Here is a 54,958-nt window from a genome sequence, read left to right on the forward strand (position 1 = left end):
GAATGACCGGTGGGGCGGTCAGTGGGGCTGTGGCGTGGGCAACTTCTGACATGGCCTGATCCAATTTCTTACAGTCACCGAAGTATAACCAGCTTGATACACCTGTAGGTCGGATAAGTGCGTCAGGCGTCACACTTGGCCGTATTGCTGCCCATGGCGCAGCCAGCGATCCAGCAGCGGGCTGACGTGATCCGGCCAGCGTTCCAGCAACGCCTGCGCCGCATCGCGTACGGCAGGCAGCAGGTCGGCGTCGCGCATCAGGTCGGCGACCTTGAACTGCAGCAGGCCGGTCTGGCGGGTACCGAGCATTTCGCCGGGGCCGCGCAGTTCAAGGTCTTTTTCGGCGATGACAAAACCGTCGTTGGTCTCGCGCATGATGCCCAGGCGCTGACGGCCGATCTGCGACAACGGCGGGTGGTAGAGCAGCACGCAGTGGCTGGCGGCGCTGCCTCGGCCCACGCGGCCGCGCAATTGGTGCAATTGCGCCAGGCCCAGGCGCTCGGGGTTTTCGATGATCATCAGGCTGGCGTTGGGCACGTCCACGCCCACTTCAATCACGGTGGTAGCGACCAGCAGCTGCAGGTTACCGGCCTTGAATTCAGCCATCACCCCGGCCTTTTCCGCGGGCTTCATGCGCCCATGGATCAGCCCGACCTTGAGTTCCCCCAGGGCGCTGGTGAGGTCTTCATAGGTGGTCTCGGCGGCCTGGCAGGTCAGCTCCTCGGACTCTTCGATCAGTGTGCACACCCAGTACGCCTGGCGGCCTTCGGCACAGGCGCCGCGCACACGTTCGATCACTTCGACGCGCCGGGTGTCGGTGACCAGCACAGTGTTGACCGGTGTGCGGCCGGGGGGCAGTTCGTCGAGGATCGAAGTGTCGAGGTCGGCGTAGGCGCTCATGGCCAGGGTGCGCGGGATCGGGGTGGCGGTCATGATCAACTGGTGCGGGTTCATGCGCCCGCCCACGCCCTTCTGGCGCAGGGCCAGGCGCTGTTGCACGCCGAAGCGGTGCTGTTCGTCGATGATCACCAGGGCCAGGTTCTTGAACTGCACTTCGTCCTGGAACAGCGCATGGGTGCCCACCACCATCGGTGCACCGGCGGCGATCTGTTCCAGCGCGGCCGCGCGCGTCTTGCCCTTGAGCTTGCCGGCCAGCCATGCGACTTCCAGGCCCAGGGGCTCGAGCCAGCGCTTGAACGTGATGAAGTGCTGCTCGGCGAGGATCTCGGTGGGTGCCATCAGCGCCACCTGGTAACCGGCTTCCAGGGCTTGCAGGGCGGCGAGGGCGGCGACCACGGTCTTGCCCGCGCCCACGTCGCCCTGGATCAGGCGCAGCATCGGCTCGTGCTGGCTGAGGTCGTAGGCGATTTCATTGCCCACGCGCTGCTGGGCGCCGGTCGGCGCAAAGCCGAGGTTGGCCAGGTATTGCGCAGGCAGGCGCGTGGCCTTGGGCATGGCCGGCGCACGCAGGGAGCGCATGCTTTCGCGCAGGCGTTGCTGGGACAGTTGGTGAGTCAGCAGTTCTTCGAACGCCAGGCGGTGCTGGGCCCAGTGATGACCGAGGGCCAGTTCGTCGACATCGGCGTCCGCAGGGGGGTGATGCAGGTAGCGGATCGCATCGGCCAGTGGCGCCAGTTGGTAGTCGCGGGCCAGTTCCAGGGGCAGCCAGTCGGGCAGGCTCTGCGGACCGAGCATGCCCAGGGTCTGCATGCACAATTGGCGCAGGCGCTGTTGGGTCAGGCCTTCGGTGAGCGGGTAGATCGGCGTGAGGGTGGTGTCCACCGGCGGCGGTTCGTCACCGGTAATGGCACGGTATTCCGGGTGGTAGATCTCCAGGCCCGAGGCGCCGGGGCGCGCTTCGCCGTAGCAGCGCACGCGGGTGCCGCGCTTGAGGCCTTCCTTCTGTGCGTTACTGAAATGGTAGAAACGCAGGCTCAGGCCGCCGGTGCCGTCCTGCAGGCGCACCACCAGACTGCGGCGCTTGCCCATCACCACGTCGGCGCCGCTGACGGTGCCTTCGACCACTGCGTCCTGCCCGGGGCGCAAATGACCGATGGGCACGACGCGGGTGCGATCCTGATAGCGCAGGGGCAGGTGAAACAACACGTCCTGGAGGTTTTCCAGGCCGACCTTGGCCAGCTTCTCGGCCATGGCCTCACCGACACCCTTGAGTGCCGTCACCGACACCTGCGACAGCTCAGTCATACGTTTACTTAGCTCGCAGCAGGCGGCTTGGCCACCGAACACAGGCGGATCGAGTCGGCGAGGATCTCAATGGCTTTGGGCCGTGGGAAGCTGGCGCGCCAGGCAATCGCCACGGTACGGAACGGCACCGGCGGCGTGAGTGGACGCACTTCGATCACGCCGGGGGCGTAGTGATGGCTGTCGACTGCCGACAGCGGCAGGATCGAGATACCCAGGCCGGAAGCGACCATATGCCGGATGGTTTCCAGGGAGCTGGACTCCACGGTGGTGTGCTTGGCGCCGTCGTTGCCTTTGGTCAGGGTCGGGCAGGCTTCCAGCACCTGGTCGCGGAAGCAGTGGCCTTCGCCGAGCAGCAGCAGGCTCTTGTCGTTGAGCAGGCCGGCGTCGATGGTGTCTTTTTGCGTCCACGGATGGGAGGCGGGCATCAGCACGTAGAACGGCTCGTCGTAGAGCGGCAGGGTCAACACATCCGCTTCGTTGAACGGCAGGGCGATGATGATCGCGTCCAGCTCGCCGTTGCGCAGTTTGTCGCGCAGAACGTGGGTGAAGTTTTCTTCGATATACAGCGGCATCTGCGGCGCGACGCGGTGCAGTTGCGGGATCAGGTGCGGGAACAGGTACGGGCCGACGGTATAGATGGCGCCGACTTTCAGCGGTGCGGTCAGCTGGTTCTTGCCGGCCTGGGCCAGTTCGCGAATGCTTTGCGCCTGTTCCAGCACCTTCTGGGCCTGGGCCACGATGCCTTCGCCCACCGGGGTGAGGCGCACGGCGCTTTTGCTGCGCTCGAAAATCAGCACACCGAGTTCGTCTTCAAGCTTCTTCACGCCCACCGACAGCGTCGGCTGGCTGACGTGGCAGCGCTCGGCCGCGTGGCCAAAGTGCTGCTCTTGGGCGAGGGTAACGATGTAGCGTAATTCTGTAAGAGTCATAGCGGGCGTCCATGAGGTTGCGGGCCAAGCATACCGGCTGCAATCGATAGACGCACGTTATCAGAACTTTGCTGGGGATTGAGGGGGGAATGCGCGGGATTTTGCTGAGAGTGGCGAGGGGTGTCCCTCGCCACCATCATTTTCAGCGACGACGTTTCTCGATGTTGTACACGAACGGTGCAACGATCTCGATGCTGCCGCCCTTGAGCATGTCGGCCGGCGGCTTGGGCAGCGGCTGGGCACGACGGATCATGTCCAGGGTGGCGCGGTCCAGGTCGGCGTTGCCGGAACGCCCCACCAACTCGTAGGACAGCACGTTACCGTCGCCATCCACCACGAACTTCAGGCGGTTCAAGCCTTCCTTGCCACGGGCCTGGGCACCTGGCGGGTACTTCTTGTACTTCTGCAAGTGTGCCAGCAGGGTGCCTTCCCAGGACGCTTTGGCGGCGATCTGTTGCGGCGACGGGCCAGGTACGGGCTGGGCCGATTTTTCAGCCGGTGCCTTGGTGGGCGGAGCGTCACTCGGCGGGTCCTCGGAGGGTTTCTCCTTGGGCGGCTCGATCTTTTTCTCCACCGGCTTGGGCGGCTGCGGTTTAGGTTTTGGCTTGACCGGCTTGGGCACCTGGATCGTTGGCTTGGGAGCCTCGGCCAGTTTCGGCAGGGGCAGCTCTTCCACCGGTGCAGGCGGTTGCGGCGGCGTTACCACTTTCGGCGGCGCCGGCGGCGGCGGTGCAGGCATCGGGGCCAGGTCGATGACCATGGCTGCCGGCGGCAACTGCACCGTGCGCGGCGCTGACCAGTGGAGCGCGATGGCAATCGCGACGGCATGCACGCCCAGCACGACGGCGAGGCTGGTGCCATAACGCGTCAGTTTGTGGCGCGTCGTGATCATTTCTTGGCTGCCGTCTCAAGTCCGACCAGGCCTACCTTGAGGTAGCCGGCTGCCCGCAGGGCATCCATCACGCTCATCAGGTCGCCGTAGTCCACGCCCTTGTCGGCCTGGAAGAAGATCGTCGTGTCCTTCTTGCCTTGGGTCTTGGCATCGAGCACTGGCCCCAGGGTTTCGGCCTTGACTTCTTCTTCGCCCAGGAACAGGCGTTGGTCCGCCTTGACGCTGAGGAAGATCGGCTTCTCCGGCCGCGGCGCCGGCTTGGCGCTGGAGGCGGGCAGGTCAACCTTGATGTCCACGGTGGCCAATGGAGCGGCCACCATGAAGATGATCAGCAGCACGAGCATCACGTCGATAAACGGCGTGACGTTGATTTCGTGGTTCTCGACGAGTTCGTCGTCGCCTTGATTCAAATGCAGGCCCATGGCCGATTACCCCACTTTCACCATGTGCGGTTGCGAGCTGCGCTCGGTAGGCAGGTGATCGAGGTCGCGGCTGACCAGCAGCAGGACTTCTGCCGACGCGTCCGATACCTGGGCCTTGTAGCCGGCAATCGAACGGGCGAAGACGTTGTAGATCACTACCGCAGGAATCGCGGCGACCAGGCCCAGGGCGGTTGCCAGCAGGGCTTCGGCGATGCCGGGGGCGACGACGGCGAGGTTGGTGGTCTGGGTTTTGGCGATGCCGATGAAGCTGTTCATGATGCCCCAGACGGTACCGAACAGGCCGACGAACGGCGCGGTGGAACCGATGGTAGCCAACACACCCGTGCCGCTGCTCATGTTACGGCCGCAGGCTGCAACCAGGCGTTCCAGGCGGAACGCCACGCGCTCCTTGATGCCTTCTTTTTCACGGGTGTTGGCCGACAGGCGCATTTCTTCCAGTGCGTCGTGCACCAGGGTGTTGGCCAGGGTGCCCTTTTTGGTCGCGCTTTCGCTGGCTTCCTTGAGGGTGGTGGCCTTCTTCAGGTGGACGATTTCAGTGCGCAGACGACGCTTGGCGCCCAGCAGCTCGAAGCCTTTGGCGATCCAGATGGTCCAGGTAATGATCGACGCGATGGCTAGGCCGATCATCACGGCTTTCACCACCACGTCAGCATTCTGGTACATGCCCCATGGCGACAGGTCGTGGGCCATGCCCAGGGTGTTGTCTTCTTCCAGCACGACACCGGTTTCGTCGGCGGCGGCTGGGACTGCAGCCTGGGCCGGATCGGTGGCCGCCGGGGCAGCGGCGGGCGCGGTTGGAGCCGCAGCATTGTGCTCGGCGGCGGCCGGGGTAGCCGGGGCGGTGGCATCAGCGAATGCGGCGGTCGGCGCCAGCAGTACGCTGAACAGCATCGCAGCAATCGCACGCCAGGCGCGGGATGGGCTGTGAAGCTTGGTTGGCGAAGCGGGGGTTGTATTACGTGTCATGCTGGCCGGACCTGAGAGAAGAAATGACTGATCGTCCTTCCAGACCCAAAGGGGTCGAGGACAAATGGGCGGTTATTATTGCAAGTAATTCTTGTTAACAGAAGTAATACAGTAACTTTATTTGCCCTTTTTCTGGCCGCCGGTCTGCTGCGAGGGCTAATCTAGACCTTTAAGAACGGAGTTTTATGATGTCTGTGCCTTCTGTTGTGATTGCCGGATGTGGCGATGTGGGTAGTCGGCTGGCTAGCCAATTGCTGGCCTCGGAATGGGAGGTTCATGGCCTGCGGCGCGATATTTCACGCCTGCCCGACGGGGTGATCGGCATTGCCGGCGACCTGTTCAACAAGGATTGCCCTGACACCTGGCCGATCGGCGGGGTGGATTACCTGGTGTACTGCGCCGCCGCGACCGACCACGATGAGGCCGGTTATCGCGCCGCTTACGTGCAAGGGTTGCAGCATGTGCTGGAGTGGCTGAAGGATTATGGCCAGGAGCCCAAGCACCTGCTGTTTGTGTCCAGCAGCAGTGTATACGGGCAGCAGAATGGCGAGTGGGTCGACGAAACCTCCGAAACCCAGGCCAAGGGTTATTCCGGGCAAGTCATGCTGGAGGCCGAGCAGGTGGCACTTAACAGTGGCATTCCTGCGAGCGTCGTGCGGTTGACCGGCATTTACGGTCCTGGTCGCGAATGGCTGCTGACCCAAGTGCGCCAGGGGTACCGTGTAGCGCTTGATCCGCCTTTATATGGCAACCGTATACACGCCGATGATGCGGCGGGCTTGCTGGCATTTTTGCTACGCCACGTGGAGCAGGGCGGTTCGCTGGATAAGGTCTACATCGGCGTTGACGATGCACCGGCGCCCTTGGCCGAGGTGGTGGCCTGGCTGCGTGACTACCTGGGCGTCACGGAGTGGTCCGAGGACGCGAGTGTGCGGCGTGCGGGCAGCAAGCAATGCAGCAATGCCCGGATAAAGGCGCTGGGGTGGACGCCCACGTATGCGAGCTACCGCGAAGGGTACGCAGCCATTCTTAAAGGCTGAAATGCGGTTAAAGATGTGGGAGGGGGTAAGCCTCTCTCCCACATTTGGATCTGGGTGATGACTGCTATTGCTTTTCAAGCAGCCATTGGCGCGGCCCGGGAGTGAACTGAGGCACTTCATCCGTTTGAGCGGTGTTGACCGCCTGGAAGATCTCCAACTGCTTGCCCTTGCGCACGAAGATCCACGGGTTGCCCACGCCGTTGAGCTGCAGCCACATGCTGTCGTAGCCGCCGCTCATGGAGGCACAGTCACCGGCCAGGCACAGAGAGTACCGATCAACATTGGGCAAACCGGCGACCTTGCCGTCAGGCTGGAACTGGACAGTGGCGCCGCTGCCGAAGCCGTCGGTGATCTTCCAGTCGCCGCCCATATAGGCTGCATACAGGGCGCGTTCGAAGTTGGCGCCCAGCGGCGCACCTTCCGGTGCAGGTTCCTTGGCGCGGGCAAAGAGCTGCTCGGGCTCGTTGTCGTTGGCCACTTGCAGCAGTTGCCTGCCTTTGCGCTTGAGTTCAGTGGCGGAGCTGCCGTAGAAGTCGACGCTCCAGGCGCCGGACTGTTCGCCGAGCAACTTGCCTTCGGCGACTTCAAAACCGTTGTAGTAACGTGCCTGCGAAGCCTTGGGATTGACCTCCCATTCGAGGTTCGGGCCATAGCTTTGCAGCGCTTCACGCAAAGGGCCGCCCTTGGCTGCCACATCGATGGCGACCTGGTTGATCCAGGTGCCGCTCACATCCTGGTTGGCAGGGTTGCTGGCGCAGCCGCCGAGCAACAGGGCGAGCAACGAAGAGGCTACAAGCGCTTTGCGCATCATGAAATCCTTTTAAAACGAAGTCGGCGCAGCCTGCGGAGGCTGCGCCGGGTGTTTTACTCGATGACCAGAATTGCGTCCATCTCAACCTGCGCGCCCTTTGGCAGGGCGGCCACACCAATGGCGGCGCGGGCTGGGTAAGGTTGTTCGAAGTACTTGCCCATGATCTCGTTGACCTTGGCGAAGTGGCTCAGGTCGGTGAGGAAGATGTTCAGCTTGACGATATCCTTGAACGAGCCGCCGGCAGCTTCGGCCACGGACTTGAGGTTTTCGAAGACCTGTACGGTCTGGGCTTCGAAGCCTTCCACCAGTTCCATGGTCTTTGGGTCCAGCGGGATCTGGCCGGACATGTAGACGGTGTTGCCCGCCTTGATGGCCTGGGAGTAAGTGCCGATGGCGGCTGGGGCTTTATCGCTGGTGATTACGGTCTTGGTCATGAATGACTCCTTGTAATGGATGGGCTACGCACGCATGCGGGTGATGCGGATCACACCGGTCAAGGCGCGCAATTTCTTGATCACGCGGGCCAGGTGCACGCGGTCATGCACGCTGACCACCAGCTGGACCACGCTGATGCGACCATCGCGCTCGTCCATGCTGATTTTCTCGATATTGCCGTCGGCCGCGTTGACACTGCTGGCCAGCAGGGCGATCAGGCCGCGCTGGTGTTCCAGCTCCACGCGCAGCTCGACGTTGAATTCGCCGGTGACATCCTTGGCCCACGAGAGCTGGATGCATTTTTCCGGGTTGTGGCGGATCTCGGTGATGTTGCGGCAGTTGTCGAGGTGAACGACCATGCCCTTGCCGGCCGACAGGTGCCCGACAATCGGGTCGCCAGGGATCGGCGTGCAGCATTTGGCATAGCTGAGCACCAGGCCCTCGGTGCCGCGAATCGCCAGCGGGCCTTCCGGGCTTGGCAGTTGTTCGCCTTCACCCAGCAGGCGGCGGGCGACCACATAGGCCATGCGGTTGCCCAGACCGATATCTTCCAGCAGGTCTTCGATGGTTTCCTGGCGATACTCGTGGAGCATCGCTTGCACGCGCTCCTGCGCAATCTTGTCCAAGGCGCTGTCGAAGCCGTTGAGCACTTTGTTCAGCAGGCGCTCGCCCAGGCTGATGGACTCGGAGCGGCGCTGCAGTTTCAGCGCGTGGCGGATGTGTGTGCGCGCCTTGCCGGTGACCACGAAGTTCAGCCACGCCGGGTTCGGGCGCGCGCCCGGTGCGCTGACGATCTCCACAGTGGAGCCGCTTTGCAGCGGTTCCGACAGTGGGGCCAGGCGCCGGTTGATCCGGCAGGCAATGCAGCTGTTGCCGACGTCGGTGTGTACCGCGTAGGCAAAGTCGACCGCAGTGGAGCCTTTGGGCAGCTCCATGATCCGGCCTTTGGGCGTGAACACGTAGACCTCGTCCGGGAACAGGTCGATCTTCACGCTTTCGATAAATTCCAGGGAGTTGCCGGCACGTTGCTGCATTTCCAGCACGCCCTTGACCCATTGGCGGGCGCGGGCATGGGTGCCTTTGGGCTGTTCGTCGCCGCTGGATTTGTACAGCCAATGGGCGGCGATGCCGTTGTTGGCCATCTCTTCCATTTCCCGGGTGCGGATCTGGATCTCGATCGGCACCCCGTGCATACCGAACAGCGTGGTATGCAGCGATTGATAGCCGTTGGCCTTGGGAATGGCAATGTAGTCCTTGAAGCGCCCCGGCAGGGGTTTGTACAGATTATGTACAGCGCCCAGCACGCGGTAGCAGGTATCGACCTTGTCCACGATGATGCGGAACGCGTACACGTCCATGATCTCGTTGAAGGCCCGGCGCTTGCCGCGCATCTTCTTGTAGATGCCGTAGATGTGTTTCTGCCGGCCGCTGACCTCGCCCTCGATCTCGTCGATCGCCAGGCAATGGCTAAGGGATTCTTCGATCTTGTTGACGATTTCCTTGCGATTGCCCCGGGCGCGCTTGACGGCCTGGTAGATGCGCGCCGAGCGCATGGGGTGCATGGCCTTGAAGCCGAGGTCTTCGAATTCGATACGAATGGCGTGCATGCCCAGCCGGTTGGCAATGGGCGCGTAGATTTCCAGGGTTTCCTTGGCGATGCGCCGGCGTTTTTCGCCGGACAGCACTTCCAGCGTACGCATGTTGTGCAGCCGGTCGGCCAGCTTGACCAGGATCACCCGGATGTCCCGGGCCATGGCCATGGCCATCTTCTGGAAGTTTTCCGCCTGGGCTTCGGCCTTGGTCTCGAAGTTCATCTGGGTCAGTTTGCTGACCCCGTCGACCAGTTCGGCCACGGTTTCGCCAAATTGCGCACTGAGCGCTTCCTTGGCAATGCCGGTGTCTTCGATCACGTCATGCAGCATCGCGGCCATCAGGCTCTGATGGTCCATGTGCATGTCGGCCAGGATATTTGCCACCGCAAGGGGATGGGTGACATACGCCTCACCGCTTCGGCGGCGTTGGCCGTCGTGGGCCTGTTCGGCGTAGAAATACGCTCGGCGGACCAGGTTGACCTGGTCGGGGCCGAGGTAGGTCGATAAGCGATCGGCGAGGGCGTCTATGCTCGGCAAAGTGTGAACTCCTGCCGAAGGCTGTGACCCCGCGCCGTGCTACGTCGACCAGGCATAGGCTTAGACGGCCTCGTTGGACTCGTCCTCGAACGCTGCAAACAGCGGTTCGTCTTCAACGATTTCAGCGTTGGCGATGAACTCGTAGCTCATCAGGCCTTCAGCGATTTCACGCAGGGCTACAACGGTAGGCTTGTCGTTTTCCCACTGGACCAGGGGCTCCTTGCCGCCAGTGGCCAGTTGACGGGCACGCTTGGTAGAGAGCATGACCAGCTCAAAGCGGTTATCCACGTGTTCTAGGCAGTCTTCAACGGTTACGCGGGCCATGGTATTCCTCGGAGCGAATGCAAGATGCGCGCTGCCCGGTTGGGCGAGCGGACTGAGCAGTTTAAAAAATCACCAGCGTTTAGGGAAGCGCTGATTTTTCGCAGGTCCTCGCAAAACCGCTGCAAGCGCCAATGTAAAGCCCTTGCAGCGGTTTTGGGAAGAGCCAATCAGCCGAGCAGTTCGGCGAGTAATTTGCCGAAACGCTGCTGTTGACGCTTTTGCTGGAGCTGATTGGTGCGGAAAATCGCCTTCAGGTCATCCAGTGCGTGGGAAAAATCGTCGTTGATGATCAGGTAGTCGTAGTCGACGTAGTGGCTCATTTCGCTGACGGCTTCACGCATGCGGCCTTCGATGATTTCGTCGCTGTCCTGGCCACGGTTGGTCAGGCGCTGATGCAAGGCTTCGAGCGACGGTGGCAGGATAAAGATCGAGCGCGCCTGAGGCATCAGCTTGCGCACTTGCTCGGCGCCCTGCCAGTCGATTTCCAGGATCAGGTCGTGGCCTTCGTCCAGGGTCTGCTGCAGGTGGCTCTGCGAGGTGCCGTAGAGGTTGCCGAACACCTCGGCGCGCTCGAGGAAGTCGCCATGCTCGATCATCTTGACGAACTCGGTGCGCTCGACGAAGTGATAGTGCACGCCGTTCACCTCGCCCGGGCGCATGGCGCGGGTGGTGTGGGAGACCGAGATGCGAATCTGCTCGTCAGCGTCGGTCAGGGCCTTGACCAGGCTGCTCTTGCCCGCGCCCGAAGGCGCGGAAATGATGTAAAGGGTGCCGGTGCTATGGGTCATGGAGGTTGCCTTACTCAATATTCTGTACTTGTTCGCGCATCTGCTCGATCAACACCTTGAGGTTGACCGCCGCTGTGGTGCTGCGCGGATCGAAAGCCTTGGAGCCCAGTGTATTGGCTTCGCGGTTGAGTTCCTGCATCAGGAAGTCCAGGCGCCGACCGGCGGCGCCGCCGGACTTGAGCACGCGGCGCACTTCGAGGATGTGGGTGCTCAGGCGATCCAGTTCTTCGGCGACATCGCTCTTCTGCGCGAGCAGCACCATTTCCTGCTCCAGGCGCACGGGGTCGAGGTCGGCCTTCATGTCGGTGAAGCGGTCGAGGACCTTCTGGCGTTGGGTGGCGAGCATCTGCGGTACCAGCTTGCGCAAGGTGACCACGTCTGCTTCGATCGACGTCAGGCGCTCGTTGATCAGTCGGGCCAGTTCGGCGCCTTCGCGCTCGCGGCCAGCCTTGAGTTCCTTCAATCCCTGAGTGAACAGGGCGAGGGCTTCGGCATTGAGGGCTTGCGGATCGGAGGCGTCGGCCACCAGCACGCCGGGCCAGGCCAACACTTCCAGAGGGTTCAGTGCGGCGGGCTGCTTGATCAGGCCGGCGACGGTTTCGGCCGCGGCGACCAGTTGCGCAGCGCGCTCGCGGTCTACCTGCAGCGGCTTGCCGGTGGTTTCTTCGGTAAAACGCAGGGTGCATTCCAGCTTGCCGCGGGAGATGCCCTGGCGCAGTGCCTCACGCACGGCGCCTTCGAGGTCGCGGAAGGATTCCGGCAGGCGCAGGTGCGGCTCCAGGTAGCGGCTGTTGACCGAGCGCAGTTCCCAGCTCAGGGTGCCTTGGGCGCCGGCTTTTTCGACGCGGGCAAAGGCGGTCATGCTGTGCACCATGGAGGTACCTCGCGATGCAGTCCCGCGAAAGCGGGCTGATGGGTAAATTGAAGCCGACAGGCTGCGAAGGCGCGGGATTGTAGCGCAGTGGGGCGGGCGCGCCCAAACGCTGAGCATTCGTAAGCAGATTTTTAGCAGTGCCCCGAATCGGCTCGCGGCTCTATAATGCTCGGCAGTTTTTCGTCCTCAGTACAGGTATCCCCTATGAAACGTCCAAGTGGTCGCGTTGCCGATCAGCTCCGCTCGATCCGCATCACCCGCAACTACACCAAACACGCCGAGGGATCCGTACTGGTCGAGTTTGGCGATACCAAGGTTATCTGCACCGTCAGCGTTGAAAATGGCGTGCCGCGCTTCCTCAAGGGCCAGGGCCAGGGTTGGTTGACCGCCGAATATGGCATGCTGCCACGTGCTACCGGCGAGCGTAACCAGCGTGAAGCCAGCCGTGGCAAGCAAGGCGGCCGTACCCTGGAAATCCAGCGCCTGATCGGGCGCTCCCTGCGCGCGGCCCTGGATATGACCAAGCTGGGCGACGTGACCCTCTACGTCGACTGCGACGTGATCCAGGCCGATGGCGGTACGCGCACCGCGTCCATCACCGGCGCCATGGTGGCGCTGGTCGATGCGCTTAAAGTCATCAAGAAGCGCGGCGGCCTGAAAGGCGGCGACCCACTGAAGCAGATGATCGCCGCCGTATCGGTGGGCATGTACCAGGGCGAGCCGGTGCTGGACCTGGATTACCTGGAAGACTCGGCTGCCGAGACCGATCTGAACGTAGTGATGACCAGCACCGGTGGTTTCATCGAAGTGCAGGGCACCGCCGAAGGTGCGCCATTCCAGCCGGCCGAGCTGAACGCCATGCTGGCCCTGGCCCAGAAGGGCATGACTGAGATCTTCGAACTGCAGAACGCCGCACTGGCTGACTGAGTAAGCCTCAAGGAGAAGCGCCATGAATGACAGCCAAATGCCGGTGCCTACGCCTTCCTACGAGGTGCGTCAGGGGGCAATGTTGTGCCATCTTGCGGCGTTCCTGGGGTTTGTATTCCCCTTCGGCAGCGTCGTGGGGCCGCTGATCCTGTGGCAGATGAAAAAAGAAGTGGATCCGTTCATTGACGACCAGGGCAAGGAGGCGCTGAATTTCCAGATCACCGTAGCCATCGCCTGGATCATTTGCATCGTGCTGGCCTTCGCGGTCATTGGGTTTTTCCTGATGACGGCCTTGGTCATCGCAAGCGTGGTGCTGACGATCATCGGCGCAATCAAAGCCAACAAAGGGATCGCCTATCGCTACCCCTTGACCTGGCGCCTGGTCAAATAATCGACACCCACAAAAAAACCGACAGCGATGTCGGTTTTTTTGTGCCTGGATAAAGACCCTAGATGGTCAGTGTCCAGTCGTAGTCCACGATCAGCGGCGCGTGCTGCGAGAAGCGCGGCTGGCGCGGCAGGCGTGCACTGCGCACGAACCGGCGCAGACCCGGGGTCAGCAACTGGTAGTCGAAGCGCCAGCCCAGGTTGAGCATCTCAGCCTGTTCATTGTCTGGCCACCAGCTGTACTGGTCACCTTCGCGGCTGACTTCGCGCAGGGCATCCACATAGCCCATGTTGCCGACAATCTCGTCCATCCAGGCCCGTTCCGGCGCCAGGAAGCCCGGGGATTGCTGGCTGTCGCGCCAGTTCTTGATATCCAGCTTCTGTTGCGCCACGTACAGCGAGCCACAGTAAATGTACTCGCGACGTTTGCGTCGCTGTTTATCCAGGTAACGGGCGAAATCGTCCATTAGCTTGAACTTCTGGTTCAAGTCTTCATCGCCGTTCTGCCCCGAAGGAAGCAGCAAGGTCGCGATGCTGACCTTGTCGAAATCGGCTTGCAGGTAGCGCCCGTAGCGGTCGGCTGTCTCGAAGCCGAGGCCGCTGATGACCGCCTTGGGTTGCAACCGCGAGTACAAAGCCACGCCACCTTGGGTGGGCACTTCGGCATCGCAGGCATAAAGGAAGTAGCCATCCAGTTGGAAGGCTGGGTCGTCCAGTTCAAAGGCGGAGGCGCGGGTGTCCTGCAGGCAGATGACGTCGGCATTCTGAGCTTGCAGCCAACTGAGCAAACCACGCTCGACTGCAGCCTGAATACCATTAACGTTCACACTGATGATCCGCATAAATGGCCCCAAAAATCGCGTGCGTGTATGATACACGCCGTCTACCTAATTAGCTAAATCCGTGGTATCTGAGGCTTTTTTCATGCAGGCGTATCAACGCGATTTCATTCGTTTTGCCATCGATCGCGGGGTTTTGCGCTTCGGTGAGTTCACCCTCAAGTCCGGGCGCACCAGCCCGTATTTCTTCAATGCCGGCCTGTTCAACTCGGGTTCGGCCCTGGCTCAGCTGGGGCGTTTCTACGCGGCAGCCATCGTTGAAAGCGGTATTTCCTTCGACGTGCTGTTTGGCCCGGCCTACAAGGGCATCCCCCTGGCGGCTGCAACGGCCGTGGCCCTGGCGGAACATCATGGGCGCGACCTGCCATGGTGCTTCAACCGCAAGGAAGCCAAGGCCCATGGCGAAGGCGGCAGCCTGGTGGGCGCGCCGCTTACCGGCGATGTATTGATCATCGATGACGTGATCACGGCCGGTACGGCTATCCGTGAAGTGATGCAGATCATCGCTTCCCAGGACGGCGCCAAGGCCGCCGGTGTGCTGATCGCGCTGAACCGCCAGGAGCGTGGCAACGGTGAGTTGTCGGCGATCCAGGAAGTGGAGCGTGATTTCGGTATTCCAGTGGTCAGCATCGTGTCGTTGAACCAGGTGTTGCAGTTCCTGGAAGACGACCCGCAGCTCAAGCAGCACTTGCCGGCAGTTAAGGCGTATCGCGAGCAGTTCGGCGTTCAGTAATCGCCGAACCATAAAAAAGCCCCGCTCAACCTGGTTGAGCGGGGCTTTTTGTTTTCAGCGTTTTAAGGACGCTTGCGGTTACTGATCAGCGTGCCCACACCCGTATCGGTGAAGATTTCCAGCAAGATTGCATTCGGCACCCGGCCATCCAGGATCAGCGAGCTGCCGACGCCGCCTTGCACCGCTTCCAGTGCGCAACGGATCTTCGGCAGCATGCCGCCGTAGATGGTGCCGTCTGCAATCAGCTCGTCCACTTGCTGGGTGGTCAGGCCGGTCAGTACCTTGCCTTCCTTGTCCATCAGGCCGGCAATGTTGGTCAGCAGCATCAGCTTTTCAGCCTTCAATGCTTCGGCCACTTTGCCCGCCACCAGGTCGGCGTTGATGTTGTAGGACTCACCGTTGGCACCCACGCCAATCGGCGCGATCACCGGGATGAAGTCTCCCTTGACCAGCAGGTTCAGCAGGTCGGTGTTGATGCCGATCACTTCGCCTACCTGGCCGATGTCGATGATTTCCGGCTGGGTCATTTCCGGCGTCTGACGGGTAACGGTCAGTTTTTTCGCGCGGATCAGCTCGGCGTCCTTGCCGGTCAGGCCAATGGCGCTGCCGCCGTGACGGTTGATCAGGTTGACGATGTCTTTGTTCACCTGGCCGCCGAGGACCATCTCCACCACGTCCATGGTCTGCGCGTCAGTGACGCGCATGCCATCGATGAAGTGACTCTCGATCGACAAGCGCTTGAGCAGGTCGCCGATCTGCGGGCCGCCGCCGTGGACCACCACGGGGTTGATCCCCACGGCTTTCATCAACACGATGTCGCGGGCAAAGCCGGTTTTCAGCTCGTCGCTTTCCATGGCATTGCCGCCGTACTTGATCACCAGCGTCTTGCCGACGTAGCGTCGAATGTAAGGCAACGCTTCGGACAGGACCTTGGCGGTGTTGGCAGCGGCTTCGCGTTCGAGGGTCATTCAGGGCTCCGGTAAAAATCAGAACGGTAATTGGAGATCAGGGGCAACACGTTTCAACTGGGCGTGGAACACGTCCTTGATGCGCTGCAACTCAGCCTCGGTATCCGCCTCGAAACGCAGCACCAGCACCGGTGTGGTGTTGGACGCGCGAACCAGGCCCCAGCCCTTGGCGTAATCGACTCGCACACCATCAATGGTGGTCAGGTTGGCGCCTTCGCCCCATTGCGCATCGTGCAGTGCGTCAATGATGCTGAATTTGCTCTCCTCGGTCACATGGATATTGATCTCTGGCGTAGAAATATCATTCGGGAAGGTCTGAAACAGCTCTTCGGCGGTGGATTTTTCCTTGCTGAGGATCTCCAGCAGACGGGCGGCGCTGTAAATGCCGTCGTCAAACCCGAACCAGCGCTCCTTGAAGAACACGTGGCCGCTCATTTCGCCGGCCAACAGCGCGCCGGTTTCCTTCATTTTCTTTTTGATCAACGAGTGACCGGTCTTCCACATTAGCGGACGGCCACCATATTCCTTGATCAGCGGGGTGAGGCGGCGGGTGCACTTCACGTCGAAAATGATCTCGGCACCCGGGTTGCGCGCCACCACATCGCGGGCGAACAGCATCAGCAGGCGGTCCGGGAATACGATCTCGCCGGTTTCGGTCACCACGCCTACGCGGTCGCCGTCGCCGTCAAAGGCCAGTCCGACGTCAGCACCGGTTTCCTTGACCTTGGCGATCAGGTCCACCAGGTTTTCCGGCTTGCCTGGGTCCGGGTGGTGGTTGGGGAAGTTGCCGTCGACTTCGCAGAACAGCGGGATCACTTCGCAGTTCAGGGCTTCGAGCAGCTGCGGGGCGATCACGCCGGCCGCGCCGTTGCCGCAGTCCACCACCACTTTGAGGCGGCGTGCGAGTTTGACGTCGCCGGTTATTTCATCAGAGTAGCGCTGCAGGATGTCAACTTTGGTGATGCTGCCTTTGCCGCTGGTCAGGTCGTTGGTCTTCAGGCGGGTGTGCAGGGCCTGGATCTGTTCGTTGGCCAGGGTGTCGCCGGCGATGACGATCTTGAAGCCGTTGTAGTCTGACGGGTTATGGCTGCCGGTCAGCATTACCCCGGATTTGCCGGCCAGTACATTGGCGGCGTAGTACAGCGCGGGAGTGGGCACCAGGCCCACATCGCTGACATGGCAGCCGCTGTCGGCCAGGCCCTGGATCAGTTGTTCCACCAGTTCCGGACCGGACAGGCGACCGTCACGACCGACCGAAACGTTCGGCTCGTCCTGGGCCAGGCTCTGGGAACCAATGGCGCGGCCAATCCAGTAGGCGGTTTCGGCGGTCAGGGTCTTGGGGACTACGCCACGAATGTCATAGGCGCGAAAGATGCTGTCGGGGAATGTCGGGGCTACTCGGGCTGCGGTACTCATCGCGGGGGGAAACTCCATCTCAAGGGGGCAAGGCTGGCCTTAATGTGGCTGACCGGCAGGCTCAAACTGAAGGGTATGACGGTGTTTTCGGCAGAGAGTTCGTGGTGCAAAAGTGCCATCGGAGCTTGGCCCCTGTCTTTATTTCTGCGTAATGCATTGATTTCAAATGGGAAATCTCGCTGATAAAGTCCGCGCATTCTTCATCCTGAAAAGCCTTGCGGGGGCATCGAACCGGGCAAAAGCGCCCGGCCAGGTTCAGCGTAGTCAGTGACTGCCGGAATGCCCAAAACCGCCTGTGCCGCGTTGGGTTTCGTCGAAATCCTGCACCAGTTCGAAGCGCGCCTGCACCACCGGCACCAGTACAAGCTGGGCAATGCGCTCGCCGACAGCGATGTTGAACGCCGTCTGGCCACGATTCCAGCACGACACCATCAACTCGCCTTGGTAGTCCGAGTCGATCAGGCCTACCAGGTTACCCAGCACGATGCCGTGTTTGTGGCCCAGGCCGGAGCGCGGCAGGATCAGCGCGGCCAGGCCCGGGTCGCCGACGTAGATCGACAGGCCGGTGGGAATCAGAACGGTCTGGCCCGGTTCAAGGACGGTGTCTTGCTTGAGCATGGCACGCAGGTCCAGGCCGGCGGAGCCTGGGGTGGCGTAAGCCGGCAGCGGGAATTCGGTGCCGATGCGGGGGTCGAGGATCTTGGCTTGCAAAGCGTGCATGGAAATTAAACCTGGTTCAGCCGTTGGGCGATAAAAGAGATCAGTTGGCGGGCAATCTTGCCTTTGCTGGTCTGGGCGAAAAGAGTGGCGTGCAGCTCGCGGTCGATCACGCTGCAGGCGTTTTCCTCGCTGTTGAAGCCGATGCTCGGGTTGGCGACATCATTGGCAACGATCAGATCGAGGTTTTTGTCTTTCAGTTTGCGTGCGGCGTAGTCGAGCAGGTGCTCGGTCTCGGCGGCAAAGCCGACACTGAACGGGCGGTCCGGACGCGTGGCAATGGTGGCCAGGATGTCCGGGTTGCGCACCATTTGCAGGAGCAGGCCGTCGCCGCTCGTAGGGTCTTTCTTGAGCTTTTGCGGGGCGACGACTTCAGGGCGGTAGTCTGCAACCGCTGCCGAAGCGATAAACAGGTCACAGGGAATGGCGGCCTCACAGGCGGCCAGCATGTCCCGGGCGCTGACTACGTCGATGCGCGTGACGCGATCGGGGGTCGGCAAGTGCACCGGACCGGTGATCAGGGTAACGCGTGCGCCTGCCTCGACCGCGGCTTCCGCCAAGGCAAAGCCCATTTTTCCTGAGCTATGGTTGGTGATGTAGCGCACCGGGTCGATGTTTTCCTGGGTCGGGCCGGCCGTAATCAGCACGTGCCGGCCGGTCAGGGCCAGGTGCTGGAAGCACTCGGCGGCGCACAATGCCAGGTCGGTGGCCTCGAGCATGCGGCCCATGCCGACATCGCCGCAGGCCTGGCTGCCGGAGGCCGGGCCGAACACCTTGAGGCCACGGCTTTGCAGGAGTTGGGTGTTGGCCTGGGTCGCCGGGTCGCGCCACATGGCCTGGTTCATGGCCGGGGCGATGGCGACGGTGGCGTCGGTGGCCAGTACCAAGGTGGTCAGCAGGTCATCGGCGATGCCTTGCGCCAGGCGCGCGATCAGGTCGGCGGTGGCAGGAGCGATCAGTACCAGGTCGGCCCACTTGGCCAGTTCGATATGCCCCATGGCGGCTTCGGCTGCCGGGTCCAGCAGGTCCAGGTGAACCGGGTGTCCGGACAAGGCCTGCATGGTCAGCGGGGTGATGAACTCACTGCCGCCGCGGGTCATGACCACGCGCACTTCGGCGCCCTGGTCGAGAAGCCTGCGGACCAGCTCTGCGCTCTTGTAGGCGGCAATGCCGCCGCCGACGCCGAGAACGATGCGTTTCCGATACAGACGCTGCATTGGTTTGCCTTTCCAGTTCAGTGAAGCCAGTTCAGTGACGCCTGCGATGCCCCCTCCCCAGGTGAAATCGCACGCAAAAAAGAGGGCTACGATAACACAGCGTCCGCCCCGCAACAGCGGCGCACATGCACAGGGAGGTGGGATGAGTATTCGTGATTGGCCGGCGGCAGAGCGGCCGCGAGAGAAGCTTTTGGAGTGGGGTGCTGCGAGTCTGTCCGATGCTGAATTGCTGGCGATCTTCCTGCGCACCGGGGTAACCGGCAGGAGCGCGGTGGACCTGGCGCGCCATCTGCTAGCGCAATTTGGCGGTTTGCGCCCGCTGCTGGAAGCCAGCCAGGCGGTGTTCAGCCAGCAATTGGGCTTGGGGCCGGCGAAGTTTGCGCAGTTGCAGGCGGTGCTGGAAATGTCCCGACGCCATCTGGCCGAGCGCCTGCGCAGTGATTCGGTGCTGGAAAGCCCGGTGGCCGTGCGCAATTACCTCAAGTCGTTGTTGCGCCATGAGCCCCATGAAGTTTTCGGCTGCCTGTTTCTCGATTCAAAGCATCGGGTGCTGGGGTTCGAAGTGTTGTCCGAGGGGACCATCGACGCTGCCGTGGTCTACCCGCGGCAAGTGGTCAAGCGCGCCCTGGCCTATAACGCGGCGGCGTTGATTTTGTGTCACAACCATCCCTCCGGGATCGCGGAGCCCAGCGCGGCTGATCGAAAATTGACCAAGCTGCTGCAAAAGGCCCTGGAAGTGGTGGATGTGCGGGTACTGGATCACATCATCGTGGGAGACGGTGATCCGTTGTCGATGGCGGAATATGGCTGGATGTAAGCCCGCCCCCTGGGGGCGGGCCTGGTTCTCAGGGCTTGACGCTGACCTTCGAGAAGTCCTGGCGCCCGAACGGGCTCACCTGGTAGCCCTCGACGCTCTTGCGCGCCAGGGCGAACGCCGTCGGGTGCGCCAGCGGCAACCACAGCGCCTGTTGCTGGATCTGCGCCTGGGCCTGCTGATACAGCTTGCTGCGCACACCTTGTTCGCTGGTGGTCTTGCCGGCGCTGATCAGCTTGTCCAGCGCCGGATCGCAATAGCGGGCGAAGTTGGTGCCGGATTTAACCGCTGCACAGGAAAACTGCGGGGTCAGGAAGTTATCCGGGTCGCCGTTGTCACCGGCCCAGCCCATGAACAGCAGGTCGTGTTCACCCGCTTTGGCGCGGCGAATCAGCTCGCCCCATTCGATCACGCGGATCTCGGCCTGGATGCCCACCTTGGCCAGGTCCGCCTGCAGCAGTTGCGCGCCGAGGTTCGGGTTAGGGTTCAGCAGGCTGCCGGTGGGGCGCGTCCAGAGGGTGGTCTTGAAGCCGTCCTTGAGGCCGGCACGGTCCAGCAAGGCCTTGGCCTTGGCGAGATCCTGTGGATACCCCGGCAAGTCCTTGGCGTAGCTCCAGGTATTGGGTGGGTAAGGGCCGTTTGCGGCTTCGGCGGTGCCTTCAAACACCGCCTTGAGGTAGCTGCCCTTGTCGAAGGCCAGGTTGATGGCCTGGCGCACCTCGGGCTTGTCCAGGGGCGGGTGCTGGCTGTTGATGGCCACGAACGCGGTCATGAACGCTGCGGTTTTTTCTACCTTGAGTGCGGGGTCCTTTTCGGCCTCGCCCACATCCAGGGGCTTGGGCGACAGGGCGATCTGGCATTCGTTGCGGTGCAGTTTCTGCAGGCGCACGTTGGCGTCCGGGGTAATGGCGAAGATCAAGTTATCCACAGCCGGTTTGCCGGCGAAATAGTCCGGGTTGGCCTTGTAGCGCACTACGGCATCTTTCTGGAAACGGCTGAAGATGAACGGCCCGGTGCCGATCGGCTGGCTGTTGAGCTTCTCCGGCGTGCCGGCCTTGAGCAGTTTGTCGGCGTATTCCGCCGGGTAGATCGAGGCAAAGCCCATGCTCAGGGCCGCGAGGAAGGTGGAGTCGGCGTGATCGAGGGTAAAGCGTACGGTCAGTGGGTCGAGGGCATCGATCTTCTTGACCAGCGTTGGCAATTGCAGGGACTGGGCGTGGGGGAAGCCGCTCTGGGCGATCTTGTGCCACGGGTTGGCCGGGTCGAGCATGCGTTCGAAGCTGAAGCGCACGTCTTCGGCGGTCAGGGTGCGGCTTGGGGTGAAATACTCGGTGCGATGGAATTTCACGTCCGGGTGCAGCTTGAAGGTATAGGTCAGGCCATCCGGCGAGACGTCCCAGCTGTCCGCCAGGCTTGGTACCAGTTTGCCGCTGGCCGCGTCGTAGTCCACCAGGCGGTTCATCAGCACATCGGCCGAGGCGTTGGTGGTGGTCAGCGAGTTGTATTGCACCACATCGAACCCTTCGGGGCTGGCCTCGGTGCAGACGCTCAAGTTGCTGGCGGCAGAGGCCAGCGGCGCGATAAATAGAGGGGCTAGCAATAGCGGTAGGGCAGCGAGGCGCATGTTCGGTTTCCTTTGCAGATCGAAGGCCCATCTGCGAGTGCAGTCTGGAAAAGCCCTACCGTAGTGGTCTGGTTGAAAAATGACTAGCCCATTTTTGCCTGTGCTTTTGCCTCAAATGCTGTTTTGATGGCACCCCAGCGCGTTTCGCTGTGCGCTTTGCTGCGCGCGCGAGCGCTGTAAATCATTCTGTGCGACGAGCGGTCGGCTGTTACAGCGGCCCCTCCTGGCAACGGTTCGGACGTCTGTCGCCGAGATTTACGCCGGTAAAAATACACGGGCTGTTGTTGCACATGGGTCTTTCTGGTATAAAGCAGCGCTCTTTTCTAGGGGCCCGGTTCCTTCGCTTGTAGGTGTAGCCGGTAAGACCCTAAAGAAACGCGGCGCCTGGCGCCAAATGACTGAGAGATTAAGCGGCCAACCCATGCCGGGTTGGGCATGTGGTTTTAGAGGGCTGAGGCATGTCGAGAGTCTGTCAAGTTACCGGTAAGGGTCCGGTGACTGGGAATAACATTTCCCACGCAAATAACAAAACCCGTCGTCGTTTCCTGCCGAACCTGCAGCATCACCGCTTCTGGGTTGAAGAAGAGAAACGTTTTGTTCGCCTGCGTGTATCTGCCAAAGGCATGCGTATTATCGACAAGCGTGGCATCACTGTCGTGCTGGCCGAAATCCGCGCCGCTGGCAAGATCTAAGGAGCTCTATCATGCGTGAATTGATTCGAATGATCTCTAGCGCCGGTACTGGTCACTTCTACACTACCGACAAGAACAAGCGTACTACCCCGGACAAGCTCGAAAAGAAAATGTTCGACCCGCGCGTTCGCAAGCACGTGATCTACAAAGAAGGCAAAATCAAGTAATTGATTTTCCTCCTTGTGAAAAAAGCCCGTATCTCACGATACGGGCTTTTTTTTGCGTCGGATTTACTGATCAGGCCTTCTGCTCGAACACCACATAGATCTTGCGGCACGGCTCCAGCACTTCCCAGGTGCCGCTGAAGCCGGCGGGGATCACGAAGCGGTCGCCGGCACGCAAGGTCTTCGCATTGCCCTCGGCGTCGCGCAATACAGAGACGCCCTGCACGATCTCGCAATACTCATGCTCGCTGTAGTTGACCTGCCACTGCCCGACCTCACCTTCCCAGACCCCGGCGTTCATCTGGCCGCACGGGCTGTTGTAATGGTTGTACACCGTTTGTTCGGGATCGCCCTTGAGGATTTTTTCCGCGGCAGGGCGGTAGCGGTCTGGGGCGGTGTTGGCCTGGCTGAAGTCGACGATGTCCTGGATGCTCATGTGCGTGTCCCGTCTGGCCTGCGGTTGGAGAGCCCAAAGTCTATGTTTATTAAAATGAACATCGCAAGGGCGTTTACCGCGGTTATGTCAAATATATTGAAACATCCCCGGCCGCTGGTTTAGGGTGGCAGCTGCCTTTGAGCCGAACAGCTGGCTGGCGGGCAAGCATTCTTTGAGGCTGCCGGGGGACATCGCCTGGCCCTTGTATTCAATAAGAGGAGGACACTCGCATGACCACCCTGACCCGTGCCGACTGGGAACAACGCGCCAAGGATCTGAAGATCGAAGGCCGCGCCTACATCAATGGCGAATACACCGCTGCTGTTTCCGGCGACACCTTCGAATGCATCAGCCCGGTCGATGGCCGCCTGCTCACCAGCGTAGCCAGTTGTGACGCCGCCGACGCCCAGCGCGCCGTAGAAAATGCCCGCGCCACCTTTAATTCCGGTGTCTGGTCGCGCCTGGCGCCGGCCAAACGCAAAGCCACCATGATCCGTTTCGCCGCGCTGCTCAAGGCCAATGCCGAAGAACTGGCGCTGCTCGAAACCCTGGACATGGGCAAGCCGATCAGTGACTCCCTGAACATTGACGTACCCGGCGCGGCAAATGCCCTGAGCTGGAGCGGCGAGGCAATCGACAAGATCTACGACGAAGTCGCAGCCACCCCGCACGATCAGTTGGGTCTGGTGACCCGCGAGCCGGTCGGCGTGGTGGGTGCCATCGTGCCGTGGAACTTCCCGCTGATGATGGCCTGCTGGAAACTCGGCCCGGCGCTGTCCACCGGTAACTCGGTGATCCTCAAGCCGTCCGAAAAATCCCCACTCACCGCTATCCGCATCGCGGCCCTGGCCGTTGAAGCCGGTATTCCGAAAGGCGTGTTCAACGTGCTGCCGGGCTACGGCCACACCGTCGGCAATGCGCTGGCGCTGCACATGGACGTCGACACACTGGTGTTCACCGGTTCGACCAAGATCGCCAAGCAACTGTTGATCCGCTCCGGCGAATCGAACATGAAGCGTGTATGGCTGGAAGCCGGCGGCAAGAGCCCGAACATCGTTTTTGCCGATGCTCCGAACCTGCAAGCCGCCGCCGAATCCGCTGCCAGCGCCATCGCCTTCAACCAGGGTGAAGTCTGCACTGCCGGTTCGCGCCTGCTGGTGGAACGTTCGATCAAGGACACCTTCCTGCCGCTGGTGATAGAGGCCCTCAAGGGCTGGAAACCCGGCAACCCGCTGGACCCGGCGACCAACGTCGGTGCCCTGGTGGACACCCAGCAGATGAACACCGTGCTGTCGTACATCGAAGCCGGCCACACTGACGGCGCCAAGTTGGTGGCGGGTGGCAAGCGCATCCTGGAAGAGACGGGCGGCACCTACGTCGAGCCGACGATTTTCGACGGTGTAACCAACGCCATGAGAATCGCCCAGGAAGAAATCTTCGGCCCAGTGCTGTCGGTGATCACCTTTGACGGCGCCGAGGAAGCTATCAAGATCGCCAACGACACCCAATACGGCCTCGCCGCTGCGGTGTGGACGTCGGACATTTCCAAGGCGCACCTCACCGCCAAGGCCCTGCGTGCCGGTAGCGTGTGGGTCAACCAATACGACGGCGGCGACATGACCGCACCGTTTGGCGGCTTCAAGCAGTCGGGTAATGGTCGCGACAAGTCGCTGCATGCGTTCGACAAGTACACCGAGCTGAAGGCGACCTGGATCAAGCTGTAAGCAACACCGCAGGCAAATGTGGGAGGGGGCTTGCCCCCGATAGCAGTGTGTCAGGCACTAACAGTGCTCACTGATCCACCGCAATCGGGAGCAAGCCCCCTCCCACACTGTTTTGTGTGAACCCATGATTATCCACAGGAGCGTGGCAATGCGTTGGGCGACCTATTTCGCCGTCCTGGCCTCGGTACTCAGTGTCGGCCTGGCCCTGGGCGTCAGCATGCCGCTGGTCTCCCTGCGCCTGGAGGGCTGGGGCTACGGCAGTTTCGCGATTGGCGTAATGGCCGCCATGCCGGCCTTTGGCGTATTGCTCGGCGCCAAGGTCTCCAGCCGCCTGGCCGCCTGGCTCGGCACCGCGAATCTCATGCGTCTGTGCCTGTGGGCTGGCGCGGTGTCCATCGGTTTGCTGGCCATTCTGCCCAGCTACCCGATATGGCTGGCGTTGCGCCTGATGATCGGGGTGATCCTGACCATCGTGTTTATCCTCGGTGAAAGCTGGATCAACCAGTTGGTGGTGGAGCAGTGGCGTGGCCGGCTGGTGGCGCTGTATGGCTGCAGTTATGCCTTGAGCCAGCTCTCGGGCCCGTTGCTGCTGGGCCTGATCGGTACCGACCATGACTATGGTTTCTGGGTCGGCGTTGGCCTGCTGGTGGTGGCTCCGTTGGCATTGCTGGGTCGCTCTGGTGCGCCCAGTGCCGAATCGTTCAGCGTGACCTTCGCGGACCTGTGGCGCTTCTGCCTGAGCCTGCCGGCGATTGCCTGGGCGGTGGCGCTGTTCGCCGCGTTTGAGGCGATGATCCTGACGCTGCTGCCGGTGTATTGCCTGCAACAGGGCTTCACTGCCGAAATTGCCCTGGCGATGGTCAGCACGGTAGTGGTCGGTGACGCGCTGCTGCAACTGCCCATCGGTGCGCTGGCGGATTATCTGCCACGACGCACGCTGTTTTTGAGTTGCGCACTGCTGTTGCTGGCATCGAGCCTGGCGGTTCCGTTGCTGATGCACACGCTGCTGATCTGGCCAATATGGGTGCTGTTCGGCGCCAGTGCCGGCGGGTTGTTCACGTTGTCGCTGATCCTGATCGGCGAGCGTTATCGTGACGATGCGCTGGTGCGTGCCAATGCCCACATCGCGCAGTTGTGGGGCATCGGTTGCCTGATCGGCCCGCTGGTAGCCGGCGCCGGCAGCCAATGGATCAGCGGGCACGCGCTGCCGTTGCTGATGGCGGCCGGGGCCTTGGGTTTGGTGCTGCTGTTGCTGCGCCAAGGCGCATTTGGTGCTGCTCAGCCCGCTTGATCCTCGCTGTTCCTAGAGCATGCGCTCCAGGCCGACCGAGGTGGCGAACCAGGCATTGAACCGTCGCCACCAACTGCCCGGCTCACGGGTCAGGGTGTGCAGTTGGCCGTTGTCCTCGGTCACCCATACCACGTTGCCGTCCTGCAGTTTCGCCTCGTAGCTCAGGGCCGGCGCCATGCCTTGCAGGGCGAGATTGCGCACGTGTTCCGCCAGCTCGGGACTGTCCACCAGCACGCCGACCTCGGTGTTCCACAGCACGGAGCGCGGGTCGAAATTGAAGGAACCGACAAACGATTTTTGCCGATCAAAGATCATCGCCTTGCTGTGCAGGCTCGAGTCCGAGCCGCGGAACGTGCCTCGGCGAAACAGGTGCGGGCCGCTGCCGCTGCCGTCACCCGGTTGGCGGCGCAGCTCGTAGAGTTTTACCCCGTGCTCCAGCAGCGCCTTGCGGTACGGTGCATAGCCGCCATGTACGGCAGGCACGTCGGTGGCTTCGAGGGAGTTGGTCAACAAGCTCACCGATACGCCCGCGTCGGCGCGCCCCGTCAGGTACACCAGCCCGGGCTGTCCCGGCACGAAGTACGCCGAGATCATCATCAGTTCATGGTTGACGCCTTCCAGCTCCGGGGCCAGTTGCGTGGTCAGCAGCAGATGCGGGTCCGGGTCGGCCTTGGACAGCACCTTGCTGGGTGCGTCCCACAGCGCCTGGTTCCAGGCCCAGATCAGTTCGCGGCGCCAGATGTCCATGCGCGGCTGGGTCTGGTAGGTGCGCAGGCGCGCGTACAGCGCGTGCTTCTGCTGGCGCGATTCGGCCAGCGACGCCTCCAGGCTCAGGCGCGCGGCGGCCAGGTCACCTTTGGAGGGCGTATTGGAGACAAAATCATCAATGGGTTTGCTCAGGGCGCTGTTCCAGTACTGATCGAAACTGTGCCCGAGTTGCTCGGCCACCGGCCCCACGCTGAGCATGTCGATATCGGTGAAGTTCAGGTTGGGCTCGGCGTCGAAATACTCATCCCCCAGGTTGCGCCCACCGACGATGGCCACGCTGTTGTCCGCCAGCCACAGCTTGTTGTGCATGCGCCGGTGTTGCAGCGACAGGTTGAACAGGCGGCCCATGGCGCGCGTCACACCGGTGCTGCGCCCCAGGTGCAAGGGGTTGAACAGGCGAATCTCGATCTTGGGGTGGGCGGCGAGGGTGGCGATGATCTGGTCGAGGCCGTCGCTGGTGGTGTCATCCAGCAGGATGCGCACGCGCACGCCACGGTCGGCGGCCTTGAGCAGTTCATCCACCAGCATGCGCGTGCTGATGCCGTCGTGGACGATGTAGTACTGCAGGTCAAGGCTGGTCTGGGCATTGCGGATCAGCTCGGCGCGGGCCATGAAGGCTTCGCTGCTGTTGGGCAGCAGGCGAAAACCCGAACGGCCCTGGTAAGGCGCGGCCTGGGCCTGGATCGAGCGGCCGAACGACGACTGGGCGGCCGGCAGGGCGTCGCTGGGTATGCGTGGGGTACTCACCGTGGCGCAGCCGCTCAGGGCCAGGGCTCCCAGCAGGAAAAACGGTAAAAGCCGTCGAATCATCAAGGGAGTCGTGTCCAGGTCAGGGCGGTTGTCGACATATGACGGCGATTTCTCGCGAAAGGTCAGTCCACCGTGTCGGCCAGCATCTTGATCGCGGCAGCGCCGACTTTGCGCACGGCCTCTTCAATCTGGGCGGTGGGCTTGGCAGCGTAATTCATGCGCAGGCAGTTACGGTACTTGCCCGACGCGGAAAAGATGCTTCCCACAGCCACCTGTACGCCTTGTTCCACCAGTGCGCGGTTGAGCTTGAGGGTGTCGAAACCTTCCGGTAGTTCTATCCACAGCATGAAGCTGCCTTGTGGGCGGCTGGCGCGGGTGCCGGCCGGGAAGTAGCGGCTGACCCAGTCGAGCATCAGGTCGCGATTACGCTGGTATTGCGTGCGCATCCGTCGCAAGTGCGGTTCGAAATGACCACCCTTGAGAAACTCGGCAATTGCGATCTGCGGCTGCGTGGCGGTGGAGCCGGTGCTGATGTACTTCATGTGCAGTACCCGCTCCAGGTACCGGCCCGGAGCGACCCAGCCAATGCGCAGGCCTGGCGCCAGGGTCTTGGAGAACGAACTGCACAGCAGCACACGACCGTCTTCGTCGAAGGATTTGATGGTGCGCGGGCGTGGGTAGCTGTAGGCCAGTTCGCCATACACATCGTCTTCGATGATCGCGACGTCAAAGCGCTGGGCCAGGGTCAGCAATGCGCGTTTGCGCGCCTCCGGCATGATATAGCCCAGGGGGTTATTGCAGTTGGGGGTCAGCTGGATGACCTTGATCGGCCACTGTTCCAGTGCCAGTTCCAGGGCTTCGAGGCTGATGCCGGTGATCGGGTCGGTGGGGATTTCCAGGGCTTTCATGCCCAGGCCCTTGAGGGTCTGCATGGCCCCGTGGAAGCTGGGCGAGTCCACCGCAACAATGTCGCCTGGCTCGCAGATGGCGTGGATGCTGGCGGACAGCGCCTCGTGGCAGCCGGTGGTAATCACGATGTCCTCGGCCGTCAGTTGGCAGCCGGAATCCACTGACAGACGGGCGATTTGCTCTCGCAGTTCCATACAGCCGAGGATATTGTCGTAATACAGTCCGGGCAGATCCTGGCGCCGGCTGACGCGAGCCAGGCTGCGCAGCAGGGGCTTGAGGGTGGGCGACAATACATCCGGCATGCCGCGACCCATCTGTATGACGTCTTTGCGCGGGACTGCGCGAATCAATTCCAGCACCTGGTCCCACTGCGATATTTCCACCGGACGCTGGGCCGGGCGGCCGACCTCCGGCAGTGCCGGCAACTCCCGACCTACCGGTACAAAGTAGCCGGACTTAGGCTTGGGCATCGCCAGGCCGTTGTCTTCCAGCAATCGATACGCCTGCTGCACGGTGCTCAGGCTGACCCCGTGCTCCACGCTCAAGGCGCGTACGGACGGCAGTCGATCGCCAGGGCGATAGAACCCCTGTTCGATGCGTGTGCCCAGCAATTCGGCGAGGTTGACGTAAAGCGTCATGGCGGTCGCTCCCAGGGGACCAGTACAGATAGGGGGAAAATACAGGATTCAGCCGCGCATAGGCAGTGTCTGTATGGATTTAATAAAGGTGGGTTGAATCTGTAATGGTTTTGCCTGCTCGCTCATTCTAGCCACTCATGGCAACAGGCAAATGAGGGGCAGCAAAATGAACGGCATGAGTGATGTGCGGCTGACGTTACACAGTCAGGAATTGCAGGCTGGGCAGGAGCGGGCGACGTCGCCGCGCGAGATCAGCCGCTGGAGCCTGTTCTGGCACCGCCGCCATACACGCAAGGCCTTGCTGCACTTGACCGGCGAGCAATTGCGCGACGTGGGGTTGAGCGCAGAGCAGGCACGCCAGGAAGGTTTGAAACCCTTCTGGCGCGATTGATCAGACCAGCTCTTTGAGGCGGTGCCAGAGCATTCCCAAGGCCAGCAGCGGCGAGCGCAGGTGCTTGCCGCCGGGAAAGGTGATGTGTGGCACCCGGGCGAACAGGTCAAAACGTCCCTGCTGCTGGCCACTGATGGCTTCGGCCAGCAGCTTGCCCGCCAGGTGCGTGGCGTTGAGGCCGTGGCCTGCGTAGGCCTGGGCGTAATACACATTGGGCTGGTCCGCCAGGCGGCCGATCTGCGGCAGGCGGTTGGCGCCGATGCCGATCATGCCGCCCCATTGGTAATCGATCTTCACGTCGGCCAGCTGTGGGAACACCTGCAGCATCTTTGGCCGCATGTAGGCGCCGATGTCCTTGGGGTCGCGTCCGGAGTAGTGGCAGGCGCCGCCGAATAACAGGCGACGGTCGGCGGACAGCCGGAAGTAATCCACCGTCACGCGCTGGTCACACACCGCCATGTTCTGCGGTAGCAGGTTGGCGGCTTGGGCCTGGCTCAAGGGCTCGGTGGCGATGATGTAGCTGCCGGCGGGCAGCACCTTGCCGCTTAATTGCGGATTCAGTCCATTGAGGTAGGCATTGCAAGCCAGGACCAGGGTCTTGGCGCGCACAGTGCCTTGGGCGGTGTGCACCTTGACCTCGGGGCCGTAGTCGATGCGCGTAACTTGCGACTGTTCGAACAACTGCACACCCAATTGCTGCGCGGCGGCGGCTTCGCCGAGAGCCAGGTTCAATGGATGCAGGTGGCCGGAACCCATGTCGATCATGCCGCCCACATAGCGGTCGGAGCCGATGACGCTGCCCATGTCGCTCGCCTGCAGCAGGCGCACTTCGTGGCGATAGCCCAGGCTGCGCAGTTCTTCGGCGTCTTCGGCAAGGCCTTGCAGGTCGCGAGGCTTGTTGGCCAGGTCGCAGTAGCCCCAGGTCAGGTCGCAGGGGATCTGGTAGCGTTCGACACGTTCACGCACGATCTCCACGGCTTCCAGGCCCATCAGCTTCATCTGGCGCACGCCATCGGTGCCGATCACGTTGGTGAACTGCTCCAGGCCATGACCGACGCCGCGAATCAACTGGCCGCCATTGCGCCCGCTGGCACCCCAGGCGATCTTGCGCGCCTCCAGCAGCACCACGCTGAAGCCGCGCTCAGCCAGCTCCAGGGCCGTGTTGAGCCCGGAAAAGCCGCCGCCGATCACGCACACATCGGTGCTCACTTCGCCCGTCAGCGCCGGGTAATCGGGTTGCGGTACGCTGCTGGCGGCGTAGTAGGAAGCGGTGTGCCGGGCGCTGGCAGTCATGGGGAGCATCCCTGTTTGGAAAATTTGACGCAGGATACAGCGGTCGGACGAAGCTGTCTGCGCAGGGCGTTTTGCTTCAGAATCCACCTCTATTCGCCGTTCGGTACCTGTTTCGATGAGTTGCAACAGTCAGAAAATCAGCGCGCTGCGCCGTCAGATTCCTTCGTTCGAGTGCGTCCCCGGCTGCCACGACTGCTGTGGGCCGGTCACCACTTCGCCCGAGGAAATGTCGCGCCTGCCACGCAAGACCGCTGCCGAGCAGGACGCCGCGATGGACGAGCTGAACTGTGTGCACCTAGGCCCCAACGGCTGCACCGTATATGACGAGCGGCCGCTGATCTGTCGGCTGTTCGGCACCACGAAGACCTTGCCATGCCCCAATGGGCGGGGGCCCGCAGAACTGATTCACCCACGGGTGGAAAAGCAGATCCATGAATACATGGCGAGCACTCGGCAGGTGCTGGTTTAATCGGGAATAGGCAGGTTGAGGCTCTCCTTGACCTCTTCCATCACGATATAGCTCTTCGATTCCCGCACATGGGGCAACTTGAGCAGGATGTCGCCGAGCAATTTGCGGTACGAGGCCATCTCGGAAATCCGCGCTTTCACCAGGTAGTCGAAGTCCCCCGAGACCAGGTGGCATTCCAGCACATGGGGCAGTTTCAGCACGGCGCGGCGGAACTCCTCAAAGGTGTCGCCGGATTTGTAATCGAGGCTGATCTCGACAAATACCAGTAAACTTCCTTTCAAATGCTGGGGATTGAGCCGCGCGTTGTAACCCATGATGATCCCCTCGCGCTCCAGCCGCCGCACCCGCTCGGTACACGGCGTGGTGGAGAGCCCGACCTTTTCCCCCAGCTCGGTGAACGAAATTCGCCCATCGGTTTGCAGGATGCGCAGGATGTTGCGGTCGATCTTGTCCAGCTCCCGCTTGGTCTGGGTGTTGGTACGCATAGGGGATACGCCTCTGTAAAAAGGGTTTTTGCCGAGAATTGTCGCCAAATATAGGCATTTATATAGTGAAATGCACTGGCGATTGCTTTTTATACTGCGTCCATCATTGCTCGAATAACACACGTCAGCGGCCAAGCCCGCGATGAGGGTATAAAAATGCGCGTTCTGGTCTTGGGTAGCGGCGTCATTGGTGTGACCAGTGCCTACTATTTGGCGCGGGCCGGCTTTGAAGTGGTTGTGGTCGACCGTCAGCCGGCTGCTGCCATGGAAACCAGTTTCGCCAACGCCGGCCAGGTGTCCCCAGGCTACGCTTCGCCATGGGCCGCGCCGGGCGTGCCGCTCAAGGCCATCAAGTGGTTGTTGCAACGCCACGCGCCGTTGGCGATCAAGGCCACGGCGGATATTGACCAATACCTGTGGATGGCGCAGATGCTGCGCAACTGCACCGCCAGCCGTTATGCGGTGAACAAGGAGCGCATGGTGCGCCTGTCCGAGTACAGCCGTGACTGCCTCGATGAGCTGCGTGCTGAAACCGGTATCGCCTACGAAGGCCGCACCCTCGGGACTACCCAGTTGTTCCGTACCCAGGCTCAGTTGGATGGCGCCGCCAAAGACATCGCCGTGTTGAAAGAGTCCGGTGTGCCGTTCGAGCTGCTCGACCGCGCCGGTATTGCCCGTGTTGAACCGGCCCTGGCCAGCGTCACCGATATCCTCGCCGGTGCCCTGCGCCTGCCCAACGACCAGACCGGCGACTGCCAGATGTTCACCACCCGCCTGGCCGACATGTGCAAGCAGCTGGGTGTGGAGTTCCGTTTCGAACAGGACATCCAGCGCCTTGACTACGCGGGCGAGCGCGTCAACGGCGTGTGGATCGACGGCAAGCTGGAGACCGCCGACCGCTACGTGCTGGCCCTCGGCAGCTACTCGCCGAAGCTGCTCAAGCCGCTGGGGATCAAGGCGCCGGTGTACCCGCTCAAGGGCTACTCGCTGACCGTGCCGATTACCAACTCGGCGATGGCGCCGACGTCGACCATTCTCGACGAGACCTACAAGGTCGCCATCACCCGTTTCGACAACCGCATCCGCGTCGGTGGCATGGCTGAAATAGCCGGTTTTGACCTGTCGCTTAACCCGCGTCGGCGTGAAACCCTGGAGATGATCGTCAACGACCTTTATCCTCAGGGCGGCGATCTGGCCGAAGCCACGTTCTGGACCGGCCTGCGTCCGACCACACCCGACGGCACGCCGATTGTCGGTGCCACGCCGTTCAAGAACCTGTTCCTCAACACCGGCCATGGCACCCTCGGTTGGACCATGGCGTGCGGCTCCGGTCGCCTGTTGGCCGACCTGATGGCGAAGAAAACGCCGCAGATCAGCGCCGAAGGCCTCGATATTTCCCGTTATGGCAACCACCAGGAGTCCGCAAAACATGTCAATCCAGCGCCAGCTCACCAATGAGCGCATGAGCCAGGTCGTCGTTCACAGCGGTACCGTGTATCTGGCCGGGCAAGTCGGTGACGATATGAACGCCGGGATCGAACAGCAGACCCGTGAAACCCTGGCCAATATCGAACGTTTGCTGGACTTGGCCGGCACCGACAAAACCAAGCTGCTGTCGGTGACGATCTATCTGAAGGACATCGACGCCGATTTCGCCGGCATGAATGCGGTGTGGGACAAGTGGCTGCCCAAAGGCGTCGCCCCGGCCCGCGCCACGGTTGAGGCCAGGCTGTGCGAACCGGAAATCCTGGTAGAGCTGTCCGTCGTGGCCGCGCTGCCTTAAACAACGCTCCCTCTCCCGGTGCTGACGCTGTTGGTCGGTGCCGGTTTTTTCTCCACTTTGCCGCCTAGAAGCCTGCCGCCATGCGTCCTGCCCGTGCCCTGATCGACCTCCAGGCCTTGCGCCACAACTACCAATTGGCCCGTGAAGTCACGGGGGCCAAGGCCCTCGCCGTAGTCAAGGCCGACGCCTACGGCCATGGTGCCGTACGCGTTGCCCAGGCGCTGGAAGCCGAGGCCGACGGGTTTGCCGTGGCGTGCATCGAGGAGGCGCTGGAGTTGCGCGTCGCTGGTATTCGCGCGCCAGTTCTGCTGCTCGAAGGCTTTTTCGAAGCCGACGAGTTGCCGCTGATCGTCGAGCATGATTTCTGGTGCGTGGTGCATTCGCTATGGCAACTGGAGGCCATCGAACAGGCCCGGTTGAGCGCGCCGCTGACCATCTGGCTCAAGCTCGATTCGGGGATGCACCGCGTTGGCCTGCACCCCAAGGATTACCACGAGGCTTACCAGCGCCTGCTGGCCAGCGGCAAAGTCGCAAAGATTGTGTTGATGAGCCATTTTGCCCGCGCCGATGAACTGGATTGCGTCAGCAGCAACGAGCAAGTGGCGGTATTCGATGCGGCGCGCCAGGGCTTGGTGGCTGAGGTCAGCCTGCGCAACTCGCCGTCGGTCCTGGGCTGGCCGAACGTATCCAGCGACTGGGTGCGTCCTGGCATTATGCTTTATGGCGCCACACCGTTTGATGAGGACCAGGCCTTGGCCGCGCGTTTGCAGCCGGTGATGACCCTGGAATCGAAAGTGATCTGCGTGCGTGAACTGCCAGCCGGCGAGCCGGTGGGCTACGGCGCCCGGTTCATCACACCTAAACCGATGCGTATCGGCGTGGTTGCCATGGGGTATGCCGACGGCTACCCGCGCCATGCGCCCACCGGCACGCCGGTGCTGGTGGCGGGGCAGCGCAGCCAATTGCTGGGGCGCGTGTCCATGGACATGCTGTGCATCGACCTGACGGACGTCCCGGAGGCGGGGCTTGGTTCCACGGTGGAGTTGTGGGGCAAAAATATCCTCGCCAGTGACGTCGCCGCCGCCGCCGAGACCATCCCGTACCAGATATTCTGCAACCTGCGTCGTGTGCCAAGGCTCTATTCCGGCGCTTGACCGTCAGGGACGAACACAACTCCCTGGGATTTAGGCCCAAGTGTTGTAAATACTGAACGCTGTCGCCATGATAACGCTCAATTACAACAACGCCTGAATCCTAGGAGGCTCCCGCATTGGACGTCGGCGAACGACTGCAATCCATCCGTAAGCTGAAGGGTCTTTCCCAGCGTGAGCTCGCCAAGCGCGCGGGTGTCACCAACAGCACCATTTCGATGATCGAAAAAAACAGCGTCAGCCCCTCGATCAGTTCCTTGCGCAAGGTGCTGGGCGGCATCCCCATGTCCATGGTCGAGTTCTTTTCCGAGGAGATCCTCCAGGAAATACCGACGCAGATCGTCTATAAAGCCAATGAGCTGATCGACATCTCTGATGGCGCCGTCACCATGAAGCTGGTGGGCCGTGCGCACCCGAGCCGGGCAATTGCGTTCCTCAATGAAATCTACCCGCCTGGCGCCGATACAGGCGAAGAAATGCTCACCCACGAGGGCGAGGAAACCGGGATTCTGGTAGAAGGCCGTTTGGAGTTGGTGGTCGGTCTTGAAACTTTTGTGCTCGAAGCCGGCGATAGCTACTACTTTGAAAGCACCAAGCCCCATCGTTTCCGTAATCCGTTCGATGTGCCGGCGCGACTAATCAGCGCAGCCACACCCGCGAACTTTTAACAAAAGAGGCGTCCTGCCAGCGTTGCAGAGGCTCCCGCAGCTGTATTCCGCGAGGTCTAATCTCCCTTTGTTTAATAGGGTTGTTTCGGCCGGACGGGCTAACCGTTATACTTTCGCCGCCTGCGAAACCGTGGCCGCAGGCGTGAATAGCCACCATTGAGGGTGAACGCGTGAATCTAATTATGAAAATGCTGGCTGCACCAGCAACCGTACTGGCCCTATGGGCTGTCAGCGCTCAAGCTGCGACCAATGATGACATTGCCAAGCGCCTGGAGCCGGTTGGCCAAGTCTGCGTCCAGGGCCAGGAGTGCAAGGGCATGGAAGTGGCGGTAGCTGCGGGCGGGGGCGCTGCGAAGACGCCCGACGACATCATCGCCAAGCACTGCAACGCATGCCACGGTACCGGGCTGCTGGGCGCGCCGAAAATCGGCGACACCGCTGCCTGGAAAGAACGCGCCGACCACCAGGGCGGCCTTGATGGCATCCTGGCCAAGGCCATCACCGGTATCAACGCCATGCCGCCAAAAGGCACCTGTGCGGATTGCTCGGATGATGACCTGAAGGGCGCGATCAAGAAGATGTCCGGTCTGTAACCGTCGATCTTCGTCAAAAATGCCGCTTACGAGCGGCTTTTTTGTGGATGTAATTTGTGTTTCGAGGCTGTTCTTTGCAGCAAAGACCCGCCACTCTCTGTCCAACCCCTAATCATGGAATGTTCAGGAGGGTCGGATGGTGCAGTTGTGTTCAATCGAGCAAGCAGTTGACGACGTACTCGCGCGGCTACCGGCGCATATCCACATGGGCATGCCCCTGGGGCTGGGCAAGCCCAACCTGTTTGCCAATGCACTGTACCGGCGTATCGCCAAGCTGCCGGAGCGGGCGCTGACGATCTACACCGCGCTGAGCCTGGGCCGCCCCACCTTGGGCGATGGGTTGCAGAAGCGTTTCCTCGAACCCTTTATCGAGCGGGTGTTTGGTGATTACCCAGAGTTGGAGTTTCTCGCCGCGCTGCACTCAGACAGCCTGCCGAAGAATATCCATGTGCAGCAATTCTTCATGCAGCCCGGCAGTCTGCTCCACAGCACGTCGGCCCAGCAGGACTACGTCAGCAGCAACTACAGCCACGCCGCCCGCGACATTAACGCCGCCGGCCTGAACCTGGTGGCGCAGTTGGTCGCGAGCAGCGCCGAACACCCGGATCGCCTGAGCCTGAGCTGCAACCCCGACATCACCCTCGACCTGCTGCCCATGATCGCCAAGCGCCGTGAAGCCGGGGAGACCGTCTTGATCGTTGGCCAGGTTCACACCGAGTTGCCCTACATGCCGGGCGACTCGGAGTTGGGCATGGATGCGTTCGACTACCTGATCGATGCAAAGGACAGCACCACACTGTTCTCCACGCCGAACATGCCGGTGGGGTTCCAGGACCATTTCATCGGCTTGCATGCCAGCACCCTGGTGCGCGACGGCGGCACCTTGCAGATCGGCATCGGTTCCATGGGGGATGCGCTGACCGCCGCGTTGCTGGCGCGCCAGGCGGACAACGAAGCCTATCGACTGCTGCTGACGGACATCGATGTATACCAGTGGGCCCCGCTGATCAGCCGTGAAGGCGGTGTCGAGCCCTTCGCCCGTGGCCTCTACGGTTGCAGCGAAATGTTCGTCAACGGCCTGCTGGTGCTGGCGGATGCGGGGATTATCCGGCGCAAGGTCTACCCGGATGTGGCGACTCAGGAACAAGCCAACGCCGGTTTGCTGGATGATGCGGCACAACCCGATGGCGTTTCGATCCATGGCGGGTTCTTCCTCGGGCCGCGCAGTTTTTACCAGCGTTTGCAGGAGATGACCCACGCCAAGCGCCTGGAATTCAACATGACCCGCATCAGTTACATCAACGAGCTGTACGGCCAGGAAGAACTCAAGCGCCTGCAGCGCCAGGATGCACGGTTTATCAACAGCGCGATCACTGTGACGTTGCTGGGCGCAGGCGTGGCCGACCAGTTGGAGGATGGTCGCGTGCTCAGCGGCGTAGGCGGGCAATACAACTTTGTGGCTCAGGGGCATGCGCTGGAGGGCGCGCGCTCAATCCTGATCCTGCGCAGTTGGCGTGAGTCGGCGGGTGAGGTCAGTTCCAATATCGTCTGGGAGTATGGGCATTGCACCATTCCCCGCCACCTGAGGGACATCGTCATCACGGAATACGGTATTGCCGACCTGCGTGGGCAGACGGATGCCAAGGTGATCGAGGCGTTGCTCAACATCACCGACTCACGCTTCCAGGCCGACTTGATCGAGCAGGCGCAAAAGGCCGGCAAGTTGCCCAAGGATTTCCAGCTCGATCCGCGCTTTGGCGACAACACGCCGGAGCGGCTTCAAGGTATCCAGGCGCGGCATCGGCGTTTGTTCCCGGAATATCCGCTGGGCAGCGACTTCACGGACGAAGAGCGGGATCTGTTGCGCGCCTTGAACTGGCTCAAGAGCAAGTTCAAGCTCACGGAGATTCTGGAGTTGGGCAAGGCGGCGCTGGATGCACCGGAGCCGCAGGCGTTTCCCGAGCATCTGAAGCGGATGGGGTTGGATTCGCCGGAGGGGTTGAAGGAGGATCTCTATCAGCGCCTATTGCTCGCTGGCTTACAAGCAACCGCACACTAAAACCAACACAGGTCAACAGGTGGGAGGGGGCAAGCCCCTCCCACCTGTTTAACCGCGTGCAGGTAACGATTACTCGATGAAGGTAACCACGCCACCTTCCAGCGACTTCACCCGCGCCAGCGACTCGACCCGATAACCCTGCGCATCCAACTCCGCACGGCCACCCTGGAACGACTTCTCGATCACAATCCCCAAGCCCGCAACGGTCGCACCGGCCTGCTTGATGATCGAAATCAGCGCCTGGGATGCCTTGCCGTTGGCCAGGAAGTCATCGATCACCAGTACGCGGTCGCTGCTGGTCAGGTGACGCGGCGAGATCGCGACGGTGCTTTCGACTTTCTTGGTGAAGGAATACACCGTCGCCGACAGAAGGTTTTCGGTCAGGGTCAGGGACTGCTGCTTGCGGGCGAAAATCACCGGCACGCCGAGGTTCAGGCCGGTCATGATCGCCGGTGCGATGCCCGACGCTTCAATGGTGACGATCTTGGTGATGCCCGAGTCCTTGAACCGCGCGGCGAATTCGTCGCCGATCAGTTTCATCAGCGCCGGGTCGATCTGGTGATTCAGAAAGGCGTCGACCTTGAGTACCTGATCGGAAAGCACGATGCCTTCTTCGCGAATTTTCTTGTGCAGTGCTTCCACGGAAAGCTTCCTCTAATGGCGGGTTGTGCGCCGAAAGTAGATTAAAAAGTAGTCGATTCTAGCGCTTTAACATCGCGCGTATATCCGCCAGGGCGGTGTTGCCGCGAACGGCTTTCACCTCGGTCGGGGTGTCGTCATTGCCTTCCCAGGCCAGGTCATCCGGCGGCAGCTCGTCAAGGAAACGGCTGGGGGCACAATCGATGATTTCGCCGTATTGCTTGCGCTTGGCGGCAAAGGTGAAGGCCAGTGTCTGACGTGCTCGGGTAATGCCCACGTAGGCCAGGCGCCGTTCTTCCTCGATTGTGTCGGCCTCGATGCTGGAGCGGTGCGGGAGGATTTCCTCTTCCATGCCCATGATGAACACGTAGGGAAATTCCAGGCCCTTGGACGCATGCAAGGTCATCATCTGTACACCTTCGGCGCCGTCTTCCTCTTCCTGCTGGCGCTCGAGCATGTCGCGCAGCACCAGCTTGCCGATGGCGTCTTCGACGGTCATTTCGCCGTCTTCGTCTTTTTCCAGGGTGTTCTTCAACGCTTCGATCAGGAACCAGACGTTGCCCATGCGGTAATCCGCGGCCTTGTCGCTGGAGCTGTTGGTGCGCAGCCAGTTTTCATAGTCGATGTCCATGACCATGCTGCGCAGGGCACTGATCGGGTCTTCGCCGGCGCACTGTTCACGTACCTTGTCCATGAAGCGCTTGAAGCGCGACAGGCGATCGGTGAAGCGCGTGTCCAGGTGTTCGCCCAGGCCGATTTCATCGGTGGCGGCGTACATCGAGATCTTGCGTTCGGTGGCGTAGTTACCGAGCTTTTCCAGGGTGGTGGAACCAATCTCGCGGCGCGGCACGTTGATCACGCGCAGGAAGGCGTTGTCGTCGTCCGGGTTCACGATCAGGCGGAAGTAGGCCATCAGGTCTTTCACTTCCTGGCGTCCGAAAAAGCTGTTGCCGCCTGACAGCCGATACGGGACCTGGTGGTGCTGCAATTTCAGCTCGATCAGCTTGGCCTGGTAGTTGCCGCGATACAGGATCGCGAAGTCGCTGTAGGGGCGGTCGGTGCGCAGGTGCAGGCTGAGGATTTCCACCGCCACGCGCTCGGCTTCGGCGTCTTCGTTGCGGCAGCGGATCACGCGGATCTCATCGCCGTGGCCCATCTCGCTCCACAGTTGTTTTTCAAACTCGTGGGGGTTGTTCGAGATCAGCACGTTGGCGCAACGCAGGATGCGGCTGGTGGAGCGGTAGTTCTGCTCCAGCATCACCACTTTCAGGGACGGGTAGTCGTCCTTGAGCAGCATCAGGTTTTCCGGGCGGGCGCCGCGCCAGGCGTAGATCGACTGGTCGTCGTCGCCCACCACGGTGAACTGGTTGCGCGTACCGATCAACAACTTCACCAGCAGGTATTGGCTGGCGTTGGTGTCCTGGTATTCGTCCACCAGCAGGTAGCGCACCTTGTTCTGCCACTTTTCGAGGATGTCGGCGTGTTCCTGGAACAGCTTTACCGGCAGCAGGATCAGGTCGTCGAAGTCCACCGCGTTGAACGCCTTGAGCGTGCGCTGGTAGTGGGTGTAGACGATGGCGGCGGTCTGTTCCTTGGGGTTGCGCGCATTTTCCAGGGCTTCGGGCGGCAGGATCAGGTCGTTTTTCCAGGCGCCGATCATGTTCTTGATCTCGTCGACGCCGTCGTCGCCTGCGTATTCCTTCTGCATGATGTCGGTCATCAGGGCCTTGACGTCGGTCTCGTCGAAGATCGAGAAGCCCGGCTTGTAGCCCAGCCGCACATGCTCCTTGCGGATGATGTTCAGGCCCAGGTTGTGGAAGGTACATACCGTGAGGCCACGGCCTTCGCCACCCTTGAGCAGGGTGCCGACACGCTCCTTCATTTCCCGCGCGGCCTTGTTGGTAAAGGTCATGGCGACGATGTACTGGGCGCGGATGCCACAGTTCTGGATCAGGTGCGCGATCTTGCGGGTGATCACGCTGGTCTTGCCGGAGCCTGCACCGGCGAGCACCAATAGAGGGCCGCCGACGTAGTTCACGGCTTCTTGCTGCCGGGGATTGAGTCGGGACATACGGAATTCAGGGAGTCGTTGTTCAAAAGGGCGGGCATTTTAACAGGCTGGCAAGATTCTGCTGCCCTGGATCGACGGTGTGACGTACCACTCGATCTAAATTTGCCGCTTTTGCTACTTTGCCGCAGGATGTCGGGGTTTTTAGACAATTGCTTACAGCCTGCGTATTTGATAACCCCTATCATTGGTGATTATCAGGCCGCACGTCATAATGCCCGCCGCCAACGAATTTTTGCAGAGTCTAGGGAGCTAGCTTGTCTACGCCTGTCGAACCCTTGCGTTTGCTGCTGCTGGCCGATACGCCTGAGTGGGCAGCGTTGTTGCGCGAGTGCCTGGCGCCGATGGGCGATGGGGCTGTGCTGATCAGCGCGCCAAACTGGGACTCGGTGAGTCGTCTGTTCGATGACGACGACAGCGCAGTGCTGTTGACCATGCCCAGCCTGCAACCCGGCCCTGGCCGCTGCAGCTTGCCGTGCGTGTTGTTGTTGGAGCAGGAGCCGCTGGTTTCGCCACTGGGCGTCAGTGACTGGCTGATCCGCAATGCGCTGGACGCCGACACGCTGCGTCGTTGCCTGCGCCATGTGCGTGAGCGGGGTGTGCTGGAAAACACCCTGCAACGCCTGGCCGAGCAGGACCCGCTCACCGGCATCGCCAACCGCCAGGGCTTCCAGACCCTGCTGGCCGCACGGTTGGCGGAGAACGAAGGTCGCGGCCTGGCCCTCGGTCACCTGGACCTCGATAATTTCCGCCATGCCAACGATGCCCTCGGCCATCAGGCCGGCGACCGCCTGATCCTGCAAGTGGTCTCGCGGCTCAAGAGCCAGCTGGAAGCCGGCGATCAACTGGCGCGCCTGGGCAGCGACGAATTCGCCCTGCTGATCGATACGCGCCGCGCGCCCCAGCGTGCGGAGTGGATGGCCGAGCGCATCACCGAAGCCATGGCCGAGCCTTATTGGGTGGATGGCGAAAGCCTGCTGATCGGCTGCAGCCTGGGCGTGGCCCATGCCCGCGCCCGTGCCGGCGCCGACCCGCTGATGTGGCACGCCCATATCGCCATGCAGCAAGCCAAGAGCACCCAGGGCTGTACCTTTCATATCTTCAACGAACGCATCAACCGCAACGCGCGCAGCCTGGCCGACCTGGAAAGCGAGCTGCGCCGCGCCTTGCGCCGTGATGAGCTGGAGCTGCATTACCAGCCGCGCCTCGACCTGGACGACGGGCATATCGTTGGCCTGGAAGCCCTGGTGCGCTGGCGCCACGGCGAGCGCGGCCTGTTGCCGCCGAGTGAGTTCGTGCCCCTGGCCGAACAGAGTGGCCTGATTGTACCGCTGGGTTACTGGGTGATTTCCCGGGCCCTGCGTGACATGCAAGACCTGCGTGAACGTGGCCTGCCGCCGCTGCATATGGCAGTCAACCTGTCATTTCGCCAGTTCCAGGACAGCCAGCTGCTTTCTACGCTGAGCCGGCTGATCAGCGAGCGCGGCGTGGAAGCGCAATGGTTGGAATTCGAACTGACCGAAACCGCCGTGATGCGCCGCAGTGACCTGGTCAAGCAGACTATGGACGCCCTTGGTCGCCTGGGTGTGCGGTTTTCCCTGGATGACTTCGGCACCGGTTTCTCTTCGTTCGTGCACCTCAACAGCTTGCCGATTGCGTTGCTGAAAATCGACAAAAGCTTTGTCGGCGGGATGGAAGAGCGCGAGGAAAACCGCAAGCTGGTGCACGCCATGATCAACCTGGCGCACAACCTCAATCTGGAAGTGGTGGCCGAAGGTGTGGAAACCCCCGAGCAACTGGCGCTGTTGCGGCTGTTCGGCTGCGACCAGGCCCAGGGTTACCTGATCAGCAAGCCGCTGCCGTTGCCGGAGCTGGTGGAATACCTGACCTTCGGCGACGGCAAGCACACCCGCGTGAGCGAGGGGCTCTAGTCGGCCTGTACCGCCTGAAAGCCGGTGTCGGCTTCGGGCGCCGGGCCTTCCCGGCGAATCATCCGCTTCATCTTCGCTTCAAACGCCCAGGTCAGGCTTATCGCGGCGCAGGCCAGTCCCAGTGCCAGGCCCCACCACACGCCGGTTGGCCCCCAGCCCAAGGTGAAGGCCATCAGCCAGGCCGAGGGTGCGCCAATCAACCAGTAGCAGCCCGCACCGATCAGGAACGTGGTCTTGGCGTCCTTGAGCCCGCGAATGCAACCCATGGCGATGGTTTGCACGCCGTCGAACAACTCGAACCACGCGGCGACGGCCAGCAGGCTCACGGCCAGGACGATCACGTCGTGGAACGCCGGGTTGTCGTGGTCGATCAGCAGTCCTATGAGCGGTTCGGAAAACAGCCACAGCACCGCCGCGAATCCCAGCATTATCGCCGCGCCAAAGCCTATGCCGACACGCCCGGCCATGCGTGCCTGCAGCAACTGTCCGGCGCCATAATGCTGGCCGATGCGCATGGTCACCGCGTAGGACATCCCCGCCGGCACCATAAAGGCCACCGACACGATTTGCAGGGCGATCTGGTGCGCTGCCAACTGCGTGCTGCCCATGGTGCCCATGCACAGGGCTGCAAAGGCAAACAGCCCGACTTCCACCGCATAGGTGCCGCCGATCGGCAGGCCCAGGCGCCACAACTCGCGCAGATACTGGGTGTTGAGGCGCAGCAGTCCGGTACTCAGCGGGTAGGCGGCATAGGCCCGGTTGCTGCGGATGTACCACATCAACGCCAGCGCCATGCTGTTGGCGACAATCGCCGTGACCAGACCGATGCCCATCAAGCCGAGCTTGGGCAGGCCGAACATGCCTTCGATCAGCGCGTGGTTGAGCAGGTAGTTGACCACCGTACCGCCGAGGCTGATCACCATCACCGGAGTGGCTTTGCCGATGGCGCTGGTAAAACCGCGCAGGGCCATGAAGCTCAGGTAGCCGGGCAGGGCAAACGGCAGCATGGTCAGAAATTGCCCGGCCGAATGTACGTTGGTCTCGGTCTGGCCGAACATCAGCAGCACCGGCTTGAGGTTCCACAGCAGCAGGGCCGCCGCCAGGGCCATCAGCCAGGCCAGCCACAGCCCGGCCTGGGTCAGGCGGGTGGCGCCTTCGATATCGCCCGCGCCGTGGCGGATCGCAACCAAGGTGCCCACGGCGGCAATCACGCCGATGCAGAAAATCGCGACGAACGAATAGCTTGCGGCACCCAGGCCGCCACCGGCCAGGGCTTCGGGGCTCAGGCGCGCCATCATCAGGGTGTCGGTCAACACCATCAGCATGTGCGCCAACTGTGAGGCAATCAACGGCCCTGACAGCCGCAGAATGGCCCAGAGTTCGGTACGTGCCGGATGCTGCATGATCATCACGCTCAAAAAGTCAGAGGGTTGGGGAAGGGTTGATTCTCGGCGCTCTCAGCCCATTGCACAAAGGGATAAATGCGATCGTTTGCATGATTAAAACTCATGCTTGATTGATTCTGGTAGGGTTTCAGTATTGCGCTGTCGGAGCTTTCCTCATGTCTCGTCGTCTTCCTCCTCTTTATGCCTTGCGCGCGTTTGAAGCGGCCTCCCGACACAGCTCTTTCACCCGCGCGGCCGAGGAATTGTCCATCACCCAAAGTGCGGTGAGCCGACATATCCGCACGCTTGAAGAGCATTTCGCCTGCCGGCTGTTCCAGCGCAATGGCCGCACCTTGCAGCTCACTGAAGCGGCGCGTCTGTTGTTGCCCGGTGTGCGCGAAGGGTTCGCGGCGCTGGAGCGCGCCTGCCATACCTTGAATGCCGAAGATGACATCCTGCGCATGAAGGCCCCCTCCACATTGACCATGCGCTGGCTGCTGGCGCGACTCAGCCGCTTCCGGGCGCTGCAGCCGGGCAATGAGGTGCAACTGACCAGCGCCTGGATGAGCGTGGACGAGGTGGACTTCAATCAGGAGCCTTTCGACTGTGCGGTGCTGCTGAGCGATGGGCGTTTTCCAGTGGATTGGGAGGCCAGTTACCTGTTCCCGGAGCTGTTGATTCCTGTCGGTGCGCCGAACCTGCTGGAGGATGGACCTTGGGACGCCGCGCGCCTGGCCACCGCCGAATTGCTGCACCCTACGCCCGACCGGCGCGACTGGCGCAATTGGCTGGCGCGCATGCAGCTGTCGTCCCAGGTGTCGCTCAAGGGCGGGCAGGTGTTCGACACCCTGGAGCTGGGCATGATCGCCGCTGCGAGGGGCTACGGCGTGTCCATGGGCGATTTGCTGATGGTGGCTGAGGACGTCGCCCAAGGACGATTGAGCCTGCCGTGGCCGACGGCGGTGGCCAGTGGGGAAAATTACTACCTGGTCTGGCCAAAAACCCGCCCTGGCGGCGAGCGCTTGCGACGGCTGGCGGAGTTTCTGCAAGGCGAGGTGCAGGCGATGGTGTTGCCTGCGGTCGAACGCCTCGACTGAATGCTTGGCGGCGTTGGTTCGCAACCGTTTGCGTGATACCCCTGTGAAGCTCTCAAGTATTGCTGCGGCCAGCCGAAGTAGGTGTGTTGGAACTATCGTGCACCAACGTTTCCCATCAGATAATTTGCCGAGCAGCGCTATGAGATCAGGATGATCCTGGCCTCGGCCAGGAGCTGTCATGTCTCAACCTCGCGCCCGGATTGCCTCCCAGTTAGGCCTCGCGTTAGCCCTGATTCTGGCTGTCGTTATCAGCGGCAGTACGGTGTTTGCCTTGCGTTCCCTTGACTCCGCCAACCTCGACACCCGCGAGGAGCACCTGGCCAGCGAGGCGCGCCTGCTCGCCGACCAACTCAATACCTTCCACGGCACCTTGCGCGAGAGCACCCAGCGTTTGAGCGGGCTGTTTGAAAAACGTTTCGGTGCCGGGTTGAGCGTGCATGTGGACCAACCCGTGAGCGTGGCCGGTGTTCAGACGCCCAGCCTGTACCTGGGCAACGAGGTGTTGAACAACAACTTTGATGAGGTGGACGAGTTCAAGCAAATGTCCGGCGGCGTGGCCACCGTATTTGTGCGCAGTGGCGACGACTTCATCCGTATCAGCACGTCCCTGACCAAGCAGGATGGCAACCGCGCCATCGGCACCGTCCTCGACCGTCAGGGCCCGGCCTACCAGCGCGTTGTGGGTGGGCAGACCTACATCGGCAGGGCGGTGTTGTTCGATCGTTCCTACATGACCCAGTACAGCCCGGTGCGTGACAGCGGCGGTAAGGTTATCGCCGTGCTGTTCATCGGTTTTGACTACACCGATGCGCAGAATGCCCAATTCGAAAACCTCAAGCGCTTCCGAATTGGCCAGACCGGCTCCCTTGCACTGCTGGATGAGCAAAAGCACTGGCTGGTGGCACCCGCCGGCGTGCAGGCGTTGGATCAATCGGTGCCGGTGATGCTGGACCTGGCCAAGACCCCGGGCAAAGGCCGCTTCTGGAGCGACAAGAACGAAGACTTCTATAGCGTTTCGGTACCGTTCGAAGGCGGCCCGTGGGCCGTTGTCGCAAGCATGCCGAAAGCTGAAATCCGCGCAGTGACCTGGGCCGTGGGTATTCGCCTGGTGATCGGCAGCGTGCTGGCGATGTTGCTGGCGGTGGGCGCCACGGTCTGGCTGCTGCGCAGCAAGTTGCAGCCCCTGAGTGACCTGGTGAGTCAAGCCGAGGCCCTGGGTGCGGGCGATCTGAGCGCACGCTTGAGCGTGTCCAGCCATGACGAAATCGGCCAACTGGCACGCAGCTTCAACCAGATGGGCGAAGCGTTGTCGACCATGGTCTCGCATATCCGTAACGCAGCCGAAGAGGTCAACAGCCGCGCCCAGGCCTTGTCCGGTTTGTCCGGCGGTGCCTATGAGGGGATGGAGCAGCAGTCCGGCGAGATCACCAGCATGGCCGGCGCGGTAGAGGAGTTCAGCGCGACGTCGTTGAATATCGCCGACAACATGGGCAATACCGAACGCCTGGCCCAGGAAAACGCCCAGCAGACCCGCATTGGCCGCACCTCGATGCAGGAGGCGTCGTCGTCCCTGGAACACATTGCCACCGCCCTGAACAGCACAGCCACGGTGATCAACACCCTCGGCCAGCGCTCCCAGGAAATCGGCGGGATCGTCGGCGTGATCACCTCGATTGCCGAACAGACCAACTTGCTGGCGCTCAACGCCGCCATTGAAGCCGCCCGTGCAGGGGAGCAGGGCCGTGGGTTTGCCGTGGTGGCCGACGAAGTACGTAACCTGGCGTCGCGTACCCGCGAGGCCACCGATGAAATTTCCGGCATGATCCAGAGCATCCAGAAGGAAACCGGCAATGCCATCAGCACCATGGAGCAAGGCAACGCGCTGATGCAGGAAGGCCTGTCGCGCAACGCCGACGTGGCCTCGGCCCTGGCGCGTATCGACGAGCAAAGCCGCTCGGCCGGTCAGCAGTTCGCGGCCATCACCACGGCCACCCAGGAGCAGAGCAGCACCGCGACCCTGCTCAGCAGCAACCTGCAGAGCATTGCGCTGGCCAACAGCGAGCAACGTGAAGTGGTGTCCAACCTGGCGATTACCGCTAAGGAACTGGAGACGTTGGCGGCGAGCCTGCGCCATGAGGTGGATCGCTTTCGCTGAGCCACCGTTTTCCAAGATGTGGGAGGCTTGCCCCCCTCCCACATTTGGCGCTGCGCCAAGCTTAAGTGATCGCCGCCGGGCGGTATTGCAGGGCCTCTTTCAGGTGGTCGCGGGTGATGGTCTCTACCTGATCCAGATCCGCCAGGGTGCGCGCCACCTTGAGCAGTCGATGGGCCGCGCGCAGCGATAGGGTCAGTCGTTCACAGGCCGTTTCCAGCCAGCTTTCATCCACCTTCGCGAGCTTGCAGTGCTCGCGCAGCCCCGGCAGATCAAGAAAGGCATTCGCACAGCCCTGGCGCTTTTGCTGATGCTCGCGAGCCTGGGCGACCCGCGCTGAGGCATGGGCGGTATCCTCGCCCGCCTGTTGGATCGGGTTCAGTGCCGTCGTTTCCCTCGCCACGGTCAGGTGCAAGTCAATCCGGTCCAGCAGCGGCCCCGAGAGCTTGTTGCGATACCGCTGAATCTGCTCCGGCGTACAGCGACAGCGCCCGCTGGGTTCGCCCATATAACCGCAAGGGCAGGGGTTCATCGCCGCGACCAGTTGGAAGCGTGCCGGGAAACTCACTCGGTCGCGAGCACGGGAAATCACGATATGCCCCGACTCCAGCGGTTCACGCAGCACTTCCAACACCTTGCGATCAAATTCCGGCAGCTCATCCAGGAACAGCACCCCATGATGAGCCAGGGTGATTTCTCCCGGCTGTGGTTTCGAGCCGCCGCCCACCAGTGCCGGGCCGGATGCCGAGTGATGCGGTTGACGAAACGGTCGATGGGGCCAATGGCTCAGCGGCGCCAGGCTTACAACCGACTGAATCGCGGCAACCTCCAGCGCCTCCTGTTCGCTCAACGGCGGTAATAAACCTGGCAGGCGGCTGGCGAGCAAGGTCTTGCCGGTGCCGGGCGGCCCGCTGAACAAAAGGTTATGCGCCCCCGCTGCCGCGATCAGCAACGCTCGCTTGGCCGCGAGCTGGCCCTGGACTTCACTCAGGTCCGGATAGGGCTTGTTCAAGTACAGCAGGCCATCGGACGTGTAAGGCTCGATCGGCACATGTCCATTCAGGTGCGCCACCACTTGCAACAGGTGGTCCACCGCAATCACCTTCAACCCCGACGCCAGGCAAGCCTCTTCGGCATTCGCTCGCGGCACTATCACGGTGCGCCCGGCCTTGCGCGCCGCCAGCGCGGCCGGCAAAACGCCTTTTACCGCCCGCACCTCGCCGGACAGCGCCAATTCCCCCAGGCATTCCACATCATCGAGCGTCAACGCCGGCACCTGCACACTGGCCGCCAGGATCCCCAGGGCAATCGCCAGGTCAAAACGCCCGCCGTCCTTGGGCAGGTCGGCGGGCGCGAGATTGAGGGTGATACGGCGAGCGGGGTATTGCAGCGCAGAGTTGAGAATGGCGCTGCGCACGCGGTCCTTGCTTTCCTTGACCGCGGTTTCGGGCAGGCCCACCAGCGTCAGGGACGGCAGACCATTGGCCATATGCACCTCGACGGTGACGGCAGGGGCTTCGACGCCGATCTGGGCGCGGCTGTGGACGATGGCGAGGGACATGCTCGTTCCTTGAAAGGGGAGGCCGCTTCCTGCGGTTTTTCAAGGGTAGACGAGGTAGGGAAGAGCGAGGCGGGGAGGGTTTTACAGAACGTATCCAGAGCAAAAGGTAGAGCAAATGTGGGAGGGGGCTTGCTCCCGATAGCAGTGCTTCAGTCACCGCCATCGGGAGCAAGCCCCCTCCCACACTGAGCGCATTTATTCAGTGGCAGGGGTCAACCGCGCTTCCAGCTCTGCCACTTTCGCTTCCAGGCTCTCCAGCCGCGCACGGGTGCGGGCGAGAACCACCATCTGGCTATCAAACTCTTCCCGGCTCACCAGGTCGAGCTTGCTGAAACCGCTTTGCAGCAAGGCCTTGAACTGGCTTTCGATTTCATTGCGGGGCAGCGGGGTGTCGCCGCTGAACAGGCGAGAGGCGTGGCCGCTCAGGGCGTCGAGGAGGTCTTTGGGCGCGAGCATGGGAAATATTCCGGAAAACTGTTGGCGGGCAGTGTATCACGCAGCGTCTATAGTCTTTTTCACCGCCTGGGTCGCACGCTTTTCGCGCATCCGGCCGGGCGGTGGTGCACCGTTTTCGTGCGCATTGCAGGCGCCGGATGGCCCCGTTGGTGGGCCTCGGTGAGCAAAGGACTGATTTCAGTGATTTTTACGGAGCTGGCAAGGTTTCTGCTTAGACGATCATGACCCATGCACTGATGCAGTCGCTGTGACGAATGCAGTGCGCCGACGGATCAGGGGTACAGGTTTCGTCACCAGTGGTTCGCTGGCGTCGCAATGGCAACTGCCCTTGCGACGATGCGTTACAAAGCCAGGCACTGCGCTTAGACTTGAGACGGGTTTGTTTTCCTGGGGCAAGTCCACCAATTCGGGAGAGAGTTTTCATGAAGCTAGTCACTGCCATCATCAAGCCGTTCAAGTTGGACGATGTACGCGAGTCGTTGTCCGAGATCGGCGTGCAGGGCATTACCGTTACTGAGGTCAAGGGCTTCGGTCGGCAGAAGGGTCACACCGAGCTGTATCGCGGCGCGGAATATGTAGTCGATTTCCTGCCGAAGGTGAAGATTGATGTCGCCATTGACGACAAGGATCTTGACCGGGTTATCGAGGCGATAACCAAGGCCGCCAACACCGGCAAGATCGGTGACGGCAAGATCTTCGTGGTCAATCTGGAACAGGCTATTCGCATCCGTACCGGCGAAACCGATACCGACGCAATCTAAGCCGCCAAACCCCAACGCCCCAGGAGAAAACAATATGACTCTGCGTAAATTCGCAGGGCTCGGAGCCCTGTTGTCCATCGTAATGCCAAGCCTGGCCATGGCGGCAGACGAAGTGGCTGCTCCAGTCCTCAACTCCGGTGACACCGCCTGGATGCTCACATCCACCGCGCTGGTGCTGTTCATGACCATTCCAGGCCTGGCGCTGTTCTACGGCGGCATGGTGCGCTCCAAAAATATTCTGTCGGTGATGATGCAGTGCTTCGCCATCACCGGCCTGATCAGCATCCTGTGGGTTGTCTACGGCTATAGCATCGCGTTCGATACCACCGGTATGGAACAGGGTGTGGTCAACTTCAACTCCTTCTTCGGCGGCATGGGCAAGGCGTTCCTGGCGGGTGTGACCCCGGCCAGCATCACCGGGCCGGCTGCGCTGTTCCCGGAAGCCGTGTTCATCACCTTCCAGATGACCTTCGCCATCATCACCCCGGCGCTGATCGTCGGTGCGTTCGCCGAACGCATGAAGTTCTCCGCCATGCTGATCTTCATGGCTATCTGGTTCACTCTGGTCTATGCGCCAATCGCCCACATGGTGTGGAGCGGCAACGGTGGCCTGCTGTGGGACTGGGGCGTGCTGGACTTCGCCGGCGGCACCGTGGTGCACATCAATGCCGGTGTCGCTGGCCTGGTGGCGTGCATCGTGCTCGGCAAGCGTAAAGGCTTCCCGACCACTCCAATGGCGCCTCACAACCTGGGTTACACCCTGGTGGGTGCGGCCATGCTGTGGGTCGGCTGGTTCGGCTTCAACGCCGGCTCTGCGGCTGCGGCCAACGGCACCGCCGGCATGGCGATGCTGGTGACTCAGATTGCTACCGCTGCTGCAGCCCTGGGCTGGATGTTCGCCGAGTGGATCACTCACGGTAAGCCAAGCGCACTGGGCATCGCCTCGGGTGTAGTGGCTGGTCTGGTCGCCGTTACGCCGGCCGCCGGTACTGTTGGTCCGATGGGCGCCCTTGTGATCGGCCTGGTGGCCGGTGTGATCTGCTTCTTCTGCGCCACCAGCCTCAAGCGCAAGCTGGGCTACGACGACTCCCTGGACGCATTCGGCGTGCACGGTATCGGCGGTATCGTCGGTGCGATCCTCACCGGTGTGTTTGCAGCCCCTGCATTGGGCGGGTTCGGCACCGTGACTGACATCGCAGCTCAAGTCTGGATCCAGTGCAAAGGTGTCGGCTTCACCGTGATCTATACCGCCATCGTCACCTTCATCATCCTCAAGGTGCTGGACGCGGTCATGGGCCTGCGGGTTACCGAAGAGGAAGAGGCTGTCGGCCTCGACCTGGCGCAACACAACGAACGCGGCTACAACCTGTAAGTACGCGAAAAAAAGATGCCCGGCTTGCCGGGCATTTTTTTGCCTGGCGTTTGTCAGTCATAACAAGCTGTGCCGGTTTTTGCGCAGAGTTTGTCATGCACTTTCCGGCGTGCGAATGTCTTACAGGCATGTAGGCGTATTCGGCACTTTGTTTTTTCCCAGAGCGCGCTAGAATGCGCGCCGATGGGCGGAGAACTGTATGTGGCAACAGACCCTGATTACCCTGCGGGCCAAGCCCCGGGGCTTTCACCTGGTGACTGACGAGTTGCTTGCCGGCTTGCCTGAACTGAAGGCCTGCCGCGTGGGCCTGTTGCACCTGTGGCTGCAGCACACCTCGGCCTCGTTGACCGTCAACGAGAATGCCGATCCGGCGGTTCGTCGTGACTTCGAGCGTTTTTTCAACTCGCTGGTGCCGCAAGGCCGCGCCGGGTTCGAACACAACGACGAAGGTCCGGATGATCTGCCGGCGCACTTCAAGGCCAGTCTCCTGGGCTGCCAGCTGAGTTTGCCGGTCAAGGCCGGCCGCTTGGCGATGGGGACCTGGCAAGGTGTTTATCTGGGCGAGCACCGTGATCATGGCGGTGCTCGTAAAGTCCTCGCCACCTTGCACGGTGATGGGGCATAAGCCACTGGTTATCCGGTGGATGTGATTTTTTTCCGGCAACCTCGACAGAGGGCGAAGCTGGGCTATAACTAATCTGCTTTTCGCAAGTCATGAGGTAGAACATGAGCGACGATGATCTGGAAAACGACGAACTCGAAGTAGGTGACGAAGACGACACCGAAGAAGGTCTTGAAGCGGCGGCGGAAGACGTTGCTGAGGACGACGGTGGTGATGACGCTCCTGTTCCAGCTGCCAAGGGCAAAGCCAAGGCTGCTGTTTCGGTAGATGAATTGCCGAGCGTTGAGGCCAAGAACAAAGAGCGCGATGCCCTGGCCCGTGCGATGGAAGAGTTTCTTGCCAAAGGCGGCAAAGTGGTCGAAGTCGAGCCCAATGTGGTTGCAGACCCGCCCAAGAAGCCGGATAACAAGTACGGCAGCCGACCTATCTAAGGTCAGCCACCTGCTTGTAAGAAAAAGCCCGCCGTCGCTGCGGGTTTTTTCATGCCTGTAATAACCGGCTACAGGTCACCCCCTCCCACATTTTTCTCACCCGTATTACTGCCAGCTACGAAGTAACGCCGGCAACTCCGTCAGGCTGCGAATCTGTGCGTCCGGGAGTTTATCCCCTTCCCACACCTTGCCCGACGGGTTGAACCACACCGCCCGCAGCCCCGCCTGCTGGGCCCCGGCAATGTCGTCCCCGGGGTGGTCGCCAACATGCACCGCCGCACTGGCATCTACTCCGCCGCGCTGCAGCGCTTCCTGGAACAGCCGCGCATCCGGCTTGGCGATGCCAATATCTTCAGCGCGTAGCGCAAAGTGAAAGTAGTCCGCCAGGCCAACACGCTGCACATCGGCATTGCCATTGGTGATCACACCCAGCAGAAAGTGCTGGCGCAGCGCTTGCAGCATCGGCTCGGCCTCAGGGAAAGGCGTGAGCTGATGGCGGGCGTGAATGAACGCTTCGAAACACACATCGGCCATTTCCGTGGCCTCAGGCTGTGGATAACCGGCCTCTTCAAACGCATGTATCAACACCCGATGGCGCAGGATACTGATGCGGTGTTTGAGTTCGGGATGCCGTTGCAGCACCTGTTGGCGCAGGCTGGCGAAATGCTCCAGGGGCAGGTCGCCCACCTTGGCGGCATGGGTGGCCAGCCATTCGCGCATCGCCGCTTCGGCGCTGATGATGACGGGTACGTTGTCCCAGAGCGTGTCGTCCAGGTCGAAGGTGATCAGCTTGATGCTCATGAGTCGCCGTCCTTGATGCGTTTGGCCCGTGGATGGGCGCTGTCGTAGACCGTTGCCAGGTGCTGGAAGTCCAGATGGGTATAGATCTGCGTGGTCTTGATGTCGGAGTGGCCAAGCAGTTCCTGCACGGCGCGCAGGTCCTGGGAGGATTCCAGCATATGGCTGGCAAAGGAGTGCCGCAGCATATGTGGATGCAGGTTCTGCCCCAACTCGCGCTCGCCGGCAGCCTTGACCCGTACCTGGATGGCGCGTGGCCCCAGGCGCCGCCCTTGCTGGCTGATAAACACCGCGTCGTCCACCGGGTTGGCCAGGGCGCGCAGCGGCAGCCATAGTTGCAGGGCTTCGCGGGCTTTCCTGCCTACCGGCAGCACCCGAGTCTTGCTGCCTTTGCCGAGCACTTGCACCAGGCCGTCGGCCAGGTCCAGTTGATCGAGGTTCAGGCCCGTCAGCTCCGATAGGCGCAGGCCTGAAGAGTAGAACAGTTCGAGGATCGCCTGGTCGCGATGGGCGAGGAAATCGTCCTCCACGGCGCCATCGAGCAATTGCAGGGCACGGTCGGTGTCCAGGGTCTTGGGCAGGCGTCGCTCGCCTTTCGGCGGGGCCAGGCCGTTGGCCGGGTCGTGGTCGCAGAGGCCTTCGCGATTGAGGTAGTGATAGAGACCGCGCACCGCCGACAGCAGTCGCGACAGGCTGCGCGAGGACTGGCCCGCCTGGTGCAGCCGTGCGATCAGGCTGCGCAGGCCCTGGATATCCAAGGCCTTCCAGCTGGTGACCTGCTGCTTTTCGCAATACGCCAGGACCTTGTTCAAGTCCCGTCGGTAAGCCTCCAGGGTATGGGGTGACACCTGGCGCTCGTTACGCAGGTGAGCGCAGTAAGCGTCCAGTTGCCGTTCCATGGCTAGCGCACCGCGCGCAGGGCGGTGGTGTGGCGCGGAAGGACGCGGCCCAGTACTTCGGCGATATAGGTGAGGAACAAAGTGCCCACCGAGCTCTTGTAGTGCGCGGGATCGCGGCTGGCGATGGCCAGTACGCCGTGCAGGCCTTGATGGCTGAGGGCGACGACGGCGGTAGAGCCTATCTGCTTGCGCTGTTCGGCGCCGAACAGGAAGTCCAGCTCGTGCTCGCGCAGGGTGCCGCTGATGGTCTTGCCTTCGGAAAGCAGGCCGCCGATCGCGGTTTGCGCGTCGCCGCCACTGACCCAGCGACCCACCGGCATCGGGTTGTCGCTGAACAGGATCAGGCTGACAAACGGTACCTGGAAGTCCTGGCGCAGGCTGTCTTCCACGGCGATGACCGTTTCTTCCAGGCTGGTGGCGTCCATCAGGGTAAGAATCAGGCGGCGGGTTTTCTCGAACAGACGGTCGTTGTCGCGGGCGACATCCATCAGGTGCGAGAGCTTGTGGCGCATTTCGATATTGCGCTCGCGCAGGATCTTCATCTGTCGCTCCACCAACGACACGGTGTCGCCGCGCTGGTGGGGGATGCGCAGGGCCGGGAGCAGTTCTTCGTGTTCGACGAAGAAGTCCGGATTAGCCTCAAGGTACGCCGCGACGGCAGCGGCCTCCAGACTTTCGCTCGGGGTTGTTGCTTGTGCGGGTACTTGAGGCTTATCGGTCATTGGCTTGGCTCACTCATAGACGGACCTGTCCTTCGTATACGCGCGAGGCCGGCCCGGTCATCATCACCGGGTGGCCAGGGCCTGCCCACTCGATGGACAGGCGTCCACCGGGCAGGTCGATCAACAGTGGCGAATCCATCCACCCCTGGCTGATCGCGGCCACGGCAGCGGCGCAAGCACCGGTACCGCAGGCCTGGGTTTCGCCGGCGCCGCGTTCCCACACGCGCAATTGCGCGCGGGAACGGTCGATCACCTGCAGGAAACCCACATTGACCCGCGCCGGAAAGCGCGGGTGGTGTTCGATTTTCGGCCCCAGTTCATG

The 54,958-nt window shown here is 61.8% G+C and carries 55 protein-coding genes and 2 pseudogenes (2 of these 57 cut by a window edge); 25 read left to right on the top strand and 32 right to left on the bottom strand.

Annotated features, from left to right (window positions below; genetic code table 11):
• The 6 genes from BM416_RS12065 to exbB all read right to left on the bottom strand — a co-directional run.
• Positions 1 to 52 carry the 5' portion of an aminoacyl-tRNA deacylase and HDOD domain-containing protein gene (locus tag BM416_RS12065; protein ID WP_092488203.1) on the bottom strand. 1,349 nt of this gene lie to the left of the window's left edge, so the window shows 52 of its 1,401 coding nt (coding positions 1-52); it begins with the start codon at positions 50 to 52; its stop codon lies beyond the left edge, outside the window.
• A 77-nt stretch (positions 53 to 129) separates the two neighbouring features.
• A complete protein-coding gene (gene recG / locus BM416_RS12070; RefSeq protein WP_092488204.1) occupies positions 130 to 2,205 on the bottom strand; it encodes an ATP-dependent DNA helicase RecG in 2,076 nt (691 codons plus the stop codon).
• A gap of 8 nt (positions 2,206 to 2,213) precedes the next feature.
• Positions 2,214 to 3,134, bottom strand: coding sequence for a hydrogen peroxide-inducible genes activator (locus BM416_RS12075; RefSeq protein WP_015886540.1), 921 nt, complete (start codon positions 3,132 to 3,134; stop codon positions 2,214 to 2,216).
• Between the two features lie 142 nt (positions 3,135 to 3,276).
• Positions 3,277 to 4,026 carry a TonB family protein gene (locus BM416_RS12080; RefSeq protein WP_027608280.1) on the bottom strand — a complete coding sequence of 250 codons (750 nt, stop codon included), beginning with the start codon at positions 4,024 to 4,026 and terminating at the stop codon, positions 3,277 to 3,279.
• Entirely contained in the window at positions 4,023 to 4,448 is a 426-nt protein-coding gene (exbD, locus tag BM416_RS12085) for a TonB system transport protein ExbD (RefSeq protein WP_003195519.1), read from the bottom strand. Before exbD ends, BM416_RS12080 begins: the two co-directional genes overlap by 4 nt.
• A 6-nt stretch (positions 4,449 to 4,454) precedes the next feature.
• The gene (gene exbB / locus BM416_RS12090) at positions 4,455 to 5,435 is read right to left on the bottom strand and encodes a tonB-system energizer ExbB (protein ID WP_092488205.1); all 981 of its coding nucleotides are present in this window, start codon (positions 5,433 to 5,435) and stop codon (positions 4,455 to 4,457) included.
• A 188-nt stretch (positions 5,436 to 5,623) separates the two neighbouring features.
• On the opposite strand from exbB, the gene BM416_RS12095 reads away from it, so the two are divergent.
• A complete protein-coding gene (locus BM416_RS12095; protein WP_065937987.1) occupies positions 5,624 to 6,475 on the top strand; it encodes an SDR family oxidoreductase in 852 nt (283 codons plus the stop codon).
• A 64-nt stretch (positions 6,476 to 6,539) separates the two neighbouring features.
• Here the strand turns inward: BM416_RS12095 and BM416_RS12100 are convergent, their stop codons facing one another.
• The 6 genes from BM416_RS12100 to BM416_RS12125 all read right to left on the bottom strand — a co-directional run bounded on the left by BM416_RS12100 (position 6,540) and on the right by BM416_RS12125 (position 11,836).
• Positions 6,540 to 7,283: a hypothetical protein gene (locus tag BM416_RS12100; protein WP_092488206.1), complete on the bottom strand. Its 744-nt coding sequence runs from the start codon at positions 7,281 to 7,283 to the stop codon at positions 6,540 to 6,542.
• A 56-nt stretch (positions 7,284 to 7,339) separates the two neighbouring features.
• Positions 7,340 to 7,720 (bottom strand): RidA family protein, encoded by a 381-nt coding sequence (locus BM416_RS12105; protein WP_003176922.1) that lies wholly within the window; start codon positions 7,718 to 7,720, stop codon positions 7,340 to 7,342.
• Between the two features lie 24 nt (positions 7,721 to 7,744).
• Entirely contained in the window at positions 7,745 to 9,850 is a 2,106-nt protein-coding gene (gene spoT / locus BM416_RS12110; protein ID WP_034116421.1) for a bifunctional GTP diphosphokinase/guanosine-3',5'-bis pyrophosphate 3'-pyrophosphohydrolase, read from the bottom strand.
• 60 nt (positions 9,851 to 9,910) lie between these two features.
• Positions 9,911 to 10,174, bottom strand: a complete 264-nt coding sequence (rpoZ, locus tag BM416_RS12115; RefSeq protein WP_003176920.1) for a DNA-directed RNA polymerase subunit omega — start codon at positions 10,172 to 10,174, stop codon at positions 9,911 to 9,913.
• A 167-nt stretch (positions 10,175 to 10,341) separates the two neighbouring features.
• Complete coding sequence (gene gmk / locus BM416_RS12120) at positions 10,342 to 10,962, bottom strand: guanylate kinase (RefSeq protein ID WP_092355860.1); 621 nt, start codon at positions 10,960 to 10,962, stop codon at positions 10,342 to 10,344.
• A gap of 10 nt (positions 10,963 to 10,972) precedes the next feature.
• The gene (locus BM416_RS12125) at positions 10,973 to 11,836 is read right to left on the bottom strand and encodes a YicC/YloC family endoribonuclease (RefSeq protein ID WP_092488207.1); all 864 of its coding nucleotides are present in this window, start codon (positions 11,834 to 11,836) and stop codon (positions 10,973 to 10,975) included.
• A gap of 204 nt (positions 11,837 to 12,040) precedes the next feature.
• Between BM416_RS12125 and rph the strand changes: the two genes are divergently transcribed.
• Both rph and BM416_RS12135 read left to right on the top strand, forming a co-directional pair.
• Positions 12,041 to 12,763, top strand: coding sequence for a ribonuclease PH (rph, locus tag BM416_RS12130; RefSeq protein WP_027608286.1), 723 nt, complete (start codon positions 12,041 to 12,043; stop codon positions 12,761 to 12,763).
• Positions 12,764 to 12,785: 22 nt separating this feature from the next.
• On the top strand, positions 12,786 to 13,154 hold the full coding sequence (locus BM416_RS12135; RefSeq protein ID WP_027608287.1) for a DUF4870 domain-containing protein: 369 nt from the start codon (positions 12,786 to 12,788) through the stop codon (positions 13,152 to 13,154).
• A gap of 58 nt (positions 13,155 to 13,212) precedes the next feature.
• On the opposite strand, the gene BM416_RS12140 is transcribed toward BM416_RS12135, so the two are convergent.
• Positions 13,213 to 13,992: an exodeoxyribonuclease III gene (locus BM416_RS12140; RefSeq protein WP_003195493.1), complete on the bottom strand. Its 780-nt coding sequence runs from the start codon at positions 13,990 to 13,992 to the stop codon at positions 13,213 to 13,215.
• Positions 13,993 to 14,074: 82 nt separating this feature from the next.
• On the opposite strand from BM416_RS12140, the gene pyrE reads away from it, so the two are divergent.
• On the top strand, positions 14,075 to 14,722 hold the full coding sequence (pyrE, locus tag BM416_RS12145) for an orotate phosphoribosyltransferase (RefSeq protein WP_027608288.1): 648 nt from the start codon (positions 14,075 to 14,077) through the stop codon (positions 14,720 to 14,722).
• A gap of 62 nt (positions 14,723 to 14,784) precedes the next feature.
• Here the strand turns inward: pyrE and argB are convergent, their stop codons facing one another.
• The 4 genes and pseudogenes from argB to coaBC all read right to left on the bottom strand — a co-directional run bounded on the left by argB (position 14,785) and on the right by coaBC (position 19,040).
• The gene (gene argB, locus BM416_RS12150) at positions 14,785 to 15,690 is read right to left on the bottom strand and encodes an acetylglutamate kinase (protein ID WP_015886532.1); all 906 of its coding nucleotides are present in this window, start codon (positions 15,688 to 15,690) and stop codon (positions 14,785 to 14,787) included.
• 18 nt (positions 15,691 to 15,708) lie between these two features.
• Positions 15,709 to 17,115, bottom strand: a pseudogene (locus tag BM416_RS12155) (phosphomannomutase/phosphoglucomutase); the annotation flags it as partial.
• 255 nt (positions 17,116 to 17,370) lie between these two features.
• Positions 17,371 to 17,826: a dUTP diphosphatase gene (dut, locus tag BM416_RS12165; protein ID WP_092488209.1), complete on the bottom strand. Its 456-nt coding sequence runs from the start codon at positions 17,824 to 17,826 to the stop codon at positions 17,371 to 17,373.
• Positions 17,827 to 17,831: 5 nt separating this feature from the next.
• A complete protein-coding gene (coaBC, locus tag BM416_RS12170; protein WP_027608291.1) occupies positions 17,832 to 19,040 on the bottom strand; it encodes a bifunctional phosphopantothenoylcysteine decarboxylase/phosphopantothenate--cysteine ligase CoaBC in 1,209 nt (402 codons plus the stop codon).
• 142 nt (positions 19,041 to 19,182) lie between these two features.
• Between coaBC and radC the strand changes: the two genes are divergently transcribed.
• Positions 19,183 to 19,857 carry a RadC family protein gene (gene radC, locus BM416_RS12175; protein WP_092488210.1) on the top strand — a complete coding sequence of 225 codons (675 nt, stop codon included), beginning with the start codon at positions 19,183 to 19,185 and terminating at the stop codon, positions 19,855 to 19,857.
• 28 nt (positions 19,858 to 19,885) lie between these two features.
• Here the strand turns inward: radC and BM416_RS12180 are convergent, their stop codons facing one another.
• Positions 19,886 to 21,478, bottom strand: coding sequence for an ABC transporter substrate-binding protein (locus BM416_RS12180; protein ID WP_065937993.1), 1,593 nt, complete (start codon positions 21,476 to 21,478; stop codon positions 19,886 to 19,888).
• Between the two features lie 458 nt (positions 21,479 to 21,936).
• On the opposite strand from BM416_RS12180, the gene rpmB reads away from it, so the two are divergent.
• Together rpmB and rpmG are read left to right on the top strand one after the other, a co-directional pair.
• A complete protein-coding gene (gene rpmB, locus BM416_RS12185; protein WP_003176907.1) occupies positions 21,937 to 22,170 on the top strand; it encodes a 50S ribosomal protein L28 in 234 nt (77 codons plus the stop codon).
• Between the two features lie 11 nt (positions 22,171 to 22,181).
• Positions 22,182 to 22,337, top strand: a complete 156-nt coding sequence (gene rpmG, locus BM416_RS12190) for a 50S ribosomal protein L33 (protein ID WP_003176906.1) — start codon at positions 22,182 to 22,184, stop codon at positions 22,335 to 22,337.
• A gap of 70 nt (positions 22,338 to 22,407) precedes the next feature.
• On the opposite strand, the gene BM416_RS12195 is transcribed toward rpmG, so the two are convergent.
• Positions 22,408 to 22,770 carry a cupin domain-containing protein gene (locus BM416_RS12195; RefSeq protein ID WP_027608294.1) on the bottom strand — a complete coding sequence of 121 codons (363 nt, stop codon included), beginning with the start codon at positions 22,768 to 22,770 and terminating at the stop codon, positions 22,408 to 22,410.
• A 230-nt stretch (positions 22,771 to 23,000) separates the two neighbouring features.
• Between BM416_RS12195 and BM416_RS12200 the strand changes: the two genes are divergently transcribed.
• A complete protein-coding gene (locus tag BM416_RS12200; protein WP_027608295.1) occupies positions 23,001 to 24,494 on the top strand; it encodes an aldehyde dehydrogenase in 1,494 nt (497 codons plus the stop codon).
• 148 nt (positions 24,495 to 24,642) lie between these two features.
• Positions 24,643 to 25,785, top strand: coding sequence for an MFS transporter (locus BM416_RS12205; protein WP_092488211.1), 1,143 nt, complete (start codon positions 24,643 to 24,645; stop codon positions 25,783 to 25,785).
• Between the two features lie 12 nt (positions 25,786 to 25,797).
• On the opposite strand, the gene BM416_RS12210 is transcribed toward BM416_RS12205, so the two are convergent.
• Together BM416_RS12210 and BM416_RS12215 are read right to left on the bottom strand one after the other, a co-directional pair.
• Positions 25,798 to 27,363, bottom strand: coding sequence for a phospholipase D family protein (locus tag BM416_RS12210; RefSeq protein WP_092488212.1), 1,566 nt, complete (start codon positions 27,361 to 27,363; stop codon positions 25,798 to 25,800).
• Between the two features lie 62 nt (positions 27,364 to 27,425).
• Positions 27,426 to 28,850, bottom strand: a complete 1,425-nt coding sequence (locus BM416_RS12215; protein WP_092488213.1) for an aminotransferase-like domain-containing protein — start codon at positions 28,848 to 28,850, stop codon at positions 27,426 to 27,428.
• 166 nt (positions 28,851 to 29,016) lie between these two features.
• On the opposite strand from BM416_RS12215, the gene BM416_RS12220 reads away from it, so the two are divergent.
• Positions 29,017 to 29,241, top strand: a complete 225-nt coding sequence (locus BM416_RS12220) for a DUF1127 domain-containing protein (protein ID WP_092488214.1) — start codon at positions 29,017 to 29,019, stop codon at positions 29,239 to 29,241.
• Here BM416_RS12220 and BM416_RS12225 read toward each other — a convergent pair whose 3' ends face one another.
• Positions 29,242 to 30,534 (bottom strand): NAD(P)/FAD-dependent oxidoreductase, encoded by a 1,293-nt coding sequence (locus BM416_RS12225; protein WP_092488215.1) that lies wholly within the window; start codon positions 30,532 to 30,534, stop codon positions 29,242 to 29,244.
• A gap of 115 nt (positions 30,535 to 30,649) precedes the next feature.
• Here BM416_RS12225 and BM416_RS12230 point away from each other — a divergent pair, with 115 nt between their 5' ends.
• On the top strand, positions 30,650 to 31,003 hold the full coding sequence (locus tag BM416_RS12230; protein ID WP_092488216.1) for a YkgJ family cysteine cluster protein: 354 nt from the start codon (positions 30,650 to 30,652) through the stop codon (positions 31,001 to 31,003).
• Here BM416_RS12230 and BM416_RS12235 read toward each other — a convergent pair.
• On the bottom strand, positions 31,000 to 31,488 hold the full coding sequence (locus tag BM416_RS12235; protein ID WP_003176896.1) for an Lrp/AsnC ligand binding domain-containing protein: 489 nt from the start codon (positions 31,486 to 31,488) through the stop codon (positions 31,000 to 31,002). The two genes, BM416_RS12230 and BM416_RS12235, sit on opposite strands and share 4 nt — an antisense overlap.
• Positions 31,489 to 31,644: 156 nt before the next feature.
• On the opposite strand from BM416_RS12235, the gene dadA reads away from it, so the two are divergent.
• The 6 genes from dadA to BM416_RS12265 all read left to right on the top strand — a co-directional run bounded on the left by dadA (position 31,645) and on the right by BM416_RS12265 (position 37,742).
• Positions 31,645 to 32,946: a D-amino acid dehydrogenase gene (gene dadA, locus BM416_RS12240; RefSeq protein ID WP_092488217.1), complete on the top strand. Its 1,302-nt coding sequence runs from the start codon at positions 31,645 to 31,647 to the stop codon at positions 32,944 to 32,946.
• Positions 32,918 to 33,271, top strand: a complete 354-nt coding sequence (locus BM416_RS12245; protein ID WP_092488218.1) for a RidA family protein — start codon at positions 32,918 to 32,920, stop codon at positions 33,269 to 33,271. Before dadA ends, BM416_RS12245 begins: the two co-directional genes overlap by 29 nt.
• A gap of 80 nt (positions 33,272 to 33,351) precedes the next feature.
• On the top strand, positions 33,352 to 34,425 hold the full coding sequence (gene alr / locus BM416_RS12250; RefSeq protein ID WP_092488219.1) for an alanine racemase: 1,074 nt from the start codon (positions 33,352 to 33,354) through the stop codon (positions 34,423 to 34,425).
• A 116-nt stretch (positions 34,426 to 34,541) separates the two neighbouring features.
• Positions 34,542 to 35,090, top strand: coding sequence for a cupin domain-containing protein (locus BM416_RS12255; protein WP_003176893.1), 549 nt, complete (start codon positions 34,542 to 34,544; stop codon positions 35,088 to 35,090).
• A gap of 182 nt (positions 35,091 to 35,272) precedes the next feature.
• Entirely contained in the window at positions 35,273 to 35,683 is a 411-nt protein-coding gene (locus BM416_RS12260; RefSeq protein ID WP_043293857.1) for a c-type cytochrome, read from the top strand.
• Between the two features lie 136 nt (positions 35,684 to 35,819).
• Complete coding sequence (locus BM416_RS12265; protein WP_092488220.1) at positions 35,820 to 37,742, top strand: acetyl-CoA hydrolase/transferase C-terminal domain-containing protein; 1,923 nt, start codon at positions 35,820 to 35,822, stop codon at positions 37,740 to 37,742.
• Positions 37,743 to 37,811: 69 nt separating this feature from the next.
• Here the strand turns inward: BM416_RS12265 and BM416_RS12270 are convergent, their stop codons facing one another.
• Positions 37,812 to 38,384: a xanthine phosphoribosyltransferase gene (locus BM416_RS12270; RefSeq protein WP_065938001.1), complete on the bottom strand. Its 573-nt coding sequence runs from the start codon at positions 38,382 to 38,384 to the stop codon at positions 37,812 to 37,814.
• 58 nt (positions 38,385 to 38,442) lie between these two features.
• On the bottom strand, positions 38,443 to 40,452 hold the full coding sequence (rep, locus tag BM416_RS12275) for a DNA helicase Rep (protein WP_027608306.1): 2,010 nt from the start codon (positions 40,450 to 40,452) through the stop codon (positions 38,443 to 38,445).
• Between the two features lie 254 nt (positions 40,453 to 40,706).
• On the opposite strand from rep, the gene BM416_RS12280 reads away from it, so the two are divergent.
• A complete protein-coding gene (locus BM416_RS12280) occupies positions 40,707 to 42,380 on the top strand; it encodes a putative bifunctional diguanylate cyclase/phosphodiesterase (protein ID WP_027608307.1) in 1,674 nt (557 codons plus the stop codon).
• Here BM416_RS12280 and BM416_RS12285 read toward each other — a convergent pair.
• Positions 42,377 to 43,789, bottom strand: a complete 1,413-nt coding sequence (locus tag BM416_RS12285; protein ID WP_092488221.1) for a NorM family multidrug efflux MATE transporter — start codon at positions 43,787 to 43,789, stop codon at positions 42,377 to 42,379. The two genes, BM416_RS12280 and BM416_RS12285, sit on opposite strands and share 4 nt — an antisense overlap.
• A gap of 152 nt (positions 43,790 to 43,941) precedes the next feature.
• Here BM416_RS12285 and BM416_RS12290 point away from each other — a divergent pair, with 152 nt between their 5' ends.
• The 3 genes and pseudogenes from BM416_RS12290 (at position 43,942) to BM416_RS31140 (ending at position 47,017) form a co-directional block, all read left to right on the top strand.
• Positions 43,942 to 44,862 carry a LysR substrate-binding domain-containing protein gene (locus BM416_RS12290; protein WP_027608309.1) on the top strand — a complete coding sequence of 307 codons (921 nt, stop codon included), beginning with the start codon at positions 43,942 to 43,944 and terminating at the stop codon, positions 44,860 to 44,862.
• Between the two features lie 178 nt (positions 44,863 to 45,040).
• A pseudogene (locus BM416_RS31135) lies at positions 45,041 to 46,114 on the top strand (Cache 3/Cache 2 fusion domain-containing protein); the annotation flags it as partial.
• Positions 46,115 to 46,294: 180 nt separating this feature from the next.
• A complete protein-coding gene (locus tag BM416_RS31140; protein WP_371263390.1) occupies positions 46,295 to 47,017 on the top strand; it encodes a methyl-accepting chemotaxis protein in 723 nt (240 codons plus the stop codon).
• A 61-nt stretch (positions 47,018 to 47,078) separates the two neighbouring features.
• Here the strand turns inward: BM416_RS31140 and BM416_RS12300 are convergent, their stop codons facing one another.
• Entirely contained in the window at positions 47,079 to 48,575 is a 1,497-nt protein-coding gene (locus BM416_RS12300; RefSeq protein ID WP_027608311.1) for a YifB family Mg chelatase-like AAA ATPase, read from the bottom strand.
• A gap of 195 nt (positions 48,576 to 48,770) precedes the next feature.
• A complete protein-coding gene (locus tag BM416_RS12305; protein WP_092488223.1) occupies positions 48,771 to 49,031 on the bottom strand; it encodes an accessory factor UbiK family protein in 261 nt (86 codons plus the stop codon).
• A 422-nt stretch (positions 49,032 to 49,453) separates the two neighbouring features.
• Here BM416_RS12305 and glnK point away from each other — a divergent pair, with 422 nt between their 5' ends.
• The 4 genes from glnK to sutA all read left to right on the top strand — a co-directional run bounded on the left by glnK (position 49,454) and on the right by sutA (position 52,217).
• A complete protein-coding gene (gene glnK / locus BM416_RS12310) occupies positions 49,454 to 49,792 on the top strand; it encodes a P-II family nitrogen regulator (RefSeq protein WP_002555808.1) in 339 nt (112 codons plus the stop codon).
• A gap of 34 nt (positions 49,793 to 49,826) precedes the next feature.
• Complete coding sequence (locus tag BM416_RS12315; RefSeq protein WP_027608313.1) at positions 49,827 to 51,164, top strand: ammonium transporter; 1,338 nt, start codon at positions 49,827 to 49,829, stop codon at positions 51,162 to 51,164.
• Between the two features lie 199 nt (positions 51,165 to 51,363).
• Complete coding sequence (locus BM416_RS12320) at positions 51,364 to 51,789, top strand: secondary thiamine-phosphate synthase enzyme YjbQ (RefSeq protein WP_071485166.1); 426 nt, start codon at positions 51,364 to 51,366, stop codon at positions 51,787 to 51,789.
• Positions 51,790 to 51,890: 101 nt separating this feature from the next.
• The gene (sutA, locus tag BM416_RS12325; protein ID WP_027608315.1) at positions 51,891 to 52,217 is read left to right on the top strand and encodes a transcriptional regulator SutA; all 327 of its coding nucleotides are present in this window, start codon (positions 51,891 to 51,893) and stop codon (positions 52,215 to 52,217) included.
• Between the two features lie 105 nt (positions 52,218 to 52,322).
• Here sutA and BM416_RS12330 read toward each other — a convergent pair whose 3' ends face one another.
• The 4 genes in view from BM416_RS12330 to dapF are tightly spaced (at most 13 nt apart) and all read right to left on the bottom strand, a layout consistent with a single transcriptional unit that may run on beyond the window.
• Positions 52,323 to 53,018 carry an HAD family hydrolase gene (locus BM416_RS12330; protein WP_092488224.1) on the bottom strand — a complete coding sequence of 232 codons (696 nt, stop codon included), beginning with the start codon at positions 53,016 to 53,018 and terminating at the stop codon, positions 52,323 to 52,325.
• Complete coding sequence (gene xerC, locus BM416_RS12335) at positions 53,015 to 53,914, bottom strand: tyrosine recombinase XerC (protein ID WP_092488225.1); 900 nt, start codon at positions 53,912 to 53,914, stop codon at positions 53,015 to 53,017. The genes BM416_RS12330 and xerC overlap by 4 nt, the downstream gene beginning before the upstream one ends.
• A 2-nt stretch (positions 53,915 to 53,916) precedes the next feature.
• Positions 53,917 to 54,636, bottom strand: a complete 720-nt coding sequence (locus BM416_RS12340; protein ID WP_027608318.1) for a DUF484 family protein — start codon at positions 54,634 to 54,636, stop codon at positions 53,917 to 53,919.
• Between the two features lie 13 nt (positions 54,637 to 54,649).
• On the bottom strand, positions 54,650 to 54,958 hold the 3' end of the coding sequence (dapF, locus tag BM416_RS12345) for a diaminopimelate epimerase (RefSeq protein WP_092488226.1). 522 nt of this gene lie beyond the right edge of the window; only the last 309 of its 831 coding nucleotides appear in the window; its start codon lies beyond the right edge, outside the window — the gene reads right to left on this strand; its stop codon occupies positions 54,650 to 54,652.

This window comes from Pseudomonas sp. NFACC42-2, assembly GCF_900116055.1.
In the GTDB taxonomy this organism is placed as follows: Bacteria; Pseudomonadota; Gammaproteobacteria; order Pseudomonadales; family Pseudomonadaceae; genus Aquipseudomonas; species Aquipseudomonas marginalis.

Bases quoted from the DNA above. Each gene is read 5' to 3' on its own strand.
- BM416_RS12285 (WP_092488221.1), bottom strand. From the start codon at position 43,789: ATGATCATGCAGCATCCGGCACGTACCGAACTCTGGGCCATTCTGCGG.
- BM416_RS12125 (WP_092488207.1), bottom strand. From the start codon at position 11,836: ATGGTGCACAGCATGACCGCCTTTGCCCGCGTCGAAAAAGCCGGCGCC.
- BM416_RS12225 (WP_092488215.1), bottom strand. From the start codon at position 30,534: ATGACTGCCAGCGCCCGGCACACCGCTTCCTACTACGCCGCCAGCAGC.
- BM416_RS12265 (WP_092488220.1), top strand. From the start codon at position 35,820: ATGGTGCAGTTGTGTTCAATCGAGCAAGCAGTTGACGACGTACTCGCG.
- argB (WP_015886532.1), bottom strand. From the start codon at position 15,690: ATGACCCTCGAACGCGAAGCCGCTGCCAACACCGCCAAGGTCCTGTCC.
- glnK (WP_002555808.1), top strand. From the start codon at position 49,454: ATGAAGCTAGTCACTGCCATCATCAAGCCGTTCAAGTTGGACGATGTA.
- BM416_RS12330 (WP_092488224.1), bottom strand. From the start codon at position 53,018: ATGAGCATCAAGCTGATCACCTTCGACCTGGACGACACGCTCTGGGAC.
- alr (WP_092488219.1), top strand. From the start codon at position 33,352: ATGCGTCCTGCCCGTGCCCTGATCGACCTCCAGGCCTTGCGCCACAAC.
- BM416_RS12235 (WP_003176896.1), bottom strand. From the start codon at position 31,488: ATGCGTACCAACACCCAGACCAAGCGGGAGCTGGACAAGATCGACCGC.
- recG (WP_092488204.1), bottom strand. From the start codon at position 2,205: ATGACTGAGCTGTCGCAGGTGTCGGTGACGGCACTCAAGGGTGTCGGT.
- BM416_RS12300 (WP_027608311.1), bottom strand. From the start codon at position 48,575: ATGTCCCTCGCCATCGTCCACAGCCGCGCCCAGATCGGCGTCGAAGCC.
- BM416_RS12305 (WP_092488223.1), bottom strand. From the start codon at position 49,031: ATGCTCGCGCCCAAAGACCTCCTCGACGCCCTGAGCGGCCACGCCTCT.
- BM416_RS12195 (WP_027608294.1), bottom strand. From the start codon at position 22,770: ATGAGCATCCAGGACATCGTCGACTTCAGCCAGGCCAACACCGCCCCA.
- BM416_RS12290 (WP_027608309.1), top strand. From the start codon at position 43,942: ATGTCTCGTCGTCTTCCTCCTCTTTATGCCTTGCGCGCGTTTGAAGCG.
- exbB (WP_092488205.1), bottom strand. From the start codon at position 5,435: ATGACACGTAATACAACCCCCGCTTCGCCAACCAAGCTTCACAGCCCA.
- radC (WP_092488210.1), top strand. From the start codon at position 19,183: ATGAGTATTCGTGATTGGCCGGCGGCAGAGCGGCCGCGAGAGAAGCTT.
- BM416_RS12220 (WP_092488214.1), top strand. From the start codon at position 29,017: ATGAACGGCATGAGTGATGTGCGGCTGACGTTACACAGTCAGGAATTG.
- BM416_RS12075 (WP_015886540.1), bottom strand. From the start codon at position 3,134: ATGACTCTTACAGAATTACGCTACATCGTTACCCTCGCCCAAGAGCAG.
- gmk (WP_092355860.1), bottom strand. From the start codon at position 10,962: ATGACCCATAGCACCGGCACCCTTTACATCATTTCCGCGCCTTCGGGC.
- dut (WP_092488209.1), bottom strand. From the start codon at position 17,826: ATGCACGCTTTGCAAGCCAAGATCCTCGACCCCCGCATCGGCACCGAA.
- rpoZ (WP_003176920.1), bottom strand. From the start codon at position 10,174: ATGGCCCGCGTAACCGTTGAAGACTGCCTAGAACACGTGGATAACCGC.
- BM416_RS12230 (WP_092488216.1), top strand. From the start codon at position 30,650: ATGAGTTGCAACAGTCAGAAAATCAGCGCGCTGCGCCGTCAGATTCCT.
- dadA (WP_092488217.1), top strand. From the start codon at position 31,645: ATGCGCGTTCTGGTCTTGGGTAGCGGCGTCATTGGTGTGACCAGTGCC.
- pyrE (WP_027608288.1), top strand. From the start codon at position 14,075: ATGCAGGCGTATCAACGCGATTTCATTCGTTTTGCCATCGATCGCGGG.
- BM416_RS12200 (WP_027608295.1), top strand. From the start codon at position 23,001: ATGACCACCCTGACCCGTGCCGACTGGGAACAACGCGCCAAGGATCTG.
- BM416_RS12340 (WP_027608318.1), bottom strand. From the start codon at position 54,636: ATGACCGATAAGCCTCAAGTACCCGCACAAGCAACAACCCCGAGCGAA.
- BM416_RS12315 (WP_027608313.1), top strand. From the start codon at position 49,827: ATGACTCTGCGTAAATTCGCAGGGCTCGGAGCCCTGTTGTCCATCGTA.
- rpmB (WP_003176907.1), top strand. From the start codon at position 21,937: ATGTCGAGAGTCTGTCAAGTTACCGGTAAGGGTCCGGTGACTGGGAAT.
- BM416_RS31140 (WP_371263390.1), top strand. From the start codon at position 46,295: ATGGCCGGCGCGGTAGAGGAGTTCAGCGCGACGTCGTTGAATATCGCC.
- exbD (WP_003195519.1), bottom strand. From the start codon at position 4,448: ATGGGCCTGCATTTGAATCAAGGCGACGACGAACTCGTCGAGAACCAC.
- BM416_RS12205 (WP_092488211.1), top strand. From the start codon at position 24,643: ATGCGTTGGGCGACCTATTTCGCCGTCCTGGCCTCGGTACTCAGTGTC.
- BM416_RS12320 (WP_071485166.1), top strand. From the start codon at position 51,364: ATGTGGCAACAGACCCTGATTACCCTGCGGGCCAAGCCCCGGGGCTTT.
- BM416_RS12105 (WP_003176922.1), bottom strand. From the start codon at position 7,720: ATGACCAAGACCGTAATCACCAGCGATAAAGCCCCAGCCGCCATCGGC.
- coaBC (WP_027608291.1), bottom strand. From the start codon at position 19,040: ATGCAGCGTCTGTATCGGAAACGCATCGTTCTCGGCGTCGGCGGCGGC.
- BM416_RS12095 (WP_065937987.1), top strand. From the start codon at position 5,624: ATGTCTGTGCCTTCTGTTGTGATTGCCGGATGTGGCGATGTGGGTAGT.
- rph (WP_027608286.1), top strand. From the start codon at position 12,041: ATGAAACGTCCAAGTGGTCGCGTTGCCGATCAGCTCCGCTCGATCCGC.
- sutA (WP_027608315.1), top strand. From the start codon at position 51,891: ATGAGCGACGATGATCTGGAAAACGACGAACTCGAAGTAGGTGACGAA.
- rep (WP_027608306.1), bottom strand. From the start codon at position 40,452: ATGTCCCGACTCAATCCCCGGCAGCAAGAAGCCGTGAACTACGTCGGC.
- BM416_RS12180 (WP_065937993.1), bottom strand. From the start codon at position 21,478: ATGCGCCTCGCTGCCCTACCGCTATTGCTAGCCCCTCTATTTATCGCG.
- BM416_RS12140 (WP_003195493.1), bottom strand. From the start codon at position 13,992: ATGCGGATCATCAGTGTGAACGTTAATGGTATTCAGGCTGCAGTCGAG.
- rpmG (WP_003176906.1), top strand. From the start codon at position 22,182: ATGCGTGAATTGATTCGAATGATCTCTAGCGCCGGTACTGGTCACTTC.
- BM416_RS12210 (WP_092488212.1), bottom strand. From the start codon at position 27,363: ATGATTCGACGGCTTTTACCGTTTTTCCTGCTGGGAGCCCTGGCCCTG.
- BM416_RS12135 (WP_027608287.1), top strand. From the start codon at position 12,786: ATGAATGACAGCCAAATGCCGGTGCCTACGCCTTCCTACGAGGTGCGT.
- BM416_RS12080 (WP_027608280.1), bottom strand. From the start codon at position 4,026: ATGATCACGACGCGCCACAAACTGACGCGTTATGGCACCAGCCTCGCC.
- BM416_RS12100 (WP_092488206.1), bottom strand. From the start codon at position 7,283: ATGCGCAAAGCGCTTGTAGCCTCTTCGTTGCTCGCCCTGTTGCTCGGC.
- xerC (WP_092488225.1), bottom strand. From the start codon at position 53,914: ATGGAACGGCAACTGGACGCTTACTGCGCTCACCTGCGTAACGAGCGC.
- BM416_RS12260 (WP_043293857.1), top strand. From the start codon at position 35,273: ATGAAAATGCTGGCTGCACCAGCAACCGTACTGGCCCTATGGGCTGTC.
- BM416_RS12245 (WP_092488218.1), top strand. From the start codon at position 32,918: ATGTCAATCCAGCGCCAGCTCACCAATGAGCGCATGAGCCAGGTCGTC.
- BM416_RS12215 (WP_092488213.1), bottom strand. From the start codon at position 28,850: ATGACGCTTTACGTCAACCTCGCCGAATTGCTGGGCACACGCATCGAA.